At 71.9% G+C, this 56,455-nt stretch carries 49 protein-coding genes, 1 tRNA gene and 3 pseudogenes (2 of these 53 running past the window's edge); 31 read left to right on the top strand and 22 right to left on the bottom strand.

Features of this window, described 5'->3' with window-relative positions; translation table 11 throughout:
* The 3 genes from gap to ACP4J0_RS14300 form a co-directional block, all read right to left on the bottom strand.
* Nucleotides 1-636 carry the 5' portion of a type I glyceraldehyde-3-phosphate dehydrogenase gene (gap, locus tag ACP4J0_RS14290; RefSeq protein WP_426599039.1) on the bottom strand. The gene continues 363 nt to the left of window position 1, outside the view, so only the first 636 of its 999 coding nucleotides appear in the window; it begins with the start codon at nt 634-636; its stop codon lies off the left edge, out of view.
* A gap of 363 nt (nt 637-999) precedes the next feature.
* Nucleotides 1,000-1,956 carry a GlxA family transcriptional regulator gene (locus tag ACP4J0_RS14295; RefSeq protein ID WP_426599040.1) on the bottom strand — a complete coding sequence of 319 codons (957 nt, stop codon included), beginning with the start codon at nt 1,954-1,956 and terminating at the stop codon, nt 1,000-1,002.
* A 30-nt stretch (nt 1,957-1,986) separates the two neighbouring features.
* The gene (locus tag ACP4J0_RS14300) at nt 1,987-2,859 is read right to left on the bottom strand and encodes an SGNH/GDSL hydrolase family protein (protein ID WP_426599041.1); all 873 of its coding nucleotides are present in this window, start codon (nt 2,857-2,859) and stop codon (nt 1,987-1,989) included.
* Nucleotides 2,860-3,195: 336 nt separating this feature from the next.
* On the opposite strand from ACP4J0_RS14300, the gene ACP4J0_RS14305 reads away from it, so the two are divergent.
* The 5 genes from ACP4J0_RS14305 to ACP4J0_RS14325 all read left to right on the top strand — a co-directional run bounded on the left by ACP4J0_RS14305 (nt 3,196) and on the right by ACP4J0_RS14325 (nt 8,609).
* Nucleotides 3,196-3,783, top strand: a complete 588-nt coding sequence (locus ACP4J0_RS14305) for a GNAT family N-acetyltransferase (protein ID WP_426599158.1) — start codon at nt 3,196-3,198, stop codon at nt 3,781-3,783.
* A 127-nt stretch (nt 3,784-3,910) separates the two neighbouring features.
* Entirely contained in the window at nt 3,911-4,252 is a 342-nt protein-coding gene (locus ACP4J0_RS14310; RefSeq protein WP_426599042.1) for a DUF4303 domain-containing protein, read from the top strand.
* Between the two features lie 23 nt (nt 4,253-4,275).
* Nucleotides 4,276-4,452, top strand: a complete 177-nt coding sequence (locus ACP4J0_RS14315) for a DUF4303 domain-containing protein (protein WP_426599043.1) — start codon at nt 4,276-4,278, stop codon at nt 4,450-4,452.
* Between the two features lie 83 nt (nt 4,453-4,535).
* Nucleotides 4,536-6,437 (top strand): molecular chaperone HtpG, encoded by a 1,902-nt coding sequence (gene htpG, locus ACP4J0_RS14320; protein WP_426599044.1) that lies wholly within the window; start codon nt 4,536-4,538, stop codon nt 6,435-6,437.
* A gap of 873 nt (nt 6,438-7,310) precedes the next feature.
* Nucleotides 7,311-8,609, top strand: coding sequence for a YeeE/YedE family protein (locus ACP4J0_RS14325; RefSeq protein ID WP_426599045.1), 1,299 nt, complete (start codon nt 7,311-7,313; stop codon nt 8,607-8,609).
* A 51-nt stretch (nt 8,610-8,660) separates the two neighbouring features.
* Here the strand turns inward: ACP4J0_RS14325 and ACP4J0_RS14330 are convergent, their stop codons facing one another.
* The 3 genes and pseudogenes from ACP4J0_RS14330 to ACP4J0_RS14340 all read right to left on the bottom strand — a co-directional run.
* Nucleotides 8,661-9,218: a TetR/AcrR family transcriptional regulator gene (locus ACP4J0_RS14330; protein WP_426599046.1), complete on the bottom strand. Its 558-nt coding sequence runs from the start codon at nt 9,216-9,218 to the stop codon at nt 8,661-8,663.
* Between the two features lie 10 nt (nt 9,219-9,228).
* Entirely contained in the window at nt 9,229-9,810 is a 582-nt protein-coding gene (locus ACP4J0_RS14335; protein ID WP_426599047.1) for a sugar O-acetyltransferase, read from the bottom strand.
* An 86-nt stretch (nt 9,811-9,896) separates the two neighbouring features.
* A pseudogene (locus ACP4J0_RS14340) lies at nt 9,897-10,122 on the bottom strand (MFS transporter); the annotation flags it as partial.
* A gap of 179 nt (nt 10,123-10,301) precedes the next feature.
* On the opposite strand from ACP4J0_RS14340, the gene ACP4J0_RS14345 reads away from it, so the two are divergent.
* A complete protein-coding gene (locus ACP4J0_RS14345; protein ID WP_426599048.1) occupies nt 10,302-11,018 on the top strand; it encodes a GntR family transcriptional regulator in 717 nt (238 codons plus the stop codon).
* Nucleotides 11,019-11,053: 35 nt separating this feature from the next.
* On the opposite strand, the gene ACP4J0_RS14350 is transcribed toward ACP4J0_RS14345, so the two are convergent.
* From ACP4J0_RS14350 to ligA, 5 genes are all read right to left on the bottom strand, one after another.
* Entirely contained in the window at nt 11,054-11,902 is an 849-nt protein-coding gene (locus tag ACP4J0_RS14350; protein WP_426599049.1) for an amidohydrolase family protein, read from the bottom strand.
* Nucleotides 11,899-12,891 (bottom strand): aldo/keto reductase, encoded by a 993-nt coding sequence (locus ACP4J0_RS14355; protein WP_426599159.1) that lies wholly within the window; start codon nt 12,889-12,891, stop codon nt 11,899-11,901. The genes ACP4J0_RS14350 and ACP4J0_RS14355 overlap by 4 nt, the downstream gene beginning before the upstream one ends.
* Nucleotides 12,892-12,923: 32 nt before the next feature.
* Entirely contained in the window at nt 12,924-13,679 is a 756-nt protein-coding gene (locus ACP4J0_RS14360) for an SDR family NAD(P)-dependent oxidoreductase (RefSeq protein WP_426599050.1), read from the bottom strand.
* Nucleotides 13,676-15,022, bottom strand: a complete 1,347-nt coding sequence (locus ACP4J0_RS14365; RefSeq protein ID WP_426599051.1) for an enolase C-terminal domain-like protein — start codon at nt 15,020-15,022, stop codon at nt 13,676-13,678. Before ACP4J0_RS14365 ends, ACP4J0_RS14360 begins: the two co-directional genes overlap by 4 nt.
* Nucleotides 15,023-15,200: 178 nt before the next feature.
* Nucleotides 15,201-17,291 carry an NAD-dependent DNA ligase LigA gene (ligA, locus tag ACP4J0_RS14370; RefSeq protein WP_426599052.1) on the bottom strand — a complete coding sequence of 697 codons (2,091 nt, stop codon included), beginning with the start codon at nt 17,289-17,291 and terminating at the stop codon, nt 15,201-15,203.
* A 148-nt stretch (nt 17,292-17,439) separates the two neighbouring features.
* Here ligA and ACP4J0_RS14375 point away from each other — a divergent pair, with 148 nt between their 5' ends.
* Both ACP4J0_RS14375 and ACP4J0_RS14380 read left to right on the top strand, forming a co-directional pair.
* On the top strand, nt 17,440-18,645 hold the full coding sequence (locus ACP4J0_RS14375) for a Cmx/CmrA family chloramphenicol efflux MFS transporter (RefSeq protein WP_426599160.1): 1,206 nt from the start codon (nt 17,440-17,442) through the stop codon (nt 18,643-18,645).
* A gap of 43 nt (nt 18,646-18,688) precedes the next feature.
* Nucleotides 18,689-18,763, top strand: a tRNA-Leu gene (locus ACP4J0_RS14380).
* 157 nt (nt 18,764-18,920) lie between these two features.
* Here the strand turns inward: ACP4J0_RS14380 and ACP4J0_RS14385 are convergent.
* Entirely contained in the window at nt 18,921-19,460 is a 540-nt protein-coding gene (locus ACP4J0_RS14385) for a DinB family protein (protein ID WP_426599053.1), read from the bottom strand.
* A gap of 478 nt (nt 19,461-19,938) precedes the next feature.
* Here ACP4J0_RS14385 and ACP4J0_RS14390 point away from each other — a divergent pair, with 478 nt between their 5' ends.
* The gene (locus ACP4J0_RS14390) at nt 19,939-22,158 is read left to right on the top strand and encodes an MMPL family transporter (protein WP_426599054.1); all 2,220 of its coding nucleotides are present in this window, start codon (nt 19,939-19,941) and stop codon (nt 22,156-22,158) included.
* Between the two features lie 214 nt (nt 22,159-22,372).
* Nucleotides 22,373-23,758 carry a S28 family serine protease gene (locus tag ACP4J0_RS14395; protein WP_426599055.1) on the top strand — a complete coding sequence of 462 codons (1,386 nt, stop codon included), beginning with the start codon at nt 22,373-22,375 and terminating at the stop codon, nt 23,756-23,758.
* A 260-nt stretch (nt 23,759-24,018) separates the two neighbouring features.
* Here the strand turns inward: ACP4J0_RS14395 and ACP4J0_RS14400 are convergent, their stop codons facing one another.
* Entirely contained in the window at nt 24,019-24,717 is a 699-nt protein-coding gene (locus ACP4J0_RS14400; RefSeq protein WP_426599056.1) for an NAD(P)-dependent oxidoreductase, read from the bottom strand.
* Nucleotides 24,718-24,914: 197 nt separating this feature from the next.
* Between ACP4J0_RS14400 and ACP4J0_RS14405 the strand changes: the two genes are divergently transcribed.
* Complete coding sequence (locus ACP4J0_RS14405; protein WP_426599057.1) at nt 24,915-25,892, top strand: RNA polymerase sigma-70 factor; 978 nt, start codon at nt 24,915-24,917, stop codon at nt 25,890-25,892.
* Here the strand turns inward: ACP4J0_RS14405 and ACP4J0_RS14410 are convergent.
* Together ACP4J0_RS14410 and ACP4J0_RS14415 are read right to left on the bottom strand one after the other, a co-directional pair.
* Nucleotides 25,840-26,511, bottom strand: a complete 672-nt coding sequence (locus ACP4J0_RS14410; RefSeq protein ID WP_426599058.1) for a CBS domain-containing protein — start codon at nt 26,509-26,511, stop codon at nt 25,840-25,842. The two genes, ACP4J0_RS14405 and ACP4J0_RS14410, sit on opposite strands and share 53 nt — an antisense overlap.
* 93 nt (nt 26,512-26,604) lie before the next feature.
* Nucleotides 26,605-28,668, bottom strand: a complete 2,064-nt coding sequence (locus tag ACP4J0_RS14415; protein ID WP_426599059.1) for a SpoIIE family protein phosphatase — start codon at nt 28,666-28,668, stop codon at nt 26,605-26,607.
* Nucleotides 28,669-28,878: 210 nt separating this feature from the next.
* Here ACP4J0_RS14415 and ACP4J0_RS14420 point away from each other — a divergent pair, with 210 nt between their 5' ends.
* Complete coding sequence (locus ACP4J0_RS14420) at nt 28,879-29,832, top strand: Ku protein (RefSeq protein ID WP_426599060.1); 954 nt, start codon at nt 28,879-28,881, stop codon at nt 29,830-29,832.
* A 310-nt stretch (nt 29,833-30,142) separates the two neighbouring features.
* Here ACP4J0_RS14420 and ACP4J0_RS14425 read toward each other — a convergent pair whose 3' ends face one another.
* From ACP4J0_RS14425 to ACP4J0_RS14435, 3 genes are all read right to left on the bottom strand, one after another.
* Nucleotides 30,143-30,790, bottom strand: coding sequence for a dihydrofolate reductase family protein (locus tag ACP4J0_RS14425; RefSeq protein ID WP_426599061.1), 648 nt, complete (start codon nt 30,788-30,790; stop codon nt 30,143-30,145).
* Nucleotides 30,791-31,060: 270 nt separating this feature from the next.
* Nucleotides 31,061-31,525 carry an NAD(P)-dependent oxidoreductase gene (locus ACP4J0_RS14430; RefSeq protein ID WP_426599062.1) on the bottom strand — a complete coding sequence of 155 codons (465 nt, stop codon included), beginning with the start codon at nt 31,523-31,525 and terminating at the stop codon, nt 31,061-31,063.
* Nucleotides 31,526-31,697: 172 nt separating this feature from the next.
* Nucleotides 31,698-32,678 carry a 2-hydroxyacid dehydrogenase gene (locus ACP4J0_RS14435; protein WP_426599063.1) on the bottom strand — a complete coding sequence of 327 codons (981 nt, stop codon included), beginning with the start codon at nt 32,676-32,678 and terminating at the stop codon, nt 31,698-31,700.
* A gap of 257 nt (nt 32,679-32,935) precedes the next feature.
* On the opposite strand from ACP4J0_RS14435, the gene ACP4J0_RS14440 reads away from it, so the two are divergent.
* From ACP4J0_RS14440 to ACP4J0_RS14465, 6 genes are read left to right on the top strand one after another with little or no spacing between them, the layout of a single operon-like run.
* Nucleotides 32,936-34,528: an ABC transporter substrate-binding protein gene (locus tag ACP4J0_RS14440; protein WP_426599064.1), complete on the top strand. Its 1,593-nt coding sequence runs from the start codon at nt 32,936-32,938 to the stop codon at nt 34,526-34,528.
* A gap of 1 nt (nt 34,529) precedes the next feature.
* A complete protein-coding gene (locus ACP4J0_RS14445) occupies nt 34,530-35,459 on the top strand; it encodes an ABC transporter permease (protein ID WP_426599065.1) in 930 nt (309 codons plus the stop codon).
* A gap of 14 nt (nt 35,460-35,473) precedes the next feature.
* Nucleotides 35,474-36,439, top strand: a complete 966-nt coding sequence (locus ACP4J0_RS14450) for an ABC transporter permease (RefSeq protein WP_426599066.1) — start codon at nt 35,474-35,476, stop codon at nt 36,437-36,439.
* Nucleotides 36,436-37,449 (top strand): ABC transporter ATP-binding protein, encoded by a 1,014-nt coding sequence (locus ACP4J0_RS14455; RefSeq protein WP_426599067.1) that lies wholly within the window; start codon nt 36,436-36,438, stop codon nt 37,447-37,449. Before ACP4J0_RS14450 ends, ACP4J0_RS14455 begins: the two co-directional genes overlap by 4 nt.
* Nucleotides 37,442-38,494, top strand: a complete 1,053-nt coding sequence (locus tag ACP4J0_RS14460; RefSeq protein ID WP_426599068.1) for an ABC transporter ATP-binding protein — start codon at nt 37,442-37,444, stop codon at nt 38,492-38,494. Before ACP4J0_RS14455 ends, ACP4J0_RS14460 begins: the two co-directional genes overlap by 8 nt.
* Nucleotides 38,485-39,207 carry a TSUP family transporter gene (locus ACP4J0_RS14465; protein ID WP_426599069.1) on the top strand — a complete coding sequence of 241 codons (723 nt, stop codon included), beginning with the start codon at nt 38,485-38,487 and terminating at the stop codon, nt 39,205-39,207. The genes ACP4J0_RS14460 and ACP4J0_RS14465 overlap by 10 nt, the downstream gene beginning before the upstream one ends.
* Nucleotides 39,208-39,251: 44 nt before the next feature.
* Here ACP4J0_RS14465 and ACP4J0_RS14470 read toward each other — a convergent pair whose 3' ends face one another.
* Nucleotides 39,252-39,596 carry a hypothetical protein gene (locus ACP4J0_RS14470; protein ID WP_426599161.1) on the bottom strand — a complete coding sequence of 115 codons (345 nt, stop codon included), beginning with the start codon at nt 39,594-39,596 and terminating at the stop codon, nt 39,252-39,254.
* Nucleotides 39,597-39,987: 391 nt separating this feature from the next.
* Here ACP4J0_RS14470 and ACP4J0_RS14475 point away from each other — a divergent pair, with 391 nt between their 5' ends.
* The 4 genes from ACP4J0_RS14475 (at nt 39,988) to ACP4J0_RS14490 (ending at nt 44,913) form a co-directional block, all read left to right on the top strand.
* Nucleotides 39,988-41,454 (top strand): Y4yA family PLP-dependent enzyme, encoded by a 1,467-nt coding sequence (locus tag ACP4J0_RS14475; RefSeq protein ID WP_426599070.1) that lies wholly within the window; start codon nt 39,988-39,990, stop codon nt 41,452-41,454.
* Nucleotides 41,451-42,788, top strand: coding sequence for a pyridoxal-phosphate dependent enzyme (locus ACP4J0_RS14480; RefSeq protein ID WP_426599071.1), 1,338 nt, complete (start codon nt 41,451-41,453; stop codon nt 42,786-42,788). The genes ACP4J0_RS14475 and ACP4J0_RS14480 overlap by 4 nt, the downstream gene beginning before the upstream one ends.
* On the top strand, nt 42,785-44,050 hold the full coding sequence (locus tag ACP4J0_RS14485) for an aminotransferase class V-fold PLP-dependent enzyme (RefSeq protein WP_426599072.1): 1,266 nt from the start codon (nt 42,785-42,787) through the stop codon (nt 44,048-44,050). The genes ACP4J0_RS14480 and ACP4J0_RS14485 overlap by 4 nt, the downstream gene beginning before the upstream one ends.
* A gap of 92 nt (nt 44,051-44,142) precedes the next feature.
* On the top strand, nt 44,143-44,913 hold the full coding sequence (locus tag ACP4J0_RS14490; protein ID WP_426599073.1) for a class I SAM-dependent methyltransferase: 771 nt from the start codon (nt 44,143-44,145) through the stop codon (nt 44,911-44,913).
* A gap of 12 nt (nt 44,914-44,925) precedes the next feature.
* Here the strand turns inward: ACP4J0_RS14490 and ACP4J0_RS14495 are convergent, their stop codons facing one another.
* On the bottom strand, nt 44,926-45,486 hold the full coding sequence (locus ACP4J0_RS14495; protein ID WP_426599074.1) for an N-acetyltransferase family protein: 561 nt from the start codon (nt 45,484-45,486) through the stop codon (nt 44,926-44,928).
* 93 nt (nt 45,487-45,579) lie between these two features.
* Between ACP4J0_RS14495 and ACP4J0_RS14500 the strand changes: the two are divergent.
* The 3 genes and pseudogenes from ACP4J0_RS14500 to ACP4J0_RS14510 all read left to right on the top strand — a co-directional run.
* Nucleotides 45,580-45,795, top strand: a pseudogene (locus ACP4J0_RS14500) (phosphotransferase-like protein); the annotation flags it as partial.
* A gap of 200 nt (nt 45,796-45,995) precedes the next feature.
* Nucleotides 45,996-47,018, top strand: coding sequence for an amidinotransferase (locus tag ACP4J0_RS14505; protein ID WP_426599075.1), 1,023 nt, complete (start codon nt 45,996-45,998; stop codon nt 47,016-47,018).
* 123 nt (nt 47,019-47,141) lie between these two features.
* The gene (locus ACP4J0_RS14510) at nt 47,142-47,630 is read left to right on the top strand and encodes a DUF6083 domain-containing protein (protein WP_426599076.1); all 489 of its coding nucleotides are present in this window, start codon (nt 47,142-47,144) and stop codon (nt 47,628-47,630) included.
* A gap of 409 nt (nt 47,631-48,039) precedes the next feature.
* Here the strand turns inward: ACP4J0_RS14510 and ACP4J0_RS14515 are convergent, their stop codons facing one another.
* Entirely contained in the window at nt 48,040-48,234 is a 195-nt protein-coding gene (locus ACP4J0_RS14515) for a hypothetical protein (protein WP_426599077.1), read from the bottom strand.
* Between the two features lie 232 nt (nt 48,235-48,466).
* On the opposite strand from ACP4J0_RS14515, the gene ACP4J0_RS14520 reads away from it, so the two are divergent.
* The 5 genes and pseudogenes from ACP4J0_RS14520 to ACP4J0_RS14540 all read left to right on the top strand — a co-directional run.
* Complete coding sequence (locus ACP4J0_RS14520) at nt 48,467-49,933, top strand: aldehyde dehydrogenase family protein (protein WP_426599078.1); 1,467 nt, start codon at nt 48,467-48,469, stop codon at nt 49,931-49,933.
* Between the two features lie 29 nt (nt 49,934-49,962).
* On the top strand, nt 49,963-51,522 hold the full coding sequence (locus tag ACP4J0_RS14525; protein WP_426599079.1) for a GMC family oxidoreductase: 1,560 nt from the start codon (nt 49,963-49,965) through the stop codon (nt 51,520-51,522).
* A 5-nt stretch (nt 51,523-51,527) separates the two neighbouring features.
* Nucleotides 51,528-52,997 (top strand): APC family permease, encoded by a 1,470-nt coding sequence (locus tag ACP4J0_RS14530; protein WP_426599080.1) that lies wholly within the window; start codon nt 51,528-51,530, stop codon nt 52,995-52,997.
* A 154-nt stretch (nt 52,998-53,151) separates the two neighbouring features.
* Entirely contained in the window at nt 53,152-53,532 is a 381-nt protein-coding gene (locus tag ACP4J0_RS14535) for a VOC family protein (protein WP_426599081.1), read from the top strand.
* Between the two features lie 130 nt (nt 53,533-53,662).
* A pseudogene (locus ACP4J0_RS14540) lies at nt 53,663-53,800 on the top strand (IS5/IS1182 family transposase); the annotation flags it as partial.
* Nucleotides 53,801-54,097: 297 nt separating this feature from the next.
* On the opposite strand, the gene ACP4J0_RS14545 reads toward ACP4J0_RS14540, so the two are convergent.
* Nucleotides 54,098-55,111 (bottom strand): LacI family DNA-binding transcriptional regulator, encoded by a 1,014-nt coding sequence (locus tag ACP4J0_RS14545; protein ID WP_426599082.1) that lies wholly within the window; start codon nt 55,109-55,111, stop codon nt 54,098-54,100.
* A 326-nt stretch (nt 55,112-55,437) separates the two neighbouring features.
* On the opposite strand from ACP4J0_RS14545, the gene ACP4J0_RS14550 reads away from it, so the two are divergent.
* On the top strand, nt 55,438-56,455 hold the 5' portion of the coding sequence (locus tag ACP4J0_RS14550; RefSeq protein ID WP_426599083.1) for an ABC transporter substrate-binding protein. The gene runs 293 nt beyond the window's last position; the window shows 1,018 of its 1,311 coding nt (coding positions 1-1,018); the start codon lies at nt 55,438-55,440; its stop codon lies off the right edge, out of view.

The raw sequence follows: 56,455 nt of genomic DNA on the forward strand, positions 1-56,455 counted from the left end.
GGCGCCCGTCGTGGTCGGCACGATGTTGACCCCGGCGGCGCGGGCACGGCGGGGGTCGCGGTGCGGACCGTCCTGGAGGTTCTGCTCCTGCGTGTAGGCGTGCACCGTGGTCATGAAGCCGTGCTCGATGCCGGCGAGCTCGTCGAGCACCGCGGCCAGCGGCGCGAGCGCGTTGGTCGTGCAGGACGCGTTCGAGACGATCGTGTGCGCGGCCGGGTCGTACGCGTCGGTGTTGACGCCGAACGCGAGGGTGACGTCGGCGCCGTCCGACGGCGCGCTGACCAGGACCTTCCTGGCACCCGCGGCGAGGTGGGCGCGGGCGGCGTCGGCCGAGGTGAAGCGGCCGGTGGCCTCCAGCACGAGGTCGACGCCGAGCTCGGCCCAGGGCAGCCGCGCCGGCTCACGCTCGGCGAGCACCCTGATGCGGCGGCCGTCGACGACGAGGGTGTCCCCGTCGACGGTCACCGGGCGGCCGAGCCGGCCGGCCGTCGAGTCGTAGGCCAGCAGCCGTGCGAGGGTGGCGGGCTCCGTGAGGTCGTTCACCGCCACGACCTCGAGCTTGGTGTCGCGTTCGAGCAGTGCGCGCAGCACGTTGCGCCCGATGCGGCCGAATCCGTTGATGCCGATGCGAGTCATGAGGAGTGCCCTTCCGGTTCGCCTTGCGGTCCGCCACCAGGCTCGCGTGCGGCGTCCGCCCGCGGGAGCGGCGTGAGTGCCACGGTTCGCAAGGATCGCGCCAAACGGCACGCGCCGCGCGGCAGGCCACGCGCCGGGCAAGTCGCCGGGCAAGTCCCTGGCGCTGTGCGTCGGGTCCAAGTGCCGTGAGCGGAGCCCACGTGCTGTGCGTCGAGCCCAAGTGCCGTGAGCGGAGCTCAGGGGTGTGCGTCGGGTCCACATGCTGTGCGCGGAGCACTGGCGCTGTGCGTCGGGGCCGAGTGCCGTGCGCGAAGCCCGAGCGCCATGCGCCGAGCCCGAGCGCCGGAGACGGCGCCGGTGGGGTCACCCGCCCTGGGCGAAGGTGCGCCGGTACTCGCTCGGTGTGGTGCCCAGGATGCGCTGGAAGTGCAGCCGCAGATTGGCCCCGGTCCCGAGACCGACGTCGGCGGCGATCTGCTCGACGCTCCGTTCCGAGCGTTCGAGCAGCTCACGGGCCATGTCGATGCGGGCGCGCATGACCCACTGCATCGGCGTGTACCCGGTGTCCTCGACGAAGCGCCGGGAGAAGGTGCGCGCGGACACCGCCGCGTGCCGGGCGAGCGTCTCCAGGGTGAGCGGTTCCCCGAGGCGGCGCAGCGCCCACTCGCGGGTGGCGGCGAACCGCTCGCCCAACGGCTCCGGCACACTGCGCGGCACGTACTGTGCCTGGCCGCCGCTGCGGTAGGGGGCCGCGACCAGACGCCGGGCCGCGTGGTTCGACGCGGCCACCCCGAGGTCGCCGCGCAGCACGTGCAGGCACAGGTCGATGCCGGAAGCGGCGCCCGCGGACGTCAGCACGCTGCCCTCGTCCACGAACAGCACGTTCTCGTCGACCCGCACCCGAGGATGCTTCGCCGCGAGCGCCCGCGTGTAGTGCCAGTGCGTCGTGGCGCGCCTGCCGTCGAGCAGGCCGGTAGCGGCGAGCGCGAAGGCGCCCGTGGAGATGGCGGCGAGCCGCGCGCCCCCGTCGTGGGCTGCCGTCAGCGCGTCGACGACGGTCCGCGGCGGGTCGTCGAGGTCGGGGGACCGGTAACCCGGGAGGAAGACCACGTCGGCCCACGCCAGCGCGTCGAGGCCGTGGGCGACGTGGTACGAGAGGCCGTCACCGCCGGTCACGAGGCCGGGCGCCGCGCCGCACACCCGCACCTCGTACGGCATGCTCGCGCGCGTCGTGAACACCTGCGCCGGGATACCGACATCGAGCGGTTTCGCACCGTCGAGCACAAGGACGGCGACGCGACGCAGGCGGGAGGACGGCACGGAGGACAGCGTACGGGGCGCGGGCGCGGGTCAGCTCAGGCCGAGGACCCTCATGGTGTGCTCGGCCATGCGCCGCTCGCCGAGGGCGTTGGGGTGGACGGGGACGAGGCTGTGACCGAACAGGAGTGGTTCGATCCACCGGGTGCCGACGGCCTTGCAGGCGTCGTGGCCCTCGGACGCCTGTGAGAAGTCCACATAGGTGGCCCCGGTCTCCTCCGCAGCGCGCTCGACGACGGCGTTGAGGTGCGCCTGGATGCCCCGCAGGTAGGGCACGTCACCGGCGGCGATCGGCAGCTTCGCGAAGCAGGACGGGTCGGCGGCGGCCGGTGTGATCCACGGGTAACCCAGGGCTGCCACACGGGCGTTGGGAGCCTTGGCGCGGACGCTGCGCAGTGCGTTCTTGAGCGCCGGATAGGTGTTGGCCTCGATCTGGTCGGTGAAGGACGTGCCGTGTCTGTCCTTGCAGGGGCTGCCCTTTCCGCCGCTGAGGACGCCCGCGGTGCCGCAGGCCGTGATGGCGTTGATGAACGTGCCGTTGTCGTTGCCGCCGATGGTCAGCGTGATCAGGTCCGTGTCGGCGCTGAGCGCGTCCACCTGGGGAGCGACGCCCGGGTACTGGGCCTGCGTGAAGTGGGCGGTCTGCGCGGCACCGCAGGTGACGTCCTTCAGGCGGGCGCCCGTGGTGGCCGCGATGACGTGGGGATAGTTCGCCGTGGAGCGCAGGCAGAGCAGATTGGTGGGATCGACGGGCAGGACGCCCGAGCCGGCACTGTAGCTGTCGCCGAGGGCGACGTAGTCCAGGGAGGGCGTGGCGTGCGCGGTGGCGTCGGTGAGACCGAGGGCCAGCGTGCCGACCGCAGCAATTGTCGCGGTCATGACATGTCGCAGGGCGTGCTTCGGCATCTGCTCTCTCTTCTCGAGGTGTGGGCGCGGGACGTGCGGGCACGCGACCGCTGGTTACTGCTCGGTTCTACTTTTAAGTAATGTGCACGCGCCCTGACTTCGAGTCAACGTTGTTGACGGGACTTCTTGCAGAGGGTGCCGGGAGTCGTATTGCTTCTCGATCGGTCCGATCGAGAGCCGACCGGTTCCTGACGTCCACATCCTTGACCGGCACCGAAAAGGCGTTGCCCGCCGTCGGAACCTGTGGTGAGGATGTGCCGACCAAGCAAGATCACCACCGGCACGGGGGTGCTCCTGCCCCCGCACCCCTCCTGGAGGAACGCCTTGCCCGACCCCATGCCCCAGGTACGCCCCGCGATGCGGGAGGACCTGCCCGCAGCCGTACGGACGCTGGCCCGCGCCTTCGCGGACTACCCCTTCACCAGGCACGTGGTCGCGGCCGACGACCACCAGGAGCGGGTGCGCCGCTTCCAGGAACTGTTCCTGGCGCGGGTCGCGATGGCGTACGGCCGTGCCTGGGTCACCGACGACGGCCGTGCCGTCGCCGCCTGGACGACGCCGGAGCGGGATCCGGGGCCCGCCTTCGCCGAGGTCGGGTCCCTGGTCGCCGAGCTCGCGGGAGACCGGGCGGCGGCCATGGAGTCCGCCGAGCGCGCGCTGGATCCGTACCGCCCGAGCGACCCGGTGTGGTTCCTCGCCACCGTGGGGGTGGACCCGAGTGCCCAGGGCACGGGTCTGGGCACCGCGGTCCTCCGGCCCGGCCTCGAGGCGGCCGAGCGTGCGGGGTACCCGGCCTTCCTGGAGACCTCGGACGCGGGCAACGTACGGTTCTACGAACGCCTCGGCTTCGAGGTGACGGCCGAGGTGAGCCTGCCGGACGACGGTCCGCTCACCTGGTGCATGCTCCGCAGGCCCGGCCGCTGACCGAGCGGGACCGGCCCCTCCCGGCCGTGGACGCCCGTTCCGCGGCGCGCAGGGGATGCGGCGTCGGTCCCGTCTTTCCGCTCGCCCCGCCTTCCCGTTCCCTCCCGCCGCATTCGGAGTCGACGCCGTGATCCCGACCGGGACCGACCTGGCCGACGCCGTCCGCCACGCGGCCCGCGCCGCCTTCCAGGACCTGTTCCGGGACCACAACGACCACTGCTTCTGCTACTGCACCCTGGTGACCCCCGGCGAGGCCTACGGGCCGGCGCTGTCCGCCTGGTCGCTCCACGCACTGGCGGCGGAGGCGGCACGGCACGGCTGCCCGCCGCTCGACCTCAAGTGGTCCTACGCCGATTCCCCGTTCCATTGCTACGGCGAACGGCATCTGGAGCCGGTACGGCCCCTGTTCGCGGCCCGGGGGATCTCTTCGACCTGCCCGACGGCGAGGGGGAGGCCGAGTTCGACCTGAGGCTGCGGGCGATGGAGACGGCCATGGCCCGACTGGACGCGGAGGGACTCTTCGTCACGGGCCGCGAACGCCACTCGGTCGTCGTCAACGTCGAGGTCGTGCCGCCCGACACGGGCGACGACGAGCGGGCGCTGCGGCTCAACCCGCCCGAGGCACTGGGGGACTGGCTGGAGGAGGCCGCCGTGCTGGAGGACGCCTGAGCGGCGCGTACGGGAACGCGGGCTGTTCTAAAGTGACTACCACCAGTTCAGACAACCGCGGACCTGTGAGGTACTCACCAGCCATGCCGACCGAAACGTTTGAGTTCCAGGTCGAGGCACGTCAGCTCCTGCAGCTGATGATTCACTCCGTCTACTCGAACAAGGACGTCTTCCTTCGCGAGCTCGTCTCCAACGCCTCCGACGCGCTGGACAAGCTGCGCCTCGCCGCCCTGCGGGACGACGCTCCCGACGTCGACGTGACCGACCTGCACATCGAGCTCGAGGCCGACAAGGAGGCCCGCACCCTCACCGTGCGGGACAACGGCATCGGAATGTCGTACGACGAGGTCACGCACCTCATCGGCACCATCGCCAACTCGGGTACGGCCAAGTTCCTTCAGGAGCTGCGCGAGGCCAAGGACGCCGCGGGGGCCGACGGGCTCATCGGCCAGTTCGGCGTCGGCTTCTACTCCGGCTTCATGGTGGCGGACGAGGTCACCCTGGTGACCCGCCGCGCCGGCGAGACCCAGGGCACCCGCTGGACGTCGCGCGGAGAGGGCACGTACACCCTGGAGACGGTCGACGAGGCGCCGCAGGGAACCTCCGTCACCCTCCACCTCAAGCCGGCGGACTCCGAGAACCAGCTCCACGACTACACCTCCGCCTGGAAGATCAAGGAGATCGTCAAGCGCTACTCGGACTTCATCACCTGGCCGATCCGCCTCCTGCCGGAGCGGGGCGACGACGACGCCGAGGCCCGCGAGGCCGAGACGCTCAACTCGATGAAGGCCCTGTGGGCACGCCCGCGCGACGAGGTGTCCGAAGACGAGTACCACGAGCTGTACAAGCACATCTCCCACGACTGGCGCGAACCGCTGGAGACGATCCGGCTGCAGGCGGAGGGCACCTTCGAGTACCAGGCCCTGCTCTTCGTGCCCTCGCACGCCCCGCACGACCTGTTCACCCAGGGGTACCAGCGCGGCGTACAGCTGTATGTGAAGCGCGTCTTCATCATGGACGACTGCGAGGAACTGCTCCCGCCCTATCTCCGCTTCGTCAAGGGCGTCGTCGACGCGCAGGACCTCTCGCTGAACGTCTCCCGCGAGATCCTCCAGCAGGACCGCCACATCCGCATGATCCAGCGCCGCCTGACCAAGAAGGTCCTGGCCACGGTCAAGGACCTGATGGGGTCCGCGCCGGACCGCTACGCCACCTTCTGGCGGGAGTTCGGCGCCGTCCTGAAGGAAGGACTGGTGACCGACTCCGACAACCGGGACGCGATCCTCGCCGCCTCCTCGTTCGCGAGCACGCACGACGCCGACGAGCCGACCACGCTGAAGGCCTACGTGGAGCGGATGAAGGACGGCCAGGACGCCGTCTACTTCATGACGGGCGAGTCCCGGCAGGCCATCGAGAACTCCCCGCACATGGAGGCGTTCCGGGCCAAGGGCGTCGAGGTCCTGCTGCTCACCGACGCCGTGGACGAGGTGTGGGCCGACGCGGTGGGGGAGTACGACGGCAAGCCGCTGCGCTCGGTGGCCAAGGGCGAGATCGACCTCGCCGGTACCGAGGACGAGAAGACCGACGCCGAGAAGGACAAGCAGGGCGAGGAGTACGCCGGCCTGCTCGGCTGGATGACGGAGCACCTGGGCGAGGACGTCAAGGAGGTCCGCCTCTCCTCCCGCCTCACGGTCTCGCCGGCCTGTGTGGTCTCCGACGCGCACGAGCTCACGCCCGCGCTGGAGAACATGTACCGGGCGATGGGCCAGGAGGTCCCCCGCGCCAAGCGGATCCTCGAACTCAACCCGGAGCACCAGTTGGTGAAGTCCCTGAACCGGGCCTACACCCAGCAGGAAGACCGGACGGAGCTCACCGAGACCGCCGAACTCGTCCACGCCCTGGCGGTACTCGCCGAGGGAGGCCGGCCGCAGGAGCCCGCCCGATTCGTGAAGCTGATGGCGGATCGCCTGGAGCGGACCCTGTAACCACGTCGGCCGACGTCCGGCCGGGCCGCACGCGTCCTGGACCGCCACGAGACCGGCGCGTCCGGGAAACGGGGCGGAGGCAGGGGCCGGCCGGGCCGAGTCGACGACCGAGCGCGCGCCGTCGCGGAGACCGCACGGCGCGCGCGTCCGGCACGCGAACGCGTCAAAGGGCTACTGCCGTGCCGGCCCCCGTGTCGCACCGCCGCTCGGGCTCCGCCTCGGGCAACCTCGGCATCGCTCTCCTCGGCTGCCTGACCGGCCGGGCACACGGAGGCTGCCGAGCATCCCCGATCCGCTTGATCACCTTGATCTAGGTGATCAAGCGGATCAAGCGGATCGCCCGTCGCGGTGGCCTCGGTCCGGAGGCTGACACCACGTGCACCGAACCCGGTCGACGGCGGCACGGAGGACGTGGGCGCGGTCAGCGCACACCGTGCTCAGGATCAGCGCACCCCGTGGTCGGCGGACGCCGTGACCGGCGGGACACCGCCTGCCCCCGCCGGACGATGTACGGCCTCCGCGCCGAGGCCCGCGCGGTGGCCGGTCACCGTCCCACGGGGCAGGAAGGGCCGCGCCGCCGGCCGCCGGCCCACGGCAGGGAGGGCCGCGCTGCGGGGGCGCTCCGGCATGTCGCCCTGTCCACTCCGCCATCCACATGGCGAGACGGCATGGCGCCCGGAACGTCTCACTCCGTATATTCGTACGCATGTATGCATCGGCTCCGTTGCTGTGCCTCGCGCTCTTCGCGAACTCGGCGTGGTGCGTCGACGACGGCCTCTGTCGCCGCTGAGCCCCGCACCGGCCGCGTGAACCGCGTCGCCGGTCCGCCAGCGCCACGCCCGCCGTCCCCGTGCACCACACCGGAGATCTTCCGTGACCACCGCACCCCCAGCCGGGTCGACCCCGGCCGCGCCGCCGCGCGCGCCCGCGGCCCTGTTCACCCCGTCCCCCACCTCCTCCGCCCGGCCCGAGGCGCCGCCGCTGCCCCCGGTACGCCGGACGCCGCTCGCGGTGTCAGGCCTGCTCGCCGTAGCACTGACCGCGTACGTGTGGTCAGCGCACGGCGCCAAGCCGGGCGTACTGCTCCTGCTCGGCCTCGGCCTGGGCGTCGCCCTCTTCCACTCCCGGTTCGGCTTCACCTCCGCCTGGCGGCAGCTGGTCGCCGTCGGCAACGGCGCCGGGCTGCGGGCGCACGCCCTGCTGCTCGGCACCACGGCCACCCTGTTCGCGCTGCTCATCGGCACGGGCACCGGACTCTTCGGCTCCCAGCCGGCCCCGTCCGCCGGGCCGATCGGAGTCGGTCTCCTCGCCGGCTCGGCGCTCTTCGCGATCGGCATGCAGCTCGGCGGTGCCTGCGCCTCGGGCACCCTCTTCGCCGTCGGCTCGGGGCAGGGGGCGGTGGTGCTGACGCTCGGCGGCTTCATCGCGGGCGCCACCCTCGCGGCCTGGCAGTTCGACCTGTGGAAGGACCTCCCGGCCTGGGAACCCGTCGTGCTGTCCGATCACATCGGCTGGTTCGGCTCCTGGGTGGTGACGATCGTCGCCCTGCTGCTGGTGGTCCTGGCCACCCGGCGTGTCCAGGCCCGCCGCAACCCGCCGCCGCTCGGGGCCGTGCCCTCGGCGCGCGGCGCGGCCCTCCGCGCCGTCCGCGGCTCCTGGCCGCTGGCCGCGGGCGCCCTCGCGCTGGCCGTGCTCGGCGCGGGCGTCCTGCTGGTCTCCGGCGGAGCCTGGGGCGTCACGAGCGCCTTCAGCCTGTGGGGCTCGGAGCTGGTCGGCGCGCTCGGCGGCCACCCGGAGAACTGGACGTGGTGGCAGCGGCCCGGCAACGCCGAGATGCTGGCGGGCCCGGTACTCGCCGACAAGACCAGCCTCACCGACATCGGCATCATGATCGGCGCGGCGGTCGCCGCGGCGGTCGGCGGTACCTGGGCCCTGCACCGGCGCATCCCCTGGCGCACGGCGGTCGCGGCGGTGCTCGGCGGCGTGCTGATGGGCATCGGCGCCCGCCTGGCCGGCGGCTGCAACATCGGCGCCTATCTGGCGGGCATCGCCTCGGGCAGCCTCAGCGGCTGGCTGTGGGGAGCCTTCGCACTGGCCGGCACGTGGGTGGGCCTCAAGCTGCGCCCCCTGTTCGGCCTGGGCAACCCCAAGCCGGGCGACGGCGTCTGCTGAGACACGGGATGCCCGTGCGGCGCAGGGGTCAGGCCTGTGCCGCACGGGCGGCTACGGGGCGCGTCGGTCCGTGGTGGTGACGCGGGCGACGGCCTCCAGGGTGAGCGCCCGCCCGTGGGGCTCACGGGCCAGCGCGCGGTGCAGCGTCAGTCCCTCGATGAGGGCGTCGAGCTGGCGGGCCGTGTCCGGGTCGAAGTGCTTCTCCAGATGGACGCGGCTGCGGCGCATCCACTCGTGGGTGAGTTCCCGGTAGGCCGGCTGGCGTGCGGCGAGGGTGTACAGCTCCTGGGTGAGGACCAGGTCCCGCTGGCTTCCCTCGGACAGGAGGTGCACGAGGTCGGCCACGGCTTCCCGGGCCTGGTCGCGGTCGGCCGCGGCACCGAGGTGGGCGTCGAACACGGCGACGATGTGGTCGGTGAAGCGGCCGAACGCCTCCCGCAGCAGTTGGTCGATGCCGCTGAAGTGGTAGGTCATCGAGCCCAGGGGGACCCCGGCGCGCGTGGCGATCTTCCGGTGGGAGACGCGCGCGATGCCCTCCTCGGCGATCAGGTCGAGCGTGGCGGCGATGATGCGTTCACGCCGCTGCGGATCCGTGTGCCCGGTTGCCATGGGAGCAGGCTCACACCTTCCGCACCGGCCGGGCGGGGTTGCCCACGGCCACCACGTTCGCGGGCACGTCCTTCGTGACGACCGCGCCGGCGCCGATGACGGCGTTGTCGCCGATGGTCACGCCGGGCAGGACGACGGCGCCACCGCCCAGCCAGACGTTGTCCCCGATGGTGATGGGCCGGGCGGCCTCCAGCTTGTCCCGCCGGGGCTCGGCCTCGAGGGGGTGCGTCGGGGTGAGCAACTGGACGCCCGGTCCGATCTGGCAGTCCTCGCCGATGGTGATCGCCGCGACGTCCAGCGCGGTCAGGTTGTAGTTGACGAAGGTGCGCGCGCCGATCGTGATGTTGCTGCCGTAGTCGACGTACAGCGGTGGCCGCACGTGCGCCTCGGCGCCCAGGGAACCGAGCAGCTCCGCGAGGATCGGCCGCGCGGCCGCCGCGTCCTCCGCGTACGCGGCCTGGTAGCGGGCCGCCAGCCGCACGGCCTGCTGCTGTCTGCGGGCGATCTCGGGATCATCGGCGATGTAGAGGTCGCCCGCCTCCATGCGTTCGAGGTTCGTGCGGGGGTCCTGCGCGAAGTAGTCCGTCGGCATGCGCACGATCGTACCCCTGGAGCGTACGAACGTACACTCATGGGCGGTATGCCGACCGGAAATCGCCCCCGCGCGGCGGACGCCTCTCAGTGCCGCCGGGGCCGCGGTACACCGGCGCACAGGAGCACGAGCAGCCCCGCGACCGGCACCACCAGCAGCCCCACCCGCAGACTCGCCGCGTCGGCGACCAGTCCCACGGCCGGCGGCGAGAGCAGGAAGCCCCAGCCGCATGAGCCAGGAGACGGTGGTCGGCCCCGGCCCCGGTTTCAGGCCGGGCACCTCGTCGGCCTCGTGCATCGCCGCCGGAACCAGGGCGCCGCCCCGACGAGGACGTCTCCCGGCTGCTCGCGGTGGCCCGGTGGGACCGGCCGGGGACCACATCACCGGGCATGTACGAACGTCATGCCGGGCACCGTCACCGACCTCGAAGCGGCGGTCCCACCTCGTTAAACTGGCGCTCGCCGTAACGCACAGCGCACTGAGGAGACCGGATGCCGGCACACGACCCGTCCGTCTCCGACGACGCGGCCGGGCCGCGGGGACCGTCCGCGGCGCCGGTCCGCCAGGTGCTGTCCGACAGCGTCTACGAGGACGTCAAGGCCATGGTCATGGACCACCAGATCGCCCCCGGGGCCCGCGTCGGCATCGAGGCCCTGGCCCGCACGCTCAACGTCTCACCGACCCCCGTGCGCGAGGCCCTGGCCCGGCTGGAGGCCGACGGTCTCGTCGTCAAGCGCTCCCTGTCCGGGTACCGGGCGACCGAACTGCTGACCCGTCAGGGAGTGGAGGAGCTGTTCGAGATGCGGCTGCTCCTGGAGCCGCGAGCCGCGGCCCTGGCCGCCCGGCACGCCGACGAGTCCCAGCTCGACGCCGTCGAGACGATCCTGGAGGACATGCAGGCCCACCCCGGCCCCGCCGGACCGTACGCGGCCTACCGGGACTTCGCCGCCCTGGACCAGCGTTTCCACGACGCGATCGCCGAGGCCGCCGGCCGGCCCCTGCTCGCGGACGCGGTCGAGCGGCTCCACTCCCACCTGCACATCTTCCGCCTCAGCAGCCTGCAGAGCGACGGCGCCCCGACCCTCGCGGAGCACGAGCGGGTGGTGCGTGCGATCCTGCGCCGCAGCGCCGAACGTGCCGCCGAGGCGATGGCGGACCACCTCACCCGCAGCCTGGAACGCCGGCTCAGCCGGCTCGGACCCGGCTGACGCCGCACCTCACCCGCTGTGAACGCCGGTGCCGGTCATCCCGCCATCCGGTAGACGCGCCGGGCGGTGCCCGACCACACCTCGTCCCGCTCGGGCGCGGTGAGCGAGGCGGTCAGCTCCCCGGTGACGGCGAGGACGTCGCGGTAGCGGGCGGCGAGGGTGCTCACCGGCCAGTCGGAGCCGAACATGAGCCGCCGTGGGCCGAAGGCGTCGAGCACCGTGTCGGCGTACGGCCGGAGGTCGCCGACGGTCCACGACCGCCGGTCGGCCTCGGTGACCATGCCGGACAGCTTGCAGACCGTGTTCGGCAGGGCGGCCAGCGCACGCACCTGCCGGGCCCACGGCTCCCGTCTGCCCGACGCGATCGGCGGCTTGCCGAGATGGTCGAGGACGAAGGTGAGTCCGGGGACGGCGGCTGCCGCCCTCGTGGCCGACGGCAGCTGGTGCGGGAGGACCACGAGGTCGTGGACGAGTCCGGCCGCCGCGACCGCGCGCAGCCCGCGCAGCACCTCGGGCCGTGTCAGCCAGTCCGGGTCGGACTCGGCCTGGACCTGGTGCCGGATGCCGCGCAGGAACCCGCCGCCGGGCAGTGAGCGCAGCCGCGCCAGTTCGTCGGCGACCCCGGGTGACGTCAGATCGGTCCATCCGACGACCGCTCCGACCACGTCGCTGCCCGCGGCCAGCGCCAGCAGCTCCGGTGTCTCCTCGGGCACGGTGACCGTCTGCACGAGCACCGAGGCCGCCACGTCCGTCTCGCGGAGCTCGGCCTCGAACTCCGCGAGGGGGAACGAGCGCCGCAGCGGGGCGAGTTCCGGACCGGTGATCCACCCTTGGTCGCGAACTGCGAGGTCCCAGACGTGATGGTGGGCGTCGACGACGCTCATGCTCCTCCCCGGACCGGCACCGGTACCTCACCGGGCAACAGACCCCGCATCCGCAGGCCCTCCCAGACGGTGTCCGGGACGGGACGGTGGAACTGCTCGGCCGCGTCCCGGACCTGGGCGGCCGACCGCGCCCCGACGAGGACGGAGGCGACCGCCGGATGCCCGAAGGGAAAGCGCAGCGCGGCCGCACGCAACGGCACTCCGTGCGCCTCGGCGACGTCGCGCATCCGCACGGCCCGGCGCAGGAGGCCGGCGGGAGCCGCCGCGTAGTCGTAGGTGGCACCCGGCGACGGATCGGCCAGCAGCCCGGAGTTGAAGACACCGCCGATGATCACACTCTTGCCGGCCGCCGACGCGGCGGGCAGCAGGGTGTCCAGCGCGCCCTGTTCGAGAAGGGTGTAGCGCCCCGCGCACAGCACGGCGTCGACGTCCGTTTCCGTCAGGAAGCGCGTCAGCATCCGCGTCTGGTTCATTCCCGCGCCGATCGCCCGTACGACCCCCTGCGACCGCAGCTCCTCCAGTGCCGGATAGGCCTCCCGGAACGCCTGCTCCTCGTGGTCGTCCGGGTCGTGCAGCAGGACGAGGTCGACGCGGTCGAGCCCGAGGCGGGTGAGGCTGTCCTCCAGCGAGCGGCGCACACCGTCGGCACTGAAGTCCCACTGCCGCCGGTGGGTGGCCGGTACGGCGAAGCCGTGGGCCAGGTCGTCGCCGCCGCCGTCGTGCGGGACGAGCACTCGTCCCACCTTGGTGGACAGGGTGAACTCGTCGCGGGGCCTGTTCCTGAGGGCCTCGCCCAGTCTGCGTTCCGACAGGCCGATGCCGTAGTGCGGGGCGGTGTCGAAGTAGCGGACGCCCGCCTCCCAGGCGGCGTCCACGGCAGCCGCCGCCTGCTCCGCGCCCACGTGCTCGTAGAGACCGGCGACGGCCGCGGCGCCGAACCCCAGGGCGGTGACGGAGACATCGCCGCGACCGAGGGTGCGGCTCGGCAGCGACGGGGCGGCACCACCGCCGTCCGGCCGCTTCACCGTCCCTCCGGCCGCAGCCGCAGGCCCTGCATCCCGCCGTCCACCGCGAGCGCGGTGCCCGTCACCGAGGCGGCGGCCGGGCTTGCCAGGTACACGATGGCCGCGGCGACCTCCTCGGCGGTGACCAGCCGGCCCATGGGCTGACGGGCGTCGAGCGCGGCCCGCTCGGCGACCGGGTCCGCCGCCCGGGCGAGGAGGCGTCCGACCCAGGGGGTGTCCGCCGTACCGGGGTTGACGCAGTCGACGCGGATGCCCTCCCGGACGTGGTCCGCCGCCATGGCCAGGGTCAGCGACAGGACCGCGCCCTTGCTCGTGCTGTACAGGGCGCGCTGCGGGAGTCCGGCCGTGGCCGCGATCGAGCAGGTGTTCACGACGGCGGCGTGCGCGGAGGCACGCAGGTGGGGGAGGGCGGCGCGAGTGGTGCGGACCATTCCGAGGACATTCACGTCGAGGACCCGGTGCCACTCGGCGTCGTCGTGGTCCTCGACCGTTCCCACCGCTCCGATGCCGGCGTTGTTGACCAGGATGTCGATGCCCCCGAGGTCCTCGGCGGCGGCGTCGACGGCGGACCGTACGGAGGCGTCGTCGGACACGTCCGCGAGGTACCCGCGCAGGGGCTTGTCGACGCTCGACGGATCGAGGTCCAGCACGGCTACGCCGGCGCCGCGGGCGGCCAGCAGACCGGCGGTGGCCCTGCCGATGCCGGACGCGCCGCCGGTCACCAGGGCTTTGAGTCCGGACAGTTCGCTCATCGGTTCGTCCTCTCCTGCGGTTCGGCGAGGTCGTTGGCGTCGTCGACCCAGAAGGTGCCGTGCGGGTAGCGGTAGGCGGCGATCGACGCGGCGCGCATCTGCGAGGAGAAGCCGGGCGCGGTGGGCGCCACGTAGTGCCCGTTCGCGAGGGTGACGGGGTCCTCGAAGTGCTCGTGCAGGTGGTCCACGTACTCGATCACGCGGTCCTCGGTCGTACCGGTCAGCGCCACGAAGTCGAACATCGACAGGTGACGCACCAGCTCGCACAGGCCGACGCCGCCGGCGTGCGGGCAGACCGGGACGCCGTACTTGGCGGCGAGCAGCAGGATCGCCAGGTTCTCGTTGACGCCGCCCACCCGGGCCGCGTCGATCTGCAGGACGTCGATCGCCTCGGCCTGCAGCAGCTGCTTGAAGACGATGCGGTTCTGGACGTGCTCACCGGTGGCGACCTTGACCGGGGCGACTCCCTTGCGCACGGCCGCGTGCCCGAGGACGTCGTCGGGGCTGGTGGGCTCCTCGATCCAGTACGGGGCGTATGCGGCCAGCGCGTTGGTCCACTCCACGGCCTCGGCGACGTTCCAGCGCTGATTGGCGTCGACGGCGATCCGGACGTCGGGGCCGACGGCCGCGCGCGCCGCCCGCATCCTGCGGACGTCGTCGGTGAGGTCGGCCCCTACCTTCAGCTTGATCTGGGTGAAGCCGTCCGCGAGCGCCTGTTCGGCGAGCCGGACCAGCTTCTCGTCGGAGTAGCCGAGCCAGCCGGGAGAGGTGGTGTACGCCGGGTAGCCGGACTCCAGGAGCCGGGCCTCGCGCCCGGTGGCGCCGTCCTTGCCCCTCCGGAGCAGCGCCACGGCCTCCTCGCGGGTGAGGGCGTCCTCGATGTAACGGAAGTCCACCTGGTCCGCGAGCCATTCCGGTTCGGCGTCGGAGAGGAGCTTCCACACCGGCTTCCCCGCGCGCTTGGCCGCCAGGTCCCACACCGCGTTGACGACGGCGCCGATCGCCATGTGCATCACGCCCTTCTCGGGGCCCAGCCAGCGCAGCTGGCTGTCGCCGACCAGGGCCCGGCAGACCGACCCGGGATCGGCGCACACCGCCTCGACGGACAGGCCCACGACGTGATCGCGCAGCGCCGTGATCGCCACGGCCTGCACGTCGTTTCCGCGTCCGATGGTGAAGGCGAACGCGTGGCCCTCCAGCCCGTCACCCGCGTCGGTCCGCAGGATCACGTACGCGGCCGAGTAGTCGGGATCGGGGTTCATCGCGTCGGAGCCGTCGAGCTCGCGTGAGGTGGGGAAACGGATGTCGATCACGTCGACTTCGGTGATGCGCGCCGCGGTCATGGTCGCTTCCCCACTGGAATCAAATAGGATCCTGTCGCTCTGATGGTGTGGCAGGTCCGATCGCCTCGTCAAGACCTGCGTCTCGACCGACCGCTTGCGGGCTGCTCGGACTACCCGCGTCACAGGACGGTGGATCCCATAGGATTTCGCGCTCCGGAGGCCGTCACTCGTGCTCGGCTCAGTCGAGAAGGCCGGCGACCAGTGCGGCGAACTCGTCCGGGGTGGCCAGACGGATGCCGAGCTGTTCGGCCTTGGCCTGCTTGGAACCGGCCCCCTCGCCGGCGACGACGAGCGTCGTCTTCTTCGAGACGCTGGAGGAGGAGCGCCCGCCGGCCCGCTCGATGAGTTCGTTCATCTCGTTGCGCGAGAGCTTCTCCAGACTTCCGGTCATCGCGCCGGTGACCACGACTCTCATTCCCGCCAGCGGACCGCCCTCCACCGCCGCCACGGGCGTATCCTCGCCATCGCCTTCGGCACCGGTGGCCGGGGGCGGTGTGGCACCGGGCTCGGTCATGTTGACGCCGGCGGCGGCGAGCTTGTCGATGAGCGGGGCGAGTTCGGCGATCTCCGCGACGATCGAGGGAGCCTTCTCCGACCCGATGCCCTCGACCTGCTGCATCGCGTCGGCGTCGGCGGCGCGTATGCGGTCCATGGTGGCGAAGTACCGGGCGATGCGCCGGGACATGGACCGGCCGGTGCCCCGGACGCCGAGCGCGCACAGCACCCGTGACAGCGGCTGCTCCTTGGCCCTGGCGATGGCGGCGAGCAGGTTGTCGGTGCTGGTCTCACCCATCCGCTCCAGGCCGAGCAACTCCTCGCGCCGGAGGGTGAACAGGTCGGCGAGGTCGGCGGTGAGACCGGCCTCGACGAGCTGGACGACACGCGTGGTGCCCAGGCCCTCGATGTCCAACTGGTCACGGCCCGCGGCGTAGGCGAGAGAGGCGACCAGATGGCAGTTGCGGCCCTGCGCGCAGCGCCAGCGCTCCTCGCTCGTGTCGATGTCCGACCCGCAGCGCGGACACAGCTCGGGGAAGACGATCGGCTGCTCCTCTCCCGTGCGCAGATGGGCGACCGGGGCCTCGACGCGGGGGATGACGTCGCCCGCGCGGTGGACCATGACGGGGTCGCCCAGCCGCAGACCGCGACGGGTGATGTCGGCCGGATTGTGCAGGGTGGCGTAGGTGATCGTGGAGCCGTCTATGACCACCGGTTCCAGCACACCGCGCGGGGCGATGATGCCGGTGCGGCCGACGTTCCACTCCACCTCCAGCAGCCGGGTGATCTTCTCCACGGCAGGCAGCTTGTAGGCGATCGCCCACCGGGGTGCCCGGGACCCCGATCCGGCGGCCCGCCGGTCGTCGGCGAGGTCGGCCTTCACGACGATGCCGTCGATGCCGAACGGCAGTTCGGCGCGCAGCGCGGCGATCTCCCGCACCCGGGCCACGACCTGTTCCGGCGTCTCGACGACGACGTCCGGCACCGCCGTCGCGGCGCTGGTGTGCACACCGAGCCCGGCCGCCGTCGACATCAGTTCGCTGTGGGCGAGTCGCTCCAGTCGCCCGGCGAGCGCCGCATCGGTCTCGGGCAGGGGCAGCATGCCGTACCCGAAGAACGTCATCGGGACCGTGTAGGCGCGCTCCCTCGCCCGCAGGGTGCCCGCGGCCGCGTTGCGCGGGTTGGCGAACGGCTGCCCGCCATGACCTGTCCGCACCTCGTTGGCGTGCTCGAACTGGGCCGTCGTCATGAGGATCTCGCCGCGCATCTCCACGGTGACCGGCTCGGCCAGCGTCTCGGGCAGCCCCTCGACGGTGCCGATGGCATGCGACACGTCCTCCCCGGCCGTGCCGTCCCCGCGAGTGATCAGCCGGGTGAGGCGGCCACCGCTGTAGCGGGCGGCTACCGCGAGCCCGTCCAGCTTGGGACCCACGCAGAACCGGGTGACCTCCCGGTCCAGACGCCGGGCCAGGGACGCCGTCCAGGCGGTGAATTCCTCCGGTGAGAACACGTTGTCGAGGCTGAGCATCGGCACCGTATGCGGAACGTCACCCTCGGCAGCGCCGCCGGCGACCTTCCCGGTGGGGGAGTCGGGCAGCACCGCGTCGGGGTGCTCGGCCTCCCACGCCGCGATTCCTCTCGCCAGCCGGTCGTAGGCGTCGTCGTCCAGTGGCGAGGAGCCGCCCGCGTAATAGGCGGCCGCCGCACGCGCGGCGTCCTCGACCGCCTGTGCGTAGGCGGCGGCGTCCACGATCACTGCTGCAGAAGTCGTCATGAGTGCATCTTGCCGCCCACCACTGACAATCGGTCCGGGCACCGGCCTGCCGCATCGTGAGACGACGCCGGGTGGGGGAATGGCCGGAAGCAGTACGTCGTTGACACCTGTCATGCCCGCATCCTCCGTACGGCCCGCAGCATCCCGCATGCCGCTCGCCGTCTACATCCTCGGCCTCTCCGTCTTCGCGCTCGGCACGAGTGAGTTCATGCTCTCCGGACTGCTGCCGCCCATCGCCGACGACATGGCCGTGTCGATCCCGCAAGCAGGTTGGCTGATATCCGCGTTCGCGATCGGCATGGTGGTCGGCGCGCCCCTGCTCGCGGTCGCGACCCTGCGGCTGCCGCGGAAGATCACGCTGGTCGCGCTGATCTCGGTCTTCGGCCTCGGCCAGTTCGCGGGGGCGCTGGCGACGACGTACGAGCTGCTGTTCGTCTCGCGGGTCGTGAGTGCCCTGGCGTGCGCCGGCTTCTGGGCGGTGGGCGCCGCCGTCGCGATCGCGATGGTGCCGAAGACCTCACGCGCCCGTGCGATGGCCGTGATGATCGGCGGTCTGTCGATCGCCAACGTCCTCGGCGTCCCGGTGGGCGCGTTCCTCGGCGAGCACCTGGGATGGCGGTCCGCGTTCTGGGCGGTCGGCGCGGCGTCCGTCGTCGCGCTCGTGGGAGTCGTGACCCTGATCCCGCGTATCCCGGTGCCCGAGCGGCGGCCCCGGCTGAAGGGCGAGCTGGCGATCTACCGCGACCGTCAGGTGTGGCTGTCCATCGTCGTGACCGCGCTCGCGGCCGGCGGCGTGTTCTGCGCCTTCTCCTACCTCGCGCCACTGCTCACCGATGTGGCCGGGCTGGCGGACGGCTGGGTGCCGACGGTGCTGGCGCTGTTCGGCATCGGCGCGCTGATCGGCACGACGATCGGGGGCCGGGTCGCCGACGCGCACCTGTTCGGCGTGCTGCTCTCCGGCATCACCGCCTCGACCGTGCTGCTGGCCGCGCTGGCGCTGTTCGCGTCGAGCCCCGCCGCCGTGATCGCCCTTTCGCTGCTGCTCGGCGTCTCCGCCTTCTACACCGCGCCGGCGCTCAACGCGCGCATGTTCAACGTCGCCGGCGCCGCGCCCACACTCGCGGGCGCGACGGCGACCGCCGCGTTCAACCTGGGCAACACCGGCGGCCCCTGGCTCGGCGGCACGGTGATCGACGCGGGTCTCGGCTACGCCGCCACCGCCTGGGCGGGCGGAGCGATGACTCTGGTCGCGATCGCCTTCGTCGCCGTCTCGCTGCGGCTGCACAGCCGGTCGCGCATCGTGACGGGCTCCATGGCCGCCGAGCCGGCGGGCGCGGAGGCCCAGCGGGTGTGATGCCTGCCGGAGCGCGGAAGCGCCACGTGTGAACACCCGCAGGGCGGGGTCGTAGCACAGAGGTGATGCGCCGCGACAGCGTCTCGGAGGACGCCGGTTCGAATCCGGCCGCCCCGCCCCCTTCTCGACCGCACGGTCACTGCGGCCGCACGTGCTCGGTGACCGGACCGGACTCACGCGCTCGGTGGCCGCACCGAACTCACCGCTCGCCGTGCGACGCCCGGATCACCGCCCGCGCCGGTCCCACTCCGCACCCGGTGGGACTCCCAGTGGCGTCAGCGGCGGGCGTTCCGGGCTCCGTGCAGGATACGCAGGAGTCCGATCTCCGCGACGTTCTTGGTCAGTTCGACGTTGACCCAGCCCGCGACGTCCGCCAGGGACATGCCCGCGCCCCAGGGCAGGGTGGCGGTCCTCTCCGTGGAGTCGAGTTCGGCGTCGGTGAGGCCGTCCAGCCGCGACCGCCACTGCTGGTGCAGTCCGCGCAGCCACTCCACGGCGCCTTCGGCGGTGCCCGGCCAGAAGACCTCCTCGTGCTCCGACGGCGCCGGGTCCTGGAAGCAGTGGCGGAGTGTGGCAGTCCACCAGTAGCCGATGTGCCAGGTGACCCATCCGATGGTGAGCGCCGGCACCGGGTCGGGCTCCGGCACCTGGAAGTCGGCGACCCACCGTCCCTGCTCGTCCGGCCGGACGGTCCAGTGGTACGGGCCGGGCGCCCACAGGCACTGGGCATCGTCCAGACCGTCGGCGTGGTACTCGAACAGGGCCCAGACGACGTCGAGCTGACGGAGCAGCAGATCGGTCCGGGGTGTACTCATCCTCGGTGTGCCCTTTCCTCCCCGTGGCCTCGGGGCACGGACCACGCGTTGCGCCCCCGGACCACCGTACCTGTCGGTGTCGCCCACCCGCCGTGACATTCAGGACCGCACGGCAGACGTCGACGGGCGACAGGCCGGCCATCCGCACCGGTATCCGCATCCACGCGAGAACCCGCCCCGTTCCCGCGCCCCTGGACGGTCCCGCCGAGGTCCGCCGGGTGCGACGCCGGTGACCTGCTGACCTGCGTCGGCTGCCTGCGGCAACGAAGTGCGGCGTACATCCATCTCTGTCCCCTACACCCGGGGGAGAGGAGCACGGCGGCTCACTACACCCACTGGAGTACGCCAGTCCAGACCCAGGGTCGGATCACATGCCTCAGACCCCGGGTGAGTATGGAAGCGCACCCCGGTCAGCGTCTCCGCCTTCCCCCATGTGCCGGGTCTTCGTCCTGCCAGTAACCCGAAGGATTGGTCCCAGGTGGCTACGTTCCTCTATCGACTCGGCCGACGCGCGTTCCGGCGCCGCGGCCTCGTCGCCCTGCTCTGGGTGGCCATACTCGTGGGCGCCGGTGTCGCCGCGTCCACGGCACCCGCCCCGCCCGAAGACTCCTTCTCCATGCCCGGCACCGAGTCCCAGAAGGCATTCGACCTGCTCGACGAGCGCTTCCCGGCCGCCAGTGCCGAGGGCGCCACCGCACGCGTCGTGATCCGCGCCCCCGACGGCGGGAAGATCTCCGACCCGGCCGGCAAGGCCCAGGTCGAGGAACTGGTGACGGCCCTCGGTGACGGCCCGCAGGTCGCCTCGGTGGCCGACCCGTTCGAGGCGGACGCCGTCAGCGAGGACGGTACGACCGCGTACGCCTCCGTGACGTACAAGGTCAACGCCATGGAGTTGACCGACCAGGCCCGTGACTCGCTCGTCGCCGCCACCGACGACGCGCGCAGCGACGGCTTCACCGTCGAGACCGGCGGTGACGCGGTCGTGGCCGAGCAGGAGATAGGCGGCACCGCCGAGCTGATCGGCATCGGCGTCGCCGCGATCGTGCTCCTGCTGACCTTCGGCTCGCTCGTCGCGGCCGGCATGCCCCTGCTCTCGGCGATCATCGGTGTCGGCATCGGCATCTCCGCCATCGGGGCGCTCGGCAGCACGCTCGAACTCTCCGCCACGACCTCCACCCTCGCCATGATGATCGGCCTCGCGGTCGCCATCGACTACGCCCTGTTCATCGTCTCCCGCTACCGCGCCGAGATCGCCGAGGGCCGCACCCCGGAGGACGCCGCGGGACGCGCGGTCGGCACCGCGGGCTCCGCGGTCGTCTTCGCGGGACTCACCGTCATCGTCGCCCTGGCGGGCCTCGCGGTGGTCAACATCCCGATCCTCACCAAGATGGGCCTCGCCGCGGCGGCCACGGTCGGCATCGCCGTGCTCATCGCGCTCACCCTCACCCCGGCACTGCTCGGCTTCGCGGGCAGGAAGGCGCTCAGCCGCAAGGACCGCAAGGCGCCCGCCGGACAGCAGAACGCGTCCGCCAGGCCGAAGCTCGGCACCCGCTGGGCCCGGTTCGTGCTGCGGCGCCCGGTGACCGTGCTGCTGACCGCGGTGCTCGGCCTCGGTGCCGTCGCGGTGCCGGCCGCGAGCATGGAGCTGGGCCTGCCCGACGAGGGCAGCTCCGCACCCGACACCACGCAGCGCAAGGCCTACGACATGCTGTCCGAGTCCTTCGGCGCCGGGTTCAACGGCCCGCTGATGGTCACCATCGACACCCGCGACGCGGACGACGCGAAGGCCGCCGCCGACACCGTCGGCAAGGAGATCACGGGCCTCGGCGAGGCCGCCGCCGTCACCCCGGCGAACTTCAACGAGGCGGGCGACACCGCCGTCCTCACGGTCGTACCCAAGACGGGGCCGAGCGAGGCGGCCACCGAGTCGCTGGTGGAGGACATCCGTTCGCTCTCCGGTGACATCAGGGCCGAGACGGGCGCGACCATGCTGGTCACCGGCGCGACCGCGATGACCATCGACTTCTCGCAGACCCTGGACGACGCGCTCATCCCGTATCTGGCCCTGGTCGTCGGCCTCGCCTTCCTGCTCCTGATGCTGGTCTTCCGCTCGATCCTCGTCCCGCTCAAGGCGGCCCTGGGCTTCCTGCTCTCGGTGGCCGCGGCGCTCGGCGCGGTGGTCGCGGTGTTCCAGTGGGGCTGGCTCGCCGACCTCTTCGGGGTGGCCCAGCCGGGCCCGATCATGTCGATGATGCCCATCTTCATGATCGGCGTGGTCTTCGGCCTGGCCATGGACTACGAGGTCTTCCTCGTGACGCGCATGCGTGAGGCGTACGTCCACGGATCGTCTGCCGCCGACTCCGTCACCACGGGATTCACCCACGGCGGCCGGGTCGTCGCGGCGGCCGCGGTCATCATGATCAGCGTCTTCTCCGGCTTCATCCTGGAGGACGACAGCATGATCAAGATGATGGGCTTCGGCCTCGCGATCGCGGTCCTCTTCGACGCCTTCGTGGTCCGTATGGCCATCGTGCCGGCCGTGCTGGCCCTGCTCGGTACCAAGGCCTGGTGGCTGCCCAAGTGGCTGGACCGACTGCTGCCGAACGTCGACGTCGAGGGCGAGAAGCTCCACAAGGAGCTCGGCGACACCACCGCGCCCGCCGGATCCCCCCGCGAGCCGGAGACGGCCGGAGTCTGACACCCACCTGTACGGCCCCGGTGACCTGGATCCCAGGCCACCGGGGCCTTCGCGTGCCGCGGGCGTCTCCCCCGTGCGGGGGAGACGCTCCCCGCCTGCGGGGGATCTGCCGTGACTCTTCGGCGGCTGTACTGGAGCGGTCGGCAGGAGACGGACGGACGCCGGCCGTGCCGGGGCACAGCCCGCTGCGGCCGGGCCGGGGAGGGAGACCAGGATGAGTGTCTGGAGAAAACGCCTGCTGAAGGCGGCGGTCATGGGGGTGCTGTCCCTCGCGGTCGTGCCCGCGGCGCCGGGCACGACGACCGCTCGGGCGGCAGCCGTGACGGCGGCCGACGAGGGGGGCGGGCAGCGGCAGGGCGACGTACTCGACGCGCTGCGGGCGCTGCCGGGGCTCAGGGTCGTCGAGGAACGGCCGGGGGCCGAACCGGGATACCGGTTCTTCGTCCTCGGCCTGCGCCAGCCCGTCGACCACACCGATCCATCGGCCGGCACCTTCGAGCAGCGCCTCACCCTGCTCCACAAGTCGACGGACCGCCCCACGGTGCTCTTCACCACGGGGTACGAGGTACCGCTGTCGCCGCGACGGGCCGAGCCGACCGTGCTGCTCGACGGCAACCAGATAGGCGTCGAGCACCGCTTCTTCGGCACCTCGCGCCCGGCGACCGTCGACTGGTCCCACCAGACCGTCCGCCAGGCCGCCGAGGACCACCACCGTGTGGTGTCGCTGTTCCGCGGGCTCTACCGCGGTGCCTGGATCTCGACGGGCGGCAGCAAAGGCGGCATGGCATCCGTCTACCACCGCCGTTTCCACCCCGATGACGTGGACGGCACCGTCGCGTACTCCGCGCCGAACAACGTCGACGACCGCGAGGACTCCGCCTACCTGCGGTTCCTCGACACCGTCGGCTCCGCCTCCTGCCGCGACGCCCTCGAGACGGTGCAGCGGCAGGCCCTCCTGCGCCGCGAGGAGATGGTCGACCGCTACGAAGCATGGGCGGCGTCCACCGGCAGCACCTTCCGCATCGTCGGCAGCGCCGACAAGGCCTTCGAAACGGCCGTGCTGCGCGCCCCGTTGATGTTCTGGCAGAACCGGGGCGCCTCCCACTGCCCCGACGTCCCCGCGCCGGACGCGACGACCGAGGAAATCTACCGCTGGCTGGACGCCACCGCGCTGCTCTCCGCCTACTCCGACCCGGTCCTGGAGGAGCACGTCCCGTACTTCTACCAACTCGGGACCCAGCTCGGGTACTTCGACGTCCAGACCGCCCATCTGGTCGGCCTCCTGCGTCACCCGGACGCCGTTGAGCCCCGCAACTTCGTCCCCCGGGACATCCCGATGCGCTTCGACCGCCGTGCGATGCCCGACATCGACCGCTGGGTCCGTCGGCACGGGAGCCGCCTCCTCTTCGTCAACGGAGACCAGGACCCGGCCGTCGCCGAGCACTTCCGCGTCGGCCCCGGCTCCCGCGACTCCCGCGTCCACTGGGCGCCCGGTGTCAACCACCACGTCGGCATCGCGGACCTTCCGCCCACCGCCCGAGCCGACGCCACGGCCGCCCTCCGCCGGTGGGCCGGTGACCCGGCCGACGCAGCGGGCTGACGGGAGACGAGATCCTCAGAGGTCCCGGGCGGCGTCGGCCGGCGCTTCGCCGAGGCTGCTGTCGGTCAGCCGAGCGTGGTACCGCAGTGGCGTGCCGCAGGGGAGTCGGAAGCGCTCGGGGCCGGCGGGGGCAGCCCCGCTCCCGCGCCGGCCGCGGTGCCGGGGCCCGCGGCGCGGTCGCCCAACACGGTGGACTCCACAGGAGTCCGACCGCGCCCCCCCGTGCCCGCCCCCTCCCCGGAGACGGGCACGGGCGCGTCCTACCCGAACGCCTCCTTCCTGAGGACATCGAGGAGGCCCGGGACGCCTTCCGTGGTGCGGACGTCGACGAACGTGCGCAGATGGCGCCCGGACAAGTCGCCCACCGCGTGGCGCAGCAGCACGTTCGCGAGATCGGCGCGTGCGGTGTACCGGCCGGGCAGGCGCGCCTCGGCCACGTGGTAGTCGCTCACGACCGGGGCGTCGAAGAGCCCGGCGGGGCGGATCACGGTCCAGTCGCGGTCGGTGCCGGCGAGCAGGGCCTCCATGCGCCGCATGTCGTCGTAGACCGTGCGGCCCAGGAAGCCGGTGACGAAGGGTTCCAGCACTTTGCGGAAGAGCAGTGACTCGCCCGGAGCGGGCACGCCGAAGAGCACGGTGGAGGTCACACAGACCAGGCGCCGTACGCCGTGCCGCGTCATGGCCTTCACGATGTGGGTGGCACCGTCCGAATAGACCGTCACGGGGGCGCGGCCGTAGGGCGCCCCGAGCGTGGAGACCACCGCCTCCTGTCCCGCTACGGCGCGTGCGACCGCGTCCGGGTCACGTACGTCCGCGCGCACCACGTGCAGCAGTGGATCGCTCAGCGGGAACGCGCCGGGCCGGCGCGTCACGGCGGTGACGCTGTGACCCTCAGCGAGGGCCTGCTCGGTGGCCAGCCGTCCCGTGGGTCCGTTCGCCCCGAAGATCACGAGTTTCATGTGGCTCTCCGTCCAGATCGGTGATCGGTGGTGCCGGCGTACCGGCTTCGCTGTTCCTGCACCGTTCAAGAGGCGGCGGGGAGACCGAATGTGACACCGGCGGTCCGGGGAGGGGCAGGGAACTGTCTCCGGCCGGATGTCACACTCCGCGGGGCGTTCGCATCTTAGGGAGGAGTGGCCGAACCAGGAGGTGTGCCATGCGGGAGGGGCCCGAGGACGTGGCGGCGGACGGCACGGTGGACGCGGCGACACAGGTGTTCGTCGACCATCGCGAGCTGCTGTTCTCCGTCGTCTACAACATGCTCGGGAGTGTCGCGGACACCGAGGACGTACTCCAGGATTCCTGGCTGTCGTGGGCGGACAGGACGCGTCGCTCCCCGCAGGCGGCCATCGGCAATCCGCGGGCGTACCTCGTGCGCGTGGCGGTCAACCACGCGCTCGCCCGGCGGGCCGGCATCCGGCGGCGCCGCGAGACCTACGTGGGGCCGTGGCTGCCCGAACCGCTCGTCACCGAGGACGTCGCCGACGCGGCCGATCAGGCGTTGCGTACCGAGTCGGTGTCGATGGCGCTCCTCGTGGTGCTGGAATCCCTCAGTCCACTGGAGCGGGCGGTGTTCGTCCTCCACGAGGTGTTCGGATACGCCCACCCGGAGATCGCCGACATCCTCGACCGCACCCCGGCCGCCGTGCGTCAGCTCTCACACCGGGCCCGCGCGCACGTCCGGGCCCGGCGTCCCCGCTTCCGTACGCGCCCGCACCTCCAGCAGCAGGTGACCGAGCGCTTCGTGGCTGCGGCCCTCGGGGGTGACCTGGCCACGCTCATGGAGATCCTGGCCCCCGACGTCACGCTGTGGACGGACGGCGGCGGCAAGGCACGTGCGGCCCTGCGGCCCGTTCACGGACGCGACAAGGTGGCACGCACGCTGGCCGGCTTCGCCTCCCGGCCGCCGGAAGGCCTGGACGTGCGGTTCCGCAGCGTGAACGGCGACCCCGCCGCGGTGGTCTTCACCGGCGATTCCCCGTACGCCGTCATGGTCGTGGACCTGCCTTGGGAAGGCGGCCAGGTCTCCGGCATCTACCTCGTCACGAACCCCGACAAGTTCTCCGGGCTTCGCGACGAGGTCAGGGACCGACGGAAACCGAGCCCCCGGCGTCGGCCTCTCCCGCCGGTCTGAACTCCACGGCGACGACGCCGTCGACGCGGCGGCAGTGTTCTTCCAGCGCGGGGACGGACACGTGGTCGGGGAGCCGGCCGCTGAGGACGACATGTCCGTGCGTCACATCCACCTGCACCGACGAGGGAGCCAGACCCAGGGCGTTGACCAGGGCCTCTTCGATGATCTCGGTTCGGATCGCCCGGTCCGTGCGCAGGAAGACCCGCAGCAGGTCGCTTCTGCTGACGACCCCGATCAGCCGCCCCGCTTCGTCGACGACCAGGAGCCGCTTGATGCCGTGCCGGGCCATCACACGGGCGGCGTCGACGACGCTCCAGCTCTCGCGGGCGCAGACCGCGGGGGAGGTCATGAGGCCCGCCGCGTCCGTGGCGGACGCCTTGCCACCGTCCGGCCGGGACCGCTCCTCGTACGCGGGGGAACGGTCGGAATCCGTGCCCCACATCTTCTGCAGGAGGTCCGCCTCGGACACCACCCCCACGGGACGGTTCTCCTCGTCCACGACGGGCACCGCCGTGATGTCGTACTCCTGCAGCAGGTGTGCGATCTCCTTGAACGGTGTGCCGCGCTGGACGCGGACCACGGCGTCGCTCATCAGATCGCACACCTTCTGGTGCTTCATTAAGGGTCTTCTCCTCCGCTGCCGGCCTGTGTCGACCGGCGTTCGTCCTTCTTGTCCGTGAAACGATCCGCCGCCCGCGGGAGTGCCCCTGTGTCACGTACGGGGACTGATGAGCAGCAGGGCGATGTCGTCCTCGGGGGCGGGCGCGTGCCGTACGAGGGCGTCGGCCATGGCGTCGAGGTCGGTGGGGTCGGCGTGTTCGAGGAGCCCCGCGAGGGCCGCGATCGCGTCGTCGAGGTCGACTCCGGGGGCTTCGACGAGTCCGTCGGTGTAGAGGGCGAGCACGCTGCCGGGCGGCAGGCTGAATTCCAGCGCCGAGTAGAGGGCGTCGGGCTCGATGCCGAGCAGCAGTCCGGGTGGTATCCGCAGGAGTTCGGTGCGTCCGTCGGCATGGCGCACGAGAGGGGGCGGGTGGCCGGCGGTGGCCAGGCAGGCGCGGTGCGTGGCGAGGTCCAGGTGGACGTAGACGCAGCTGGTGAACAGGCCGGGGTCCAGGTCGGTGAGCAGGCGGTTGGTACGGGCCAGGACGTCGTCGGGGGTCGCCCCCACGGTGGCGTGGGCGTGGACGGCGGTGCGCACCTGTCCCATGAGGGCCGCGGCGTCCACGTTGTGGCCCTGCACGTCGCCGATGGTGGCGCTGGCCGTGTGCTCGTCGAGGCGGATCAGGTCGTAGAAGTCGCCGCCGATGCCCAGGCCGCGGGCGGCCGGAAGGTAGCGGGCGGCGACCTCGAGGCCGGGCACACGGGGGAGGGTGTGCGGCAGCAGGGCGGACTGCAGGCGGTGGGCGAGGTGGTCCTTGGCGTCGTAGAGACGGGCACGGTCCAGTGCCTGCCCGACCAGTCCGGCCAGTGAGGTGAGAGCGGCTCGTTCGCCGGGCGGGAAGGCGTGGGGCCGTTGGTAGGCGATGAGGAGGGAGCCGATGGGGCGGCCGGACGAGATCAACGGCAGAACGGCCCATGCGGCCATCCCGTCCTCGTGCACGGTGGCCGGGTAGGCGCGCTGCATGTCGGCGAAGGACGCGAAGAAGCCCGGGACACCGGTGGCGAGAACGTCGGCGCCGGGGATGTCCGAGCTCAGGGGGACGGCGTCGAACCTGTCCATGATCTCGGTGCGGTAGCCGCGGTGGCCGAGGATCTTCAGGCGGCCGTCCTGCGCGGTCATCAGCACCATGGCCTGCGCCCCCAGTGCGGGCAGCAACTGGTCGGCGGTCTGCTCGACCACGTCCTGGACACCGACGGCCTCGGTGAGGGTGGAGGCCAGATGCATCAGGTGGTACAGAACGGCGGCGCGGCTGGGGCCGGCGGTCGGTACGGAACCGGGCAGGGGGGCATCCTCGGCCGGGCTGCCACGCGCGATGCGGACGCTGAGGCCGGTGGCGTCCGGGTACAGCTCGAAGGCCAGCCAGGTCTCCGGGGGGCGTAGGACGGTGAAGGCCTGCGGCCGGCGGCTGACCATCGCGGCCCGGTAGCGGTCCTCGACGTGGGGGACGTCCATCCACGGCAGCGCCTCCCACGGCAGGGCACCCACCAGGTCGTCCCGGCCGGCACCGAGGAGGTCGGCCGCGGCCGGGGTGAGGAAGGTGATGCGTCCGTTCATGTCCAGCGAGCAGTACCCGCCCGGCAGGCGGTCGACGAAGGCCGACAGGGTGGTCGCCTCGCTGGGGGAGGGAGTGCGCCGGGCCGGCGGCGGCAGGGTCCGGGGCCGGTCCGCGGGCAGCAGCGGATCGCCGCGGTCCGCCGCCTGCTGCAGGAGCCCGCCCAGGCGGCGGCAGCCCCTCTGGATGACGTCGCGTTCCTCGGGGCTCAGCTGCGCCGAATGCGTCCCGGGCCACAGCAGCACCAGCCCGCCCCGGAGGGTGGCATCCGACGCGAGCGGAGTGGCCGCCAGCGCGAAGTCGTACGGCAGTACCAGCGCCGGCCGCGGATACCGGCGCGCCATCTCCTCCCGGCCGCCGACCCATACCAGGCGCCGCTCGCGGACGGCGTCCGCCACCGGCATCGGATCGGTCAGCGCGACGCGCATCCACGGAGTGGCGAACTCCTGGGGGACCCCCGCGACCAGGACCTGCCACAGGGCGTTGTCGCCCGGCGGCAGCACGTACAACAGCCCTCCGAACGCCCCGCTCTCCCGCACCACGGCAGCCATTGCGGCGTCCATCAGATGTCCGCCCGAATCCGCGCCGGCTCCGGCAGGGCTGCTCGACGCCAGCCACACCGAACATCACGCATATGAGGACACTACGCCCGTCTCGTCGTGATGGCATGCGGGGTGCGCCGGCGTGCGGCCGGGGCCGGTGGCGCGCGTGCGGGGCCGCCGTGGCGCTCATACGCTGGTGTTGCTCGGGGCTTCCTGTGGAGAGGTGCGTCCATGCCCCGGTCGATCTGGAGCGGTGCCATCTCGTTCGGCCTGGTCACGGTGCCGATCCATGTGGTCGGCGCGACCGAGGACCACAGCATCCGGTTCCACCGGTACCACCTGGCGGACCAGGGCAGAATCCGGACCCGCAAGGTCTGTGAGCTGGAGGACCGGGAGGTCGGCTCCGACGAGATCGGCAGGGGCTACGAGCTGACCAGCACGCAGATCGTTCCGGTCACCGACGAGGACCTGCGCGAACTGCCGCTGCCGGCCGCGAAGGCCATCGAGATCGTGGCGTTCGTTCCGCTGTCGTCCGTGGATCCGATCAGGATCGGCGACGGTTACTACCTGCAGCCGGACGGCCAGGTGGCCGCGAAGCCCTACAAGCTGCTGCGCCAGGCGCTGGCGCGGTCGTCGAAGGTGGCGGTGGCGAGGTACGCGTGGTCGGGCCGGGAACGGCTGGGCCTGCTGCGGGTGCGGGACGAGGCGATCGTGCTGCACGCGATGCGCTGGCCCGACGAGGTCCGTGATCCGTCCTCCCTCACACCGCCCCCGGTCGACGTGTCCGAGGAGGAGATCGAAGGCGCGCTCGCGCTGATGGACACGATGACCCGCGACGACCTGGAGGGGGATGAGTTCCAGGACACCTACACGGACGCCGTCGCGGGGCTGATCGAGGCGAAGCGCGAGCACAAGGCACCGCCGGCGGCGCCGGAGAGGGAGGAGCAGCCGGGTCAGGTGCTGGATCTGATGGCCGCCCTGCAGGAGTCCGTCTCCAAGGCGAAGGAGTCCCGGGGCGAGGGCGGGCACGCGGAGGTGCACGAGTTGCCCGGGCCGAAGAGGAAGGCCGCGGCCGGGAAGACGCCGGTCGAGAAAGCACCCGGCAAGAAGTCCGCGGCGAGGGGGACGGCCGCGAAGCGGACGACCGCGAAGAAGGCCCCCGCCCGCAAACCGAGAACCGCCTAGGTGTGCTGTCCCGGGACGGAGGGCTGCCGGCGGATCCGGCTGGTCGGGGGCGAGCGCGCGTCCTTGGAGGGGAACGGCGCCGGAGCCGGAGCGTCTCCGGGTGCCCCGGCCCGGGACCCGTCGTCGCAGGAACCGTCGTCCCAGAACCCCGGCCGGATCGCGTACCCGTCGATGTGGCGTACGGCTTCGGGGCCGGCCGGCGCATGCGAGAGCCGACGAGTGGGCGGTCACCGGGCGGTGGCCGGCCCGGAACGACGGACGGACAGGGCCTCGGGCCCCATCCGCGTTCCGGGTCCGCGACCGAGGAGGCTCACAGGCCCGCACGGGTGAAGGTCACATGTGTCACTCCGCTGGGCGAGGAGGTGGCCTCGACCCGGTAGTTCTTCTCGAGGCCCTCCAGTCCGTCCCAGAGGCGTACGCCTCGGCCGAGCAGGATCGGGACCACCACGACGTGCATGTGGTCGATGAGCCCGGCGGTGAGGAAGTCGCGGATCACGGTGGGCCCTCCGCCGATGCGGACGTCCTGGCCGCCCGCGGCCTCGCGAGCCGCGTCGAGGGCCTTGTCGGGCGCGGCGTCGAGGAAGTGGAACGTCGTGCCGCCCTCCATCTCGATCGACGGGCGCGGATGATGGGTGAGGATGAAGGCCGGGGTGTGGAACGGCGGGTTGGGCCCCCACCACCCCTTCCATTCCGGGTCCTCGTGCCATCCGGGGTGGCCGAATTTACGGGCGCCCATGATCTCGGCACCGATCCCGGGTGCGAACTTCCGTGCGAAGGCGTCGTCGATGCCGCCGGTCCCGCCGGGCCGGCCCGTCATCTCGTGCCACCACCGGGTGGCGAACATCCACTCGTGCAGCCTTTCGCCGGCGTGGCCGAACGGCTCCTCGTGGCTCTGGCCCTCACCGGTGCCGAAGCCGTCGAGCGAGACGGAGAAGTTGTGGACGCGGCAGAGTGACATGACTGGCGACTCCTTACCTTCCGCCGGCCGAGCTTCGTCCGAGCGGCTCGGCCACGCAGCGATGACGGCCGCCCCGATGCCGTGACGCCCCATGCCCATTCCTCCCAGGTCTCATGGACCAGCGCAATTCATGCGGGCCCGAGCGGTCCCGGGCCGCCGGCGCCGGTCGCCCGCGCGGGCCCGCCCCGGCAGATCCAGGCGTGGTGCGGACGCCCCGGGGGAGCGCGGCGGCTCCTGTCCGTGCCACGGCTCCTCCCGCGACCACAACCGCTACCGGGTCGCCGTCCGCTCCTCCGGCCCCCTGGACCGCTCGTCCGGAAACCCGGGCTTCCGCCGCGCCGGCGACGCGGTCGGGCCGGCGGCTCCACCGAGTACGCCCCGTCCCTCGGCGATGAGCTCCGCCAGTTCGGCCGGGCCGACCAGGCCGCGGGTGGCGGGGCCGAGGGGGACCATGACCACCACGACGTCGGACTCGGCGAGCAGGCCGGGCATCCGGTCGTTGCCGCCGACCCCGTCGGGCCGCGGACCGGTGGGGACGGGGGCCGTGGGGTCGCACCGAACCGCGCGCACCCGCAGGCCGGCCGCCTGGCACAGCCGGGCGACCTCGGTGCCGGTCTCGCCGAACCCGATGATTCCCGCCCGGCGACCGGTCAGCGTCGTACCGAAGGGGGTGCGGGGGGCGACGGCCGCGTTGTGCCACCGCCCGGCGCGCAGCGCGCGGTCGGCGCCCAGCACGGCACGGGCATGCCGACCGAGTCGAGCAGGGGAGGATCCCGGAAGGTCACGGGAGTCACGGCGAGCGACATCGACGATGCGTTCGGAGGGGCCCGCCATGCATGGCCGTCCCCATATGTAGTCGGCGTTCTCATTCATGGGTATCCAGTAGGAGGCACGGCCTGGTGCGGTGTCAACGGGCCGGCCGGTCCGGCACCGGGGTGAGCAGGACGCCCTCGGTCATGAACCGCCGCACGTTGCGCAGCGCCAGGTCGGCCATGGCCGCACGCGTCTCCCGTGTGGCGCTGGCGATGTGCGGGAGCAGCACCACCCGGTCCGAATCCAGCAGCGCCCGCGGCACGTTCGGTTCGTCGGCGAAGACGTCGAGTGCCGCCCCCGCGATCCGTCCCGCCCCGACCGCCGCGACCAGCGCCGGCTCGTCGACGACGCTGCCCCGTGCGACGTTGACCAGATAGCCGCGCGGGCCGAGCGCGTCCAGTACCGCTTCCGAGACCAGGCCCCGGGTGCCCCGGCCTCCGGCGACGGTGACCACGAGCGCGTCGCAGGCCTCGGCGAGGGCCTGCGCGGTGGGCAGGTGCCGGTAGCCGGCATCGGGCACCGGGACGCGCGAACAGTACGCGATGCCGGCGCCGAAGCCCTCGAGCCGGCGCGCGACGGCCCGGCCGATCCGGCCCAGCCCCAGGATGCCGACCCGCTTCCCGCTCACCCGGTCGGCGAGCGGGAAGGGCGCGGCGCCCCAACGTCCGTCGCGTACGTACCGGTCGGCGGCCGACATCCGGCGCATGACGTCGATCAGGGCGCCGACGGCGAGGTCGGCCACGCAGTCGGTGAGGACGTCCGGGGTGTTGCTGACATCGATGCCCCGGGCGCGGGCGCGGACGACGTCCGTGGTCTCGTGGCCGACGCCGAAGTGCACGATCGCCCCCAGCCGCGGCAGGGCGTCCATCAGGGCGTCGCTCACGCCGGTCCGCGCGCTCGTCACGGCCGCCACCACCTCACGTCCGTGATCGCGCAAGTAGGCGGCCGGGTCGGTCAGTTCCGGCAGGCGGACCGTGCGGTACTGCTCGGTCAGCGCGTTCTCCAGTGCGGGGAGCAGGGGGGACACCTGGAGGACGGTGCCCTGGGAGCCGGGGGCGGCAGGGGAGTTCGGCAAGGCGGGGCTCCAGTCGTTCGGTTGAGGGGTCGTCAGGTGCGGCGCCCGAAGCGTCCACGCGGGATCGGGTGCGGGGCGCGGGACCGGGTGCGGGGGATGTCCGGTCCTCCGTATGTCTTGACGCTGCCATTGCGCCGGTTTAGCTTCGGCGTTCACAGATACAGACCGAGTGCGCAAGTGTAGACAGCTCGGGGTGGCCGGCCCATACCCCGTGTTCGGAACGCGTCACATCAGCACTTCCCCGGAGACACGCGACGATGAAGCCCTCCGCCCCATCCCCCCGGCGCGCCGCACCAGGGCGGCCCCGCACGATCGGCGCGATCCTGCTGGCGGGCACCGTGCTCCTGTCCAGTGGGTGCGCCGTGGCCAACAGCGCGGGTGGCGACACCGGCCGCGCCGACGGCCGTACCCTGCGGGTGGTACTCACCCAGGAACCGCCGACCCTGGAACCCTGTGAGGCGTCACTGACCGGCACCGGAGTAGTCGTCCGGTCCAACATCACCGAACCCCTGGTCGAACGAGATCCCGCGTCCGGTGAGCTGCACCCCCTGCTGTCGACCGGCTGGAAGCAGACCACGCCCCGCACCTGGACCTTCGGCATCCGCTCCGGGGTGACCTTCCAGAACGGCGCGCCCTTCACCGCGAAGGACGCCGCTTTCTCCATCGACCGGGCGGTCAACTCCGACCTGGCCTGCAACGTCGAGGGCTACGTCTTCGGCGACGAGGACCTCCGGGTGGAGGCGGTCGACGACGGCCGACTGACCGTCACCACCGAGAAACCGGACCCCATCCTGCCACTGCGCCTGAGCTTCGTGGAGATCGTGCCCCGCACCACGGACACCGGGGCGAAAGTCCGTGTCCCGATCGGTACCGGCCCCTACGCCGTCCGCTCCTGGCAGCCCGGAGCGGCCATCTCCCTCGACCGCTTCGACGACTACTGGGGCGAGGCCCCCGCCTTCGCACGGGCCCGCTACGTCTGGCGCGGCGACGCCAGTGTGCGCGCGGCCATGATCGACAAGGGTGAGGCGGAGATCGCCGTGGCGCTGGACCCGATGGAAGAGGAGAAGGACACGACGGCCGCGTACCCCAACAACGAGACGACCGCGCTGCGGCTGGACGGCCGAGAGCCCCCACTCGACGACCTCCGGGTGCGCCGGGCGATCGACCTGGCCGTGGACCGCGAGGGCATCATCGACGCCCTGCTCGGCGGTCTCGCCGAACCGGCGGCCCAACTGGTCCCGCCCGGAGTGGTGGGACACGGCGACGGGATCGAACCGACCCGGCAGGACGTCGGCGAGGCCCGCGCCCTGGTGGAGGAGGCGTCGGCCGACGGCGTGCCCACCGGCCGGCAGATCACCCTCGTCGCCCGCAACGGCATGTTCTCCGGGGTGTCGGAGACGGCGGAGGCCCTGCAGTACCAGCTGCGGGAGATCGGCCTGAACGTCCGGGTCCGTATGGCCGACACCGCCACCCACCTCCAGTACCTGCTGCGTCCGCTGCCCGAGGACGTCGGCCCCGTCGCCCTGCTGGTCATGCACGGCAACCAGGCCGGTGACGCGGCCTTCACCGCCAGCCAGTACCTGCTGAGCGACGGCCCACAGTCGACGTTCGGCACGGAGCACCTGGACCGGCGCATCGCCGAGGCGGGCGCCCTCTCCGGCGAGCGGCGTCAGAAGGCGTTCGCCGGCCTCTTCGCCGAGCAGAACGACTCCGTCGTCCAGTACGCCCATCTCGCCCACATGAACGGGCTGCTGGGCCTGTCACGGTCGATCCGGTACGAACCGAACTCCGCCACCGGAGACGAACTGCGGCTGGCCGAGGTCCGTCCGGCCGAGGGGGCGAAGCCCTGACATGATCCCCTTCCTGCGCAAACGCGTGGTCTCCAGTGCCGTCCCCCTGATCTGCGTGGTCCTGGGCGTGTTCTTCCTGTCCCGGATGACCGGCGATCCCGTGGACCTCTACCTCCCCCTGAGCGCCACCCCCGAGCAGCGTGCGGAGTTCTCCGCCGCGCAGGGCTTCGACCTCTCGATCCCGGCGCAGTTGTGGAACTACCTCGTGGACGTCGCGCACCTGGACTTCGGCACCTCCCTGCGGACCGGGCAGTCGGCGGGTTCGATGGTGACCGACGCCTTTCCCGTCACGCTCCAGCTCGCCGGCGTGACCATGCTGCTGGCGATCACCGGAGCCGTGCTGGTCGGCAGCCTCGCCGCATACCGCCCCAACTCGCTGGTCGACAGGATCGCCAGCCTGCTGTCGATGACGGCCGCGAGCATCCCCGACTTCTGGTTCGCCATCATGGGCGTGCTGGTCTTCGGTGTGAGCCTCGGACTGCTGCCGACCTCGGGCACGCTCGGCGGCCCCGAGATATGGGTGCTGCCCGTCGCGACCCTGCTCATCCGCCCCTTCGGCGTGCTGGTCCAGGTGGTCCGCGGCAGTATGGTCACCGCGCTGTCCGCGCCCTACGTCAAGATCGCCCGGGCCAAGGGCGCCACACCCCGGCGAGTGGTCTTCGGCCACGCCCTGCGCAACGCCGTGACGCCGGTGCTGACCGTGGCGGGCGACCTGACGGTCGGCCTGGTCAACGGCGCGGTGATCGTCGAGACGATCTTCGGCTGGCCCGGCATCGGCAAGCTCATGATCGACTCGATCCTGCAGCGTGACTTCGCGGTGCTGCAGGCAGCCGTTCTCCTGACCGCGGTGACGATCTTCGTGCTCAACATCCTCGTCGACGTCTGCCACGCGCTGGCCGACCCCCGCGTACGTCAGGCGGTGCCGGCGTGAGCGAAGGAGGCACGATGCCCCGAGAAGAACCCTCCGCCGCGGAAGCGGCCGAGGCCGCCTCCGCCCGCGACGCGCGGCCGAGCAGGTGGCGGATGCTGCGCCGGGACCGGGCCGCGGCCGTCGGTGCCGTCGTCCTCACCGTGGTCGCCCTGGTGGCCCTCCTCGGCCGGCTGTTCATCGGCGACCGGGCACAGCGGCAGGACCTGGACGCCTCACTGCGGGCACCGTCCCTGAGCGACGGCGTGTACGGGCTGCTCGGCACCGACGTCCTGGGGCGCAGCATGGTGGCCAGGCTGATCGAGGCGGCCGCCACGACCCTCTCCGTCGCCGTCCCGGCCGTGCTGTGCTCCCTCACGATCGGCTCGGCCCTCGGTCTGTGGGCGGGGTACCACGGAGGACGCCGCGAGAGCGTGGCCATGCGGGTCGCCGACGTGATCCTCAGCTTTCCCTCGCTGCTGATCGCGGTGGTCGTGCTGTACGTCTTCTCGCCCAGCGCCCTGAACCTCGTGCTGATCCTGGCCGTGACCCGTATCCCGGTGTACCTGCGCACCGCGCGGGCGGAGGCGGCGGAGCTGCGCAGCCGGCTGTTCGTCGACGCGGCCCGCACCTTCGGCACCCCCAGCCGAATGATCATCTACCGGCACATCCTGCCGATCGCCCTGCCGACGCTGCTGACGGTCGCCACCCTCGACTTCTGCTTCGTGATGCTCACCGAGTCGTCGCTGAGCTTCCTCGGCATCGGCATCCAGCCCCCCGACGTCAGCTGGGGCCTGATGGTCGCCCAGGGACGGCAGTACCTCCAGACCGCCTGGTGGATCACCGTGCTGCCGGGGCTCGCCATCGTCCTCACGACGGTGTCCGCCACCGTGCTCGCCGCCTGGGCCCGCATCGCCACCGACCCCGCCCAGCGCTGGCGCCTGACGCTGCCCAGGAAGCGCCGGGCCGCCTCGGCCGCCGTACCCCCGGAGATGATCCCGTGACGACCGCCACCGGCCCCGCCCCGTCCGGCAGGGACACCCCGGCCCTCGAAGTCGAGGGACTGTGCGTGGACCTGCGTACACCTTCCGGGACGGTACGCGCCGTCGACGGCGTCGGCTTCAGCGTCCGCCGCGGCCGCACCCTGGCCCTCCTCGGCGAGTCCGGCTGCGGCAAGTCGATGACCGCACTCTCCGTGGTCGGGCTGCTGGACCCCGCGGCGGCGGTGACCGGCGGGGCCGTACGGGTCAGGGGCGACGACACGCTCCGCATGAGCCCGGCGGCACGCCGCAGGCTGGCCGGCCCCGTCCTGTCGATCGTCTTCCAGGACGCCCTGACCGCACTCAACCCGGTGCAGCCGGTGGGCCGGCAGCTCGGCGAGCCCTTCCGCATCCACCGCGGCCTCACCCGGCGCCAGGCCCGGGAGAAGGCGATCGAGCTGATGGCGCGGGTGGGCATCCCCGAGCCGAGGCAGCGGGCCCGCTCCTACCCCCACCAGTTCTCCGGCGGCATGCGGCAGCGCCTGCTCATCGCCATGGCCGTCGCGCTCGCCCCCGACGTGCTCATCGCCGACGAACCCACCACTGCCCTCGACGTGACCGTACAGGCGCAGATCATGCGGCTGCTCCGGGACCTCCAGGACGAGCGGGACATGGCCGTCGTCCTGATCACCCACGACCTGGCCGTGGTCGCCCAGCGCGCCGACGACGTCGTCGTGATGTACGCCGGCACCGTCGTGGAGAACGGACCGGTGCACGACGTCTTCTCCGCTCCCCGCCACCCCTACACCCGTGGACTGCTCGACTCGGTCCCGGAGGACAGCGTGCGCGGGCGCCCGTTGCCCGCGGTTCCCGGCAGTCCGCCCGAGCTGGGCGCGGTGCCGCCCGGCTGCGTCTTCCAGGCACGTTGCCCGCTGGTGCGGGAGCGCTGTGTCCGGGAACGGCCGTTCCTGCGCCCGTCGGGCGAGGGGCGTTTCGCCGCCTGCCACTTCTCCGAGGAGCTCGACCGTGTCTGACGCCCGCGCCACCGCCGCCGGCCCCGGGCCCCGAGCGGGCGGTCCGCAGGAGCACCCACCGCTGCTGGAGGTCCGAGGGGTCACCAAGACCTTCGGCAGCGGCCGGCGCCGGCTGACCGCCCTGGACGGGGTGGACGTACGGATCGGCCGCGGTCAGACCCTCGGGCTCGTCGGCGAGTCGGGGTGCGGCAAATCCACCCTGGCCCGCGTCCTGCTCGGGCTGGAGCGGCCGGACGCGGGCACCGTACGGTTCGACGGAACCGACCCCTTCGCCCTGCGCGGCAAGGAACTGCTGGCCTGGCGCCGCCGAGTGCAGATGGTCTTCCAGGACCCCTTCGCCTCGCTCAACGCCCGCATGTCGGCCGCCGACCTGATCGGCGAACCCTGGCGCACCCACCGGGACGTCGTGCCGGGCACGAAGGCCCGCGAGAAGCGGATCCGCGAACTGCTGTCCCTGGTCGGGCTGCGGGAGAGCGACGCCCACCGCTATCCCAACGAGTTCTCCGGCGGGCAGCGCCAGCGCATCGGCATCGCCCGCGCACTGGCCCTCGACCCCGACCTCATCGTGTGCGACGAGCCCGTCTCCGCCCTCGACCTGTCGGTACAGGCGCAGGTCCTGAACGTCCTCTCCGACCTGCGCGAGCGCCTCGGGGTCACCTACCTGTTCATCTCCCACGACCTGTCCGTGGTGCGCTACATCTCCGACCGGGTGACGGTGATGTACCTGGGCAAGGTCATCGAACACGGCGACACGGAGAACGTCTTCGAACGCCCTCAGCACCCCTACACGGCGGCACTCATGTCGGCCGCACCCGTCCTGAACACCAGCCGCGGCGCCCGTCACCAGGAGATCCAGCTCCAGGGGGAGGTCCCCTCGCCCTTCGACATCCCCTCCGGGTGCCGCTTCCGCACCCGGTGCCGGCACGCCGAGGACCGGTGCGCGACCGAGGCACCGCCGGTCGCCGTGCGGGAGACGACGGACGGGTCCGGGCCCCACACGGCGCTGTGCCACTTCCCGCTGGACGCGGAGTCCGCGTGGGCCTGACCGGTCCGGAGTTCGTCCTGCTCTCGCTCACGGTGGGGGTCGGCGCGCTGCTCCAGGTCTCCGTCGGCTTCGGCCTGGGCATGCTCGCCGCACCGGTCTTCTCCCTCGTGGATCCGTCCCTCGCCCCCACGGCCGTCCTGCTGCTCGCCTCCGGGGTGACGGCGACGGTACTGGTACGCGAACGCGGCCGGGCGGACCTGCGCGGCTGCGGATGGGCACTCGTCGGCCGGCTTCCGGGAGTGCTGATGGGCGCACTGCTCGTGGTGGCCCTGCCCGCCCGGTACCTGGCGCTCCTCGTCGCCGCGGTGATCCTCGCCGGCGTCGCGGTGAACGCGGCGGGCTTTGTACCGCGGCGACGGCGCTCCTCGGTGGTCCTGGCGGGAATGGCCTCGGGCCTGATGGGCACGGCGACGTCCATCGGCGGCCCGCCCATGGCGATGGTGTGGCAGCGGCTGAGCGGCCCGGAGCTGCGCGCCACGATGAGCGCCTTCTTCCTCGCCGGCTCGCTGATGAGCCTCGCCGCGCTGACGGCGGCCGGCACGGTCGGCTCACACGCGCTGCGCGGCACCGTACTGCTCGTCCCCGCCGCTGTGGCCGGTGTCCTGGCCGCCGGGCCGCTGACCCGTCGGCTGAACGTACGTCGGACACGCACGGCGGCCACGGCGCTCGCGGTCGCGGGGGCCGTGGTGCTGGTGGTGCGGCAGTTCGTCTGACCGGGTGAAACGGGGGCGGCGTCGGGTCCCGCCCGGACGGGCCGCTACGTGCGCAGCAGCCGTTGCGTGACGTCCCGGTACTGCCGCAACGCGAGCCGGAGTTCCTCGGCCTGCGCCGCGGCGTCCCGGTCCTGCCAGCTGTCGTGAAGGGCACGGCGTCGTTCCGCGAGGGCGTTCACGAGATGGGCGACCGCGTCGTCGAAGGCGCCCTCCGCCTCTTCGAGCGCTTGACGCGGAGTCTCGGCGAAGGCGTTGATGGCCTGGCGCAGGCGCAGCAGGACCGCGTCCCGCTCGTCCGGCGACAGGAGCGGGTCCGGTGCCGCGAAGTGGTGCTCGGGGCGGTGCGCGGGCCGGTCCGACGGCTGCTGTGCGCGTGCCTGGTCGTACATCATCGTAAGCCGCTTTCCTGGGTTGCTTGGGATCACCGGGTTTCCCGGGGCGGCATGGCTCTGCGCCGTACTGGTAGTCAACGCCCGATGGCGGTGTGTGTCAACGCGGTGACTTCTGGTGGCCCAGGTCAGCGCCGGGTGAGGGACGGGGGCAGTCGGTGACGATGCCGACGACGGGGCCGGAGGCCTTCGCCGACAAAGGCGTACGCCGCGCTCCGGGCACCGAGCCGGCCGGTGACGGCGGAAGCGGGCCGTCCCGTCCCCGGCCGCACCTCGAGGCTTAGCGGCGCGTGTACCTGGAAACGACTACTCCCGAACGGTCGTCGCAACGACGGTCGGCCGACACGGGGAGGGGTCTTTCGTGGATGTGCCCTTATACCTGAGGCCGCGGGTGGATCAACCCCTCGCCTCACTGCTGGGGGCCGCCCCATTTCTGCACTCGCTCGTGGATGCGCTCGGGTCTCCGCTCAACGTGCTGCTCCCCGAGACCGTCGCCGCGAACGCGGAACGCTTCCGTGCCGTCTACCGGCGCCACCATCTCGCCGGGCGGGTGTACTTCGCGCACAAGGCGAACCGCTCCAGCGCCCTGCTGCGGAGGCTGGCGGCAGAGGATCCGGTCGCCGTCGGTGTCGACGTCGCCTCGCTGGCCGAACTGCGGCACGCCCTGAGCTGCGGCTTCACCGGGGATCGCGTCATGGCCACCGGCCCCAAGGATCCCGAGTTCCTGTGGCTGGCGGCCCGCGTGGGAGCGACGGTGAACCTGGACTCGCTGCGCGAGCTGGAACAACTCGCCGGCCTGGTACGGGAGTACGGGCTCGGCCGGGTGGACGTCCTGGTGCGCCTGTCGGGCTTCGAGTCGACGGCCGGCCACGGGGGGACGGGCACCCGCATGCTGTCGCGCCGCAGCCGTTTCGGCACCCCGGTGCGGGACGTGGAGGCGCTCCTCGCGGCCGTGGAGCGGCACGCGGACGCCGTCGCACTGACGGGCCTCGCCTACCACCTGGACACCACCGGCCTCGAAGAGAAGGGCCGCGCCCTGGAGCAGTGCGTGCTGCTCATGGACACCTGCCGGGCACGAGGCCTGGCACCGCGTGCCATCGACATCGGCGGCGGGTTCGGCGTCGGCTACGTCGCCGACGCCGAGGAGTGGGAACGCTGGACGACCGCGCTCAGCGAGGCGGTCCTCGGCGGACGCCCGCCCCTGACCTGGCGCGGTCACGGCTACGGGCTGCGCAACGAGGGCGGTACGGTCCGCGGGGCCCTGGCCCTGTACCCCGGCCACCGTCCCAACGCGGGCCCCGGCTACCTCGACGAGCTCCTCTCGCTCCCCGCGCCGGTGCTGGGCCGGGGGCCGGGAACCCTGCTCCTGGAGCACCTCCACGACCTCCACATCGAACCCGGCCGCTCCCTGGTCGACCAGTGCGGGCTGTCGCTCGCCCGGGTGCTGGACGTGCGCCGCACCGACGAGGGCCCGGCCTCCTACCTGGTGCGCCTCGGGATGAACGCCGGTGACGTGAGCCTGGAGGAGCACGGAGTCCTCGTGGACCCCGTACTGCTGCCGCACGGCGAACCCGGGAAGGACGACGAAGGGCCGGTCGGCGTCCACCTCGTCGGCAATCTCTGCCTGGAAGCCGATCTGATCACCCGCCGCCTGGTATTCCTCCCCAGGCTGCCGCGCGCCGGCGACCTGTTGGCCTTCGCCAACACCGCCGGGTACGCCATGGACTTCCACGCCCACCACGCGCAGCGCCAGCCCCTCGCGCGGACGGTGGCGGTGGAGAAGGAGGGCGACTCCTGGCGCTGGTGCCTGGACGAGGACTACTGGCCGATCACACACCCGGGGGGAACGCCCGCATGAGGTACGACAGCATCACGGAGGCCATCGGCAACACACCGCTGGTGCGCATCGACCCCGCCGTGCACGGGCTGCGCAACATCGACCTCTACGCCAAGCTGGAGATGCTCAACCCCTTCGGCTCCGTCAAGGACCGGCCCGCCTGGCACATGGCCCGCCCCCACCTGGCGGGCGCGGCCGACGGGGAGGGGACGGTCGTCGAACTCTCCAGTGGCAACACGGCCAAGGCCCTCGCCCTGCTGGCCGGCATGCACGGACTGAGGTTCAAGAGCGTCACCAACCGGATGCGCGTACCGGAGATCAAGGAGCTGCTCCTGCTCCTCGGCGCCGAGATCGAAGAGCTGCCGGGCCGCAGCGAATGCCTCGACCCGACCGACACCGACGATCCGCTGACCCACTTCCACCAGGCGCTCACGGAGCCGGGGAGCGCCTACCTGCACACCGACCAGTACTTCAACCCGCGCAATGTCGAGGCGCACGCGGAGGGCACCGGGCCCGAGATAGTCAAGGACCTGGACGGGCGGGCCCCGGACTGGTTCGTCGCGTGCGTGGGTACGGCCGGTTCGTCGACCGGTGTGGCCAGGGTGCTGCGCGAGCACGACCCGGATGTGCGGGTAGTCGGCCTGGTCGCCCACAAGTCGGACTTCATCCCCGGCATCCGCACGATCGACGAGGTCCACCAGGTCGGCCTGTTCGATCCGGTGACGTACGAGACCATCGAGTCCGTCACGTCGGACGAGGCCATCGACGGCATGCTCACCCTCATCCGCCGTTGCGGACTGCTGACCGGACCGACCGGGGGCGCCGCCTACCAGGGCGCGGTACGGCACCTGCGGGACGCCGACGCGGCCCTGGAGGGCTCGGGGCGGCGTGAGACCGCGGTGTTCATCGTGTGCGACCGTGCGGAGAGCTATCTGAGTTACGTGCGCGCACGCCGCCCCGAGCTGCTGGGCAGGGCGAACCGCGGGCCCACCCCCTCGGCGCTCACCGACGAGGAGATACGGGCGGGCGCCCGGTCCGTGGCCGTGGACGAGGCCCGTCGCTGGATCACGGAGGGGGACCCCCGACCGCTCGTCGTCGATCTGCGCAGCCCGCACGCCTACGCCGCCCTGCACATCGAGGGCTCGGTCAACATCGTCGACGAACTGTTCGAGGAACTCGTCCGCGGCGGGCTTCCCTTCAGCAAGCGGACGCCGGTGCTGCTGGCCTGCCCCGTCGGCGAGAAGTCACTGCGCTACGCCGCCCTGCTGGCGCGCAGGGGGCACCCCGACGTGCGCAGCCTGACCGGCGGAATCGTCGCCTGGCGGGACGCGGGCGCACCGCTGGTGCGCGAATGAGCGCCGCCCAGCCGCTCCCTGGGGCGGGACACGACGAGAAGGGTCACGACGAGAAGAGCCGGGACGACAGGGGCCGGGACGCGGCCTGGCAACGGGAGCTGAGGGAACAGTTCCCCATCGTCACCGCACATCCGGAGTCGGCCTACCTCGACAGCGCGGCGACGTCCCAGAAGCCGCGAGCCGTACTGGACGCCGTCCAGACCTACCTCACGACGTCGAACGCCAACGCGGGCCGCGGCACCTACCCCTGGGCCAACCGGACGACGGAGCTGGTGGAGGGGACCCGGGAGCGGGTCAAGGAGTTCCTCCGCGATCCGGAACCGGACCGCTCCACCGTCCACTTCACCAGCGGCACCACCGAGGGCCTGCGCACCGTCGCCCGCGACTGGCTGGTGCCGTACCTCACCGACGGCGACGAGATCCTCGTGCCGTTCGCCGACCACCGGGCCAACCTGGACCCCTGGCTCGAGACGCAGCGGCTGCTGGCCGCCCGCGGCGTCGACGTACACGTACGGGCCTTGCCGTACCAGGCGGTCTCCGGCGACTACGACCACCGGGCCCTCGTCGGCCTCGTCGGCCCGCGGACGCGTTTCGTGGCCGCCACGCACGTCCACCACGTCTACGGCGGCGACATGAACGTGCACCGCATCCGCGCTGCGGTCGGCCCGGACGTGCCGATCTGCCTGGACGCGGCCCAGAGCGTCGGACATCTGCCCGTCGACCTGGCCGATCCCGCCCTCGACGTCGACTTCGTGGTCTTCTCGGGGCACAAGGCGATGGCCCTGCCGGGTTCGGGAGCGGTCTGGGCGCGCAACGCGCGGGGGCCCGAGTTCCGGCCGGCCGGCTGGCAGGGGACGCCCAACACGGTGGGCATCGTGTCGCTGAGGGCCGCGCTCGACTGGCTGGACGCGGCGGGTCCCGACCGGATCGCCCGCTGGACGGCCGGCCTCACGACCCGGCTGACCGACCGGCTGAGGCACCTCGACCCGTACGAGATCCTCGGCTGTCCCACCAGTCTGGCCGCCGACTCCGCACTGCCCGCGGCGCAGCGCCGGCACGGCATCGTCACCTTCCGGCATCACGACATCCCCTCCGACGACCTCGGGTTCATCCTCTACAGCCACGGCTTCATGGTGCGGGCCGACAGCCTCTGCCAGGCCGGTGCGGCCGAGAAGGACGGGTCGGTGCGCGTGAGCCTGCACGTCCACAACACGGTGGAGGAAATCGACCGCCTGCTCACCGTACTGGCCTCATTGGCGTGAAGCGCGTGACGTATGGCAAGTGATAACCGTTTCCACCTGTAGATTCGGTCGCGTCCACGACGGGTGAGAGACGGAAGAGGTGGCGCGACCAGATGGGCATCAGCATGGCGGGGGCCAGGACGTGGGTGGAGCGCTGGGAGCGGCAGCAGCAGCGTTACGCCGTGGACCGCGAGGAGCGGTTCACGGTGATCACGGATGTCGTCGAGCACGTCACGGCCGGCCGTTCCCGGCCGCTCCTGCTCGACCTCGGCTGCGGACCGGGCTCCCTGGCCGCCAGGCTCGTCGACCGCCTGCCGGACGCGGAGATCGTCGCAGCCGACATGGATCCCCTGCTGCTGGAACTGGGACGGACCCATCACGCGGACGCCGCCCGCTACGTCGACACCGTGATCGGCGCCCACGGCTGGACCGACGACCTCGGACTCGAACGCCCCCTGGACGCAGCCGTCTCGACGACCGCACTGCACTATCTTCCCGAGCCGGTCCTGCTGGACACGTACCGGCGCCTCGCCGTGCTGCTGCGCCCTGGTGGCGTACTCGTCAACGGCGACCACTTCCCGCCCGACGAGGCGCCCTGCTCGGACATCACCGCGTACGTGGGCCGTCGTCGCGCCGAGCGGACGGGCGGTCACGCCCACGAGGACTGGCAGGAGTGGTGGACCGCGGCGGCCCGGGATCCCGAACTGGCCGACCTGTTCGCCGAGCGTGCCCAGCGCCGTGCGGCCCATGAGGGGGCCGGGGGCGGCGAGGATCTCGCGGTGGACCGCCACGCGGAGTTGTTGCGCCGGGCCGGCTTCCGGCATGTCGCGCCGGTCTGGCAGTTCGGCGACAGCGCCGTGCTGGTGGCGGTCAAGGGCGACTGAACCCGAGCCGGTTCACAGGGCGAGACTCATCAGGATCTCGTCACGGTCGTCGCCGGGCGCCACGCGCAGCGCGCCCGGCCATCGGCCGACCTCGTTCCAGCCGACTTTGCGGTAGAAGTCCTCAAGACCCAGACCGGCCCGCGCGGTGAGCCGTAGTCTCTCCACGCCCATCTCGTCCCGGGCGATCTCGGGGAGACGGCGCATCAGCGCGGCGCCGACGCCGACGCCGCGGAACGGTACGTGAGTCTGAAGATGGTTCACCGTTGCACAGTGCGCCACAAGCGGATGCGCCTCACGGCGCAGGAGTACCCAGCCCGCGAGCGCGCCGTCGACGGTGGCCAGGAGGATCCGGCTGCGTTGTGGAGCGAGCCCTTGGACGATCGCCTCCAGCGCCGGTTCGATCTCCGACGAGGGCACCGGGGGCAGCGGGCAGTCCATGGGGATGACCGCGCCTCCGGCATTGACGACCGCCGTCCAGCAGTCGGTGAGATCCCGCCGTACGGCCGGGGTGGCGTCCTGGGCCCGGACGATCTGCGTGAACGCGAGTGCGGGCACCCTCTTGTGAGCTGTCACGCCGTCAGTTTGCCAGGAACCGCCCCCCGTCGAAGACCCGATGATGCGCTGGTTCTTCCCCCGGCGACTCCTCGCACGAGGAGTCGCCGGGCCGGTCCGCCGGTGCTGTGGGCCGGTGTCAGGTGTGAGCACACGGTCGCGGTGGGCCGTGAGGTCGCACGAGGGGATCGCGTCCATGGATCGTGTCCAGGGATGGCCGCGTCGCAGGCGGACATGGTTCACCAGGAGGTGCTCCATGACCTGGAGGTGGACGCGACGCACACCGAATCGACGGTCTGTGCCCGCGCCATCGCCGCCCACGTCGGCTGATCGCCGGACCGGCCCCGGCTGCGGGTCCGCCTCAGGGATGAGGTACCGGCGGGGCGGATCACCCGAACTGCCCGGTGGCCTTTGCCCCTCTTCGATGACGTACTGGCCGGTTTCACGTGAAACGCTGGGTATACCCGCAGGTCGAAGACCTTCGAGACCCGGCCCGCTCACTGGTAAACAGGGCGAGGAGTCACATGATCATGACCGCATTCCAACCGTTCGACCGCATCAACGTCACCCACGAATGGGGAGTCCTCAAAGAGGCGGTGGTGGGCCGCGTCATCGACTTCCGTATCCCGGAAGGAGTCGCCGCGGGTCTGCCGGACTCCCTGCGATTCCTTCCTGGCCGGACCCGGCGGGAACTGCCGCGCTGGGCGGGAAGGCTCTGGTCCGACGCGGACCCCGAGGGATACGCGAGAAGCGTCGAGCAGATCGACGGACTGGACCGCTTCCTGACCAGCCGCGGGGTCGTCGTGCACCGCCCGCGGGAGCTGACCGAACTCGAACTGGGCGTGTACGGGAGCGACAGGGACCGGTTCAGCATGCAGACGTTCGTCCGCGACCCGATGATCGTCGTCGGTGACCACGTCATCGAGGCCGCCCTGCGGCTGCCGGCCCGTTTCAAGGAGCGCTTCGGGCTGCGCCCCGTCTTCGCTGAGGCGGTGTCCCGCGGCGCCCGCTACTCGGTGATGCCGCCACCGTCACCAGTAGCGGTGCCCGACGTCGCAGCGGCGACCGGACCCTTCCTCGAGGGCGGCGACGTCATGGTCCTCGGCCGGGACGTTCTCGTCGGCCGAGGCCGGGGCGGAACGGCGTCCGACGCGGACGGCGCGCGGTGGCTGGCGCGCCTGCTCGGGGACGGCTACCGCGTCCACGAGGTGCCGATCAGCGACCAGGTGATCCATCTGGACGACGGCCTCACGGCCGTCCGTGAGGGGCTGGCGGTCGTCTGCCGTGAGCAGTTCGTCGACGGCGTTCCGGCGCCGGTCGCCGACTGGGACCTGATCGACGTCACCCTCCGGGCCGCCGTGGACCTCCTCGCGGGGAACAGCCTCGTCATGAGTCCCGGCGAGGTACTCGTCGACGAACGTCTGACCGGACTCGCCGAAGCACTGACCGAGCGGGACGTCACCGTTCACACGCTCCCCTTCGACGCGGTGACCGCGTTCGCCGGCGGCTTCCGCTGCGCGCACCATCCACTCGTCCGCGAGCTGGACACATGAGCGGTCGGCCGGGCCGTACGGGCCGTGCCGGAAGGCCCGCGCCCGTACGACCCGCCCGCGTGCTGCCGTTGCGCCCGTCCTGCGCCCTGTCCCGCTCCCGACCTTCGCCGCACGCTCGCATCCATGGGGGACACACACGAACCGAGTCTCTTCCCGGTACCCGGCCCCGACAGCCACCGGCAGCCGCCCGCCGACGCCCCACGGCCATGGGAGAGCGTCGACCTGGGGCAGGCCGCCCACGACGGCGCCACCGGGCCCGAACCACCGGCCCGGCCGGTCTGTCCGAACTGCGGCCTGGCCGGCGAACGCCGTCTCACCTACACCGGTCAGCACGTCCTGCTCGAACCCCTCCTGACCATTCCCGCTCACCTCGTCCCGGGCGGGCACCGCTGGCACATCGACCCCGGTGGGCAGGCCTGGAACGGCGGTCTGAGCGAACCGCCACCCGGCACCACGTGCCGCATCCCGCACCAACTCGCCTGTCCCGGCCTCACCCTGGACGAGACCCGACCGTGGCGGTGGCTGGACGCGGTGCGCGAGGAGAACGCGCGCCGGGCGCGGCGGCAGGCGGACGAGGACGGCTACCCGGGGGCGCTGCCCGACGCCGGCTGACCCGGACACGAGAGGCGGACGACGGTCTTCGCCTCCACGCCCGTCAGCGGACCCGAAGCCGCGTTCGGCCAGTGCGGCGGGCGGCATTCGCGCGGACATCGCGAGGCCGCCACTCGCCGCCGGGCGGTCTCGTACGCAACGGCCGTGCATGAGCGGCGGGTCGAGCGGTACGCCCCGGCCGGTCCGCCGCGTCCTGGTGACCAGTAGGGCTCCCGCGCCAGCGTGAGCGGTACTGGCCCGCCGAGCCATCGTTCGCGTCCAGTAGGGCTCCTGCGCAAGCGTGAGCGGTACTGGCCCGCCGAGCGATCGTTCGCGTCGAGAACCTCCCTGCTCGCCCTTGCGCAGCGGCCGGCCCCTCGCCCACCGCCTGCCACGGCGACGACTCCACCACGGGCCCGAACGGCGCCACTCACGGCTCCGGGCCCCAGCACACCGGCGCCCGTGACGCGTCCGCCGCCCCGGACCCCAACGGCGAGGGCGCCGAGGCGAGCACCGGTGCCACCGTCGGCTCCGGTCCGAGCACCACCGGCCCTCGCACCCGCACGACCTCCCGGCTCGACTTGAGCAGTTCCTGGGGATGGCCGAGGGCGGCCTCATCGTCCACCTCGAGAACGGGCGAAGCCCCACCCCCCCCGGCAGCGCCCGTGCGTCACGCCACCCCGCAGTGCCCGTGCGTCACGCACCAGCTAGCCCAACCAGGTCACATCCCCGCCCAACCCTCCCGCGGCCGGTGCGTCCGCATGACCGGTGCGGGCCCCTCGGACGATGTTGGTGCCAAGTGTGCCGTGCCGGTGAGCTACGTCGGCAGCGGCCGGGTACGAGCGAGGGAGCCTGCGATGCCGGAACTGTTCATCGACGGCGAGTGGACGGGCGCCGTGAACGGCGCGCGCCGGGACGTGATCAACCCGTTCGACGCGTCCGTCATCCAGCAGGTGGACGACGCCGACGAGGCCGACGTCGACCGGGCCGTACGAGCCGCTCGGCAGGCCTTCGACCGGGGTGACTGGCCGGCGGCACCCACCCGGGAGCGGGCCGACGTGCTCCTCAGGGTGTCGCGGTTCCTCCTGCGCGACCAGGAGGAGATCGCCCGCGTCGAAACCCTCGACACCGGCAAGACGCTCGCCGAGGCACGCATCGACATCGAGGACGTCTCGAACGCCTTCCGCTACTTCGCCGAGATCGCCGACAAGGACGGTGGCAGGGTCGTGGACGTCGGCCCCGACGTACTCAGCCGGGTCACCTACCACCCCATCGGCGTCTGCGCCCTCATCGCGCCGTGGAACTACCCGCTGCTGCAGGCCTCCTGGAAAGTCGCCCCCGCCCTGGCGGCGGGCAACACCTTCGTCCTCAAGCCCAGCGAGACGACACCGCTGTCCACGATCCACATGATCCGGCTGATCGCGGAAGCGGGAGCGCCGCCCGGCGTCGCGAACCTCGTACTCGGCCCCGGCAACACCGTGGGCGCGGCGATGTCCGCCCACCCCGAGGTGGACCTGGTCTCCTTCACCGGCGGCCTGGCCACTGGGCGCCGGATCATGGAGGCGTGCGCGCCGGGCGTGAAGAACCTCGCCCTGGAGCTCGGCGGCAAGAACCCCAACGTGGTCTTCGCCGACTGCGACTTCGACGCCGCCGTCGACCACGCGCTGGAAGCCTCGTTCCTGCACTCGGGGCAGGTCTGCTCGGCCGGCTCGCGGCTGCTCGTGGAGGACAGCCTGCACGACCGGTTCGTGGAGCGGCTGGCCACCCGCGCGCAGGCCATCCGTCTCGGCAGCGGCCTCGAACCGTCGACCGAGAGCGGACCGCTCAGCTCGGCACAGCACCGGGAGAAGGTCGAAGGCTATCTGGAGGTCGCCCGTGAAGAGGGCGCCCGGCTCGTCTGCGGCGGCCGCCGCCCGGACGACCCCGAGCTGTCCCGCGGCTTCTTCCTGCTGCCCACCGTCTACGCCGACTGCGACCGCTCCATGCGCATCGTGCAGGAGGAGGTCTTCGGCCCGGTCGTCACGGTGGAACGCTTCCGGACCGAGGACGAGGCCGTGGAACTGGCCAACGACACCCGGTACGGCCTGGCCGGCGGCGTCTGGACGAACGACGCGAGCCGCGCCCAGCGGGTCGCCGGCCGGCTGCGGCACGGCACGGTCTGGATCAACGACTTCCACCCCTACGTACCCCAGGCCGAGTGGGGCGGCTTCGGCCGGTCCGGCTTCGGCCGGGAACTGGGACCCACCGGTCTGCGCGAGTACCAGGAGGCCAAGCACATCTACCAGAACCTGCGGCCGGCCCCCTCCGGCTGGTTCAAGGGCTGAGCGGGCAGGGCGAGAGAGAAGGCGACGCCATGGACGACGAGACGACGACCTACGACTACCTGATCATCGGCGGAGGCACCGCCGGCTGCGTACTGGCCGCACGGCTGAGCGAGGACCCCGCCTGCCGTGTCTGCGTGGTGGAGGGCGGCCCCAGCGATGTCGGCGACGAACGCATCCTGCGGCTCCGCAACTGGATCAACCTGCTCGGCTCCGAGTTCGACTACGGCTACACCACCGAGGAACAGCCGCGCGGCAACTCGCACATCCTGCACTCCCGGGCCCGCGTGCTCGGCGGCTGCTCCTCGCACAACACGCTGATCAGCTTCCTGCCGTTCCCGCAGGACCTCGACGAGTGGGTGGAGCGAGGCTGCGCCGGCTGGGGCCCGGAAACGATCCTGCCGTACCGCACACGGCTGCAGAACACGATCGTGCCCGTCGGTGCCGCCGACCGCAACGCGATCGCCGAGGACTTCGTCACGGCCGCCACCACCCGGCTCGGCGTCCAGCGCGTCGAGGACTTCAACGCCCGCCCCTTCACCGACGGCGCCGGCTTCTTCTCCCTCGCCTACGACCCGGCGACCAACACCCGCTCCTCCGCCTCCGTCGCCTACCTGCACCCCGTACTGAACCGACCGAACCTGACGCTGCGCCTGGAGACCTGGGCGTACCGGCTGCTGCCCGACAGCGAGGGCCGTTTCACCCGCGTCCAGGTGCGCAACCCCGACGGCTCCCTCGCGACGCTGGAGGCGGACGCCGAGGTGCTGCTGTGCGCCGGAGCGATCGACACGCCCCGGCTGCTCATGCTCTCCGGCATCGGCCCGGCCGACCACCTGCGCGACCTGGGCATCGAGGTCCGCGCGGACCTGCCCGGGGTGGGCGAGAACCTGCTGGACCATCCCGAGTCGGTGATGGTGTGGGAGACCCGTGAACCGCTGCCGCCCAACTCGGCCATGGACTCCGACGCCGGCCTCTTCCTGCGCCGCGACCCGGCGGGCGGCCCGCGCCCGGACCTGATGTTCCACTTCTACCAGGTGCCGTTCACCACGAACACCGAACGGCTGGGCTACCCCGTCCCCGAGCACGGCGTCTGCATGACCCCCAACGTGCCGCGCGCCCGTTCCGTCGGCCGCATGTGGCTGCGCAGCGCGGACCCGGACGTCAAACCCGCCCTCGACTTCCGCTACTTCACCGACCCGGACGGGCACGACGAGCGCACGATCGTCGACGGCCTGCGGATCGCCCGCGAAGTGGCATCCGCCGCGCCGCTCGACGAGTGGCTGCTGCGGGAGGTGGCGCCGGGCCCGGACGTACGCTCGGACGCCGACCTGTCCGAGTACGGACGCCGCGCCGCGCACACCGTCTACCACCCGGCCGGGACCTGCCGGATGGGCGCCGAGGACGATCCGCTGGCGGTGCTCGACCCACAGCTGCGGCTGCGCGGACACGACGGGCTGCGGATCGTGGACGCGTCCGTCTTCCCCACCATGCCGACCGTCAACCCGATGGTCACCGTGCTGCTCGCCGCCGAACGCGCCGCGGACCTCATCACCGCCCGTCCGGCCCCGCGGCCGCCGGCCACGGAAGGGTAGACCCGGTGACCGTTCCCGGAACGCCCGGCGGCCCCGCGGCCGCGGGCCACGGACAGCAGGACTCGGAGTTCCGCAAGGAGATGGGCCCGTGGGCGAACTTCGCCCTCGGCTTCACCTATCTCTCCCCGGTGGTGAGTACCTACACCCTCTTCGGCACGGCACTCGCCGACGGCGGACCCCCGATGATCTGGGCGTTCGTCATGGCGGGGTGCGGGCAGTTCCTCGTCGCACTGGTCTTCGGCGAGGTCGTCGCGCAGTATCCGATCGCGGGCGGGGTCTATCCGTGGGCGCGACGGCTGTGGGGCAGGCGCTGGGCCTGGATGACCGGGTGGGTCTACATGTGGGCGCTGCTCGTGACGATCACCAGCGTCGCCTACGGGGCCGGGCCCTACATCGCCATCCTGCTCGGTTTCCGCGTCACCGTGCACACCACCGTGCTGTGTACGATCGCGCTGATCGTCGTCGCCGTGCTCATCAACTACGCCGGCACGAAAGCCCTCTCCTGGGCGGCGCTGATCGGCTTCAGCGCGGAACTGATCGGCGCCCTGGTCGTCGGCGTCATCCTGCTGACCACGCACCGCTTCCACGGCCTGGGCGTCCTCTTCGACGACTTCGGCGCCGCGGGCGACGGTTCCTACCTGCCCGTCTTCCTCGGGGCGGCCATCATCGGCTTCTACCAGTACTACGGTTTCGAGGCCTGCGGGGACGTCGCCGAGGAGGTGCCCCACCCCGGCAGAGTGATTCCCAAGGCGATGCGCCGCACCATCTACGTCGGTGGCGCGGCGGCGACCTTCACCTGTCTGACGCTGCTCCTGGCCGTCGTCGACTACCGCGCGGTGATCTCCGGCAGGGACACCGACCCGGTCGTCCGGGTCCTCTTCGACGCGCTCGGCGAGGCCGGCGCACGGGTGGTGATGGCCGTCGTCCTCATCTCCTTCCTCTCCTGCACGATCAGTCTGCAGGCCGCTGCCGGCCGCCTCATCTACTCCTACGCCCGCGACGAGATGATCATCGGCCACCGGCTGCTGCGGAAGTTCTCACCGACCCGCGCGGTGCCCGAGTACGCGCTGCTGGTCGCCGCGGTCATCCCGGCGCTGATCGCCTTCGGCTCGCTGATCTCGACGGACGCCCTCACCAAGATCGTGTCCTTCGCGATCCTGGGCATCTACGCCGCGTTCCAGATGGTCGTCCTGGCCGCTCTTCGAGCCCGGCTCAAGGGCTGGAAGCCGAGCGGCGAGTACCGGCTGGGCCGGTGGGGTCTGCCGGTGAACGCCGGGGCGCTCGCCTACGGGATCTTCGCCATCGTCAACATCTCCTGGCCCCGGACCCCCGACGCCCCCTGGTACGACAACTGGATCGTACTGCTCGGTGGGGGAGTCGTGGTGTCCGTGGGCCTCCTCTACATGTTCACCACGCACCACTACGGACGCAGCGACGCCCCTTCGGGCAACGCGATCCCCGACCAGGTGCACTGACCCGTGAGGTCGGGGACGCGGCCGGCGATGCTGCGGGACCCAAAAACCTTCGCGCCTGCTCGCCTCGGCCGGTACGGTCTCGAGCGTCCCCTGCCGGGAGCCCGGGCTCCGCGCGGCCCCCGGCAAGTCCCCACGCTGAGAGTAGGTTTCGTCCATGGCATGTCGTATCAGTGAGCTCGTGCTCGGCTGCCGCGACCCCGAGGTACTGGCACGGTTCTGGTGCGAGGTCCTGGACTTCGTGGTGCTCGATCGTGAAGAGGACGGCACCCTCGAGATCGGGCCGCGCGAAGGGTTCGGCGGCCCGCAGCCCACGATCATCCTCAGCCGCAGGGACGAGCCGGAGCAGGGGAAGCCCCGGCTGCACATCGACGTCAACGCCACCGACCGCGACCAGGACGCCGAGCTCGAACGCCTCCTGAAACTCGGGGCGCGCCCGGCCGACATCGGCCAGACCGGCGAGGAACAGTGGCATGTTCTCGCCGATCCTGAGGGCAATGAGTTCTGCCTGCTCAAGGCCCGCCTCAATCCGCTCTGACGGTTCCGCGCCGGCGCTGCGGCACCCGTCGGACGCATCCCAGGGCTCCCACCTTGAACTCAGTTTCATGACCGGCGCTTGACCGCACCAACGCAACGGCGTCCTCGACGAACCGCTTGCGGGCTGGAAGTACCGGTACTCCACCAACCATCATTCGTCATCGACGCCGACACGCGTCTCGTCGTCGCCGTCGGCCGGCCAGTCGCGGGCAACCGCAACGACTGCAAGGCGTGGGAGCTGTCCGGCGCCAAGGACGCCGTCGGCTCTGCCAAGAACGCATCGAGTCCATCACCGCCCCACATCGTCACCGGGAATGAGGTCGAAAGAGGCTCGATGGCCATCGCGGGTGCCGCGGAGGAACTCTGCCGTTCGGGCTCGTCGCCGCGGCTCGACGGGCGACAACGCGTCAGAGGTGCGGGCCGGTCGCTCGTGCCCGTGCCTCGGCGGCTTCGGCGAAGCAGGGCGACCCGTGCGCTTCGAGGCCCTGCTCCGCTGACAGGTCTGCGAGAACGGGCGCAGCGGCAGCTTTCTCCGACGCCCCCGCCGGCCCCGCGGTGACCGCGTGTCAGGACGACTCGCGCACCACCAGCTCCGTCGGCAGCGTCATCTGCTGCCGGGGCGCGCCGTGCTGTGTGATGTCGGTGAGGATCCGGGCCATGGTCCGGCCCAGTTCCTCCACCGGCTGACGCACCGTCGTCAGGGGAGGGTCGGTGTGGCGGGCGAGGACCGAATCCTCGAATCCGACGACGGCGACGTCTGTGGGCACGCGCCGTTTCCGCCGGCGCAGTTCGGCGAGCGCGCCCACCGCCATGAGGTCGGAGGCGGCGAAGACGGCGTCCAGATCCGGGGCGCGTTCAAGAAGCAAACGCATGGCGTGACGGCCGCCCTCCTCGGTGAAGTCACCCGCCTCGACCAGGAGTTCCCTCGCGGCCGTTCCGGCCTCCTCGTGCGCGGCGCGCCAGCCGGCGAGCCGGCTGCGGCCCACGTCCATGTCCAGTGGGCCGGTGATCGTGGCGATCCTTCTCCTGCCGCTGTCCAGCAGGTGCCGTACCGCCGCGGTCGCCCCGCCCGCGTTGTCGGAGTTGACGTAGCTCAGCCGCTCGCCCGCGTCGCGACGGCCGGCCAGCACGGTGGGCAGGCCCATCTCCTCCAGCATGCCGGGCAGCCGGTCCTCGGCGTGTACGGAGACCAGCAGGACGCCGTCCACCCGGCGGGTCGCCACCGACTCGGTCAGCTGGTCCCGCTCGGCCTGGTCGCGGACGAGCATCAGCTGCAGCTGGGTCCGGCTCTCGGCGAGTGCGCTGCTGACGCCGCGGATCAGTGCGGCGAAGAACGGCTCCGAACCGAGCCGGCTCTCCGATTCCGGGATCACCAGGGCCACGGCGTTGGTGCGGTTGGTCACCAGACCGCGGGCGACAGAGTTGGGAACGTAGTTGAGTTCCTTGATCGCCGCAAGGACCCGGGCACGTGCGTCGGCGCTGACCAACTCCGAGCCGTTGACGACGCGGGAGACCGTGGTGCGGCCGACGCCGGCGCGGGCGGCGACCGTTTTGATCGTGGGACGGCGGTTGCCGGTCATGCACTCCCCCCTCGGCAGCCGCGGCGGGGGTGCCTACCGCGGAGGTGACCTGCGGCAATTCTTGCAGACCCCGCCGTCGGCGGAGCAACCCCCGGGGTCCGGGAAGCGAACGCCGGGCCTCGGGCCCGGCGACAAGTCGCGTTCAAGTTATTGACAGATGGGCCCGCTCCCGAGGAGTCTTCGATGCGCCGGTGGGAACGTGCCCACCAAAGTTGGGCACGTGCCCACCTTGTTCAGAGCCGTTGTAGTCATCGCTGTAGTCATCGCTGTAGTCATCGCAGAACTCGTCACTCCGATGTGTCAGCGCCGTCGCTAGGAGGAGATCCATGGGCACTCTCGGTTCGTTGCGCAGGAAGGCGGTGGCGACGGCCGCGGCCGTCGGCGCGCTGGCACTCGTCGTCGGCTGCAGCAGCAGCGACGACTCGGCCACCGGCGGTGGCAAGAAGGACGGCAAGACCACCATCACCATGGGCCTGTACGGCGTGATGGGCATCAAGGAGACGGGCCTTCTCGAGCAGTACGAGAAGGAGAACCCCGATGTCGACATCAAGGCCGAGATCGCCGGTGACGAGCAGACGTACTACACCGCGCTGCAGACCAGGCTCGCCGGGGGCAAGGGCCTGAAGGACATCCAGGGCATCGAGATCGGCCGGGCCAAGGAGATCACCGAGACCCAGGCGGACAAGTTCGCCGACTTCTCCAAGATATCGGGCACCGACCACTTCCTGCCGTGGAAGGAGTCCCAGATCAGCACCGAGGACGGCAAGGTGCTGGGTCTGGGCACCGACATCGGCCCGATGGCCGTCTGTTACCGCAAGGACTACTTCGAGAAGGCCGGCCTGCCCACCGACCGCGAGGAGGTCGCCAAGCTCTGGGCGGGCGACTGGAAGAAGTACGTCGAGGTGGGCCGCACCTTCAAGAAGGGCTTCAAGGGTGACGACGTCGCCTACATGGACGCGGCCAGCGGCCTGTTCAACGCCATGGTCTACGGCTACCCCGAGCAGTACTACAACGCCAAGGGCGAGCTGATCCACGACAAGAACCCGGCCGTCAAGGAGGCGTGGAACCTCGCCGCCGACGCCGCGGAGGACGAGTTGACGGCCGAGCTCCGCCAGTTCCAGCCGGGTTGGGACCCGGGCCTGGCCAACGGCACGTTCGCCACCGCCGTGTGCCCGGCGTGGATGCTCAGCCACATCAGCGAGAAGGCCGGCGAGGCGAACAAGGGCAAGTGGGACGTCGCCAAGGCCCCCAAGGGCGCCAACTGGGGCGGCTCCTTCCTCGGTGTGATCGAGCAGAGCCCGGTGAAGGAAGAGGCCCAGAAGCTCGTGGCCTGGCTGACCGCGC

The sequence above is a fragment of the Streptomyces sp. WG7 genome (assembly GCF_049975785.1).
GTDB lineage: Bacteria > Actinomycetota > Actinomycetes > Streptomycetales > Streptomycetaceae > Streptomyces.

What these genes read in the sequence shown, in the direction of transcription:
- ACP4J0_RS14300 (WP_426599041.1), bottom strand. Translation starts at nt 2,859, where the DNA reads ATGCCGAAGCACGCCCTGCGACATGTCATGACCGCGACAATTGCTGCG.
- ACP4J0_RS14305 (WP_426599158.1), top strand. Translation starts at nt 3,196, where the DNA reads ATGCCCCAGGTACGCCCCGCGATGCGGGAGGACCTGCCCGCAGCCGTA.
- ACP4J0_RS14315 (WP_426599043.1), top strand. Translation starts at nt 4,276, where the DNA reads ATGGCCCGACTGGACGCGGAGGGACTCTTCGTCACGGGCCGCGAACGC.
- htpG (WP_426599044.1), top strand. Translation starts at nt 4,536, where the DNA reads ATGCCGACCGAAACGTTTGAGTTCCAGGTCGAGGCACGTCAGCTCCTG.
- ACP4J0_RS14330 (WP_426599046.1), bottom strand. Translation starts at nt 9,218, where the DNA reads ATGGCAACCGGGCACACGGATCCGCAGCGGCGTGAACGCATCATCGCC.
- ACP4J0_RS14335 (WP_426599047.1), bottom strand. Translation starts at nt 9,810, where the DNA reads ATGCCGACGGACTACTTCGCGCAGGACCCCCGCACGAACCTCGAACGC.
- ACP4J0_RS14345 (WP_426599048.1), top strand. Translation starts at nt 10,302, where the DNA reads ATGCCGGCACACGACCCGTCCGTCTCCGACGACGCGGCCGGGCCGCGG.
- ACP4J0_RS14350 (WP_426599049.1), bottom strand. Translation starts at nt 11,902, where the DNA reads ATGAGCGTCGTCGACGCCCACCATCACGTCTGGGACCTCGCAGTTCGC.
- ACP4J0_RS14360 (WP_426599050.1), bottom strand. Translation starts at nt 13,679, where the DNA reads ATGAGCGAACTGTCCGGACTCAAAGCCCTGGTGACCGGCGGCGCGTCC.
- ACP4J0_RS14365 (WP_426599051.1), bottom strand. Translation starts at nt 15,022, where the DNA reads ATGACCGCGGCGCGCATCACCGAAGTCGACGTGATCGACATCCGTTTC.
- ligA (WP_426599052.1), bottom strand. Translation starts at nt 17,291, where the DNA reads ATGACGACTTCTGCAGCAGTGATCGTGGACGCCGCCGCCTACGCACAG.
- ACP4J0_RS14375 (WP_426599160.1), top strand. Translation starts at nt 17,440, where the DNA reads ATGCCGCTCGCCGTCTACATCCTCGGCCTCTCCGTCTTCGCGCTCGGC.
- ACP4J0_RS14385 (WP_426599053.1), bottom strand. Translation starts at nt 19,460, where the DNA reads ATGAGTACACCCCGGACCGATCTGCTGCTCCGTCAGCTCGACGTCGTC.
- ACP4J0_RS14395 (WP_426599055.1), top strand. Translation starts at nt 22,373, where the DNA reads ATGAGTGTCTGGAGAAAACGCCTGCTGAAGGCGGCGGTCATGGGGGTG.
- ACP4J0_RS14400 (WP_426599056.1), bottom strand. Translation starts at nt 24,717, where the DNA reads ATGAAACTCGTGATCTTCGGGGCGAACGGACCCACGGGACGGCTGGCC.
- ACP4J0_RS14405 (WP_426599057.1), top strand. Translation starts at nt 24,915, where the DNA reads ATGCGGGAGGGGCCCGAGGACGTGGCGGCGGACGGCACGGTGGACGCG.
- ACP4J0_RS14410 (WP_426599058.1), bottom strand. Translation starts at nt 26,511, where the DNA reads ATGAAGCACCAGAAGGTGTGCGATCTGATGAGCGACGCCGTGGTCCGC.
- ACP4J0_RS14415 (WP_426599059.1), bottom strand. Translation starts at nt 28,668, where the DNA reads ATGGACGCCGCAATGGCTGCCGTGGTGCGGGAGAGCGGGGCGTTCGGA.
- ACP4J0_RS14420 (WP_426599060.1), top strand. Translation starts at nt 28,879, where the DNA reads ATGCCCCGGTCGATCTGGAGCGGTGCCATCTCGTTCGGCCTGGTCACG.
- ACP4J0_RS14425 (WP_426599061.1), bottom strand. Translation starts at nt 30,790, where the DNA reads ATGTCACTCTGCCGCGTCCACAACTTCTCCGTCTCGCTCGACGGCTTC.
- ACP4J0_RS14440 (WP_426599064.1), top strand. Translation starts at nt 32,936, where the DNA reads ATGAAGCCCTCCGCCCCATCCCCCCGGCGCGCCGCACCAGGGCGGCCC.
- ACP4J0_RS14445 (WP_426599065.1), top strand. Translation starts at nt 34,530, where the DNA reads ATGATCCCCTTCCTGCGCAAACGCGTGGTCTCCAGTGCCGTCCCCCTG.
- ACP4J0_RS14450 (WP_426599066.1), top strand. Translation starts at nt 35,474, where the DNA reads ATGCCCCGAGAAGAACCCTCCGCCGCGGAAGCGGCCGAGGCCGCCTCC.
- ACP4J0_RS14470 (WP_426599161.1), bottom strand. Translation starts at nt 39,596, where the DNA reads ATGTACGACCAGGCACGCGCACAGCAGCCGTCGGACCGGCCCGCGCAC.
- ACP4J0_RS14480 (WP_426599071.1), top strand. Translation starts at nt 41,451, where the DNA reads ATGAGGTACGACAGCATCACGGAGGCCATCGGCAACACACCGCTGGTG.
- ACP4J0_RS14485 (WP_426599072.1), top strand. Translation starts at nt 42,785, where the DNA reads ATGAGCGCCGCCCAGCCGCTCCCTGGGGCGGGACACGACGAGAAGGGT.
- ACP4J0_RS14490 (WP_426599073.1), top strand. Translation starts at nt 44,143, where the DNA reads ATGGGCATCAGCATGGCGGGGGCCAGGACGTGGGTGGAGCGCTGGGAG.
- ACP4J0_RS14505 (WP_426599075.1), top strand. Translation starts at nt 45,996, where the DNA reads ATGACCGCATTCCAACCGTTCGACCGCATCAACGTCACCCACGAATGG.
- ACP4J0_RS14510 (WP_426599076.1), top strand. Translation starts at nt 47,142, where the DNA reads ATGGGGGACACACACGAACCGAGTCTCTTCCCGGTACCCGGCCCCGAC.
- ACP4J0_RS14520 (WP_426599078.1), top strand. Translation starts at nt 48,467, where the DNA reads ATGCCGGAACTGTTCATCGACGGCGAGTGGACGGGCGCCGTGAACGGC.
- ACP4J0_RS14525 (WP_426599079.1), top strand. Translation starts at nt 49,963, where the DNA reads ATGGACGACGAGACGACGACCTACGACTACCTGATCATCGGCGGAGGC.
- ACP4J0_RS14535 (WP_426599081.1), top strand. Translation starts at nt 53,152, where the DNA reads ATGGCATGTCGTATCAGTGAGCTCGTGCTCGGCTGCCGCGACCCCGAG.
- ACP4J0_RS14545 (WP_426599082.1), bottom strand. Translation starts at nt 55,111, where the DNA reads ATGACCGGCAACCGCCGTCCCACGATCAAAACGGTCGCCGCCCGCGCC.